At 60.3% G+C, this 57,671-nt stretch carries 42 protein-coding genes, 1 pseudogene and 1 riboswitch; of the genes and pseudogenes, 21 read left to right on the top strand and 22 right to left on the bottom strand.

Annotated features, from left to right (window positions below):
• Positions 1-4: 4 nt before the first annotated feature.
• From P9L99_08400 to P9L99_08380, 5 genes are read right to left on the bottom strand one after another with little or no spacing between them, the layout of a single operon-like run.
• Positions 5-1,150 (bottom strand): hypothetical protein, encoded by a 1,146-nt coding sequence (locus tag P9L99_08400; GenBank protein MDP8223364.1) that lies wholly within the window; start codon positions 1,148-1,150, stop codon positions 5-7.
• An 11-nt stretch (positions 1,151-1,161) separates the two neighbouring features.
• Positions 1,162-4,485, bottom strand: coding sequence for a fibronectin type III domain-containing protein (locus P9L99_08395; GenBank protein ID MDP8223363.1), 3,324 nt, complete (start codon positions 4,483-4,485; stop codon positions 1,162-1,164).
• A gap of 54 nt (positions 4,486-4,539) precedes the next feature.
• Positions 4,540-4,647, bottom strand: coding sequence for a prepilin-type N-terminal cleavage/methylation domain-containing protein (locus P9L99_08390; protein ID MDP8223362.1), 108 nt, complete (start codon positions 4,645-4,647; stop codon positions 4,540-4,542).
• Entirely contained in the window at positions 4,644-5,021 is a 378-nt protein-coding gene (locus P9L99_08385) for a hypothetical protein (protein ID MDP8223361.1), read from the bottom strand. The genes P9L99_08390 and P9L99_08385 overlap by 4 nt, the downstream gene beginning before the upstream one ends.
• Positions 5,018-5,593: a GspH/FimT family pseudopilin gene (locus P9L99_08380; protein ID MDP8223360.1), complete on the bottom strand. Its 576-nt coding sequence runs from the start codon at positions 5,591-5,593 to the stop codon at positions 5,018-5,020. The genes P9L99_08385 and P9L99_08380 overlap by 4 nt, the downstream gene beginning before the upstream one ends.
• Positions 5,594-6,090: 497 nt before the next feature.
• Positions 6,091-6,205, top strand: a riboswitch (SAM riboswitch).
• Between the two features lie 103 nt (positions 6,206-6,308).
• Here P9L99_08380 and P9L99_08375 point away from each other — a divergent pair.
• The 3 genes from P9L99_08375 to P9L99_08365 all read left to right on the top strand — a co-directional run bounded on the left by P9L99_08375 (position 6,309) and on the right by P9L99_08365 (position 8,736).
• Positions 6,309-7,472: a homocysteine biosynthesis protein gene (locus P9L99_08375; protein ID MDP8223359.1), complete on the top strand. Its 1,164-nt coding sequence runs from the start codon at positions 6,309-6,311 to the stop codon at positions 7,470-7,472.
• 84 nt (positions 7,473-7,556) lie between these two features.
• A complete protein-coding gene (locus P9L99_08370; protein MDP8223358.1) occupies positions 7,557-8,294 on the top strand; it encodes a UPF0280 family protein in 738 nt (245 codons plus the stop codon).
• A gap of 16 nt (positions 8,295-8,310) precedes the next feature.
• Positions 8,311-8,736 carry a 4Fe-4S binding protein gene (locus tag P9L99_08365; protein MDP8223357.1) on the top strand — a complete coding sequence of 142 codons (426 nt, stop codon included), beginning with the start codon at positions 8,311-8,313 and terminating at the stop codon, positions 8,734-8,736.
• A 3-nt stretch (positions 8,737-8,739) separates the two neighbouring features.
• On the opposite strand, the gene asnB is transcribed toward P9L99_08365, so the two are convergent.
• The 6 genes from asnB to P9L99_08335 form a co-directional block, all read right to left on the bottom strand.
• Positions 8,740-10,662, bottom strand: coding sequence for an asparagine synthase (glutamine-hydrolyzing) (asnB, locus tag P9L99_08360; GenBank protein MDP8223356.1), 1,923 nt, complete (start codon positions 10,660-10,662; stop codon positions 8,740-8,742).
• Positions 10,662-11,891: a hypothetical protein gene (locus P9L99_08355; protein MDP8223355.1), complete on the bottom strand. Its 1,230-nt coding sequence runs from the start codon at positions 11,889-11,891 to the stop codon at positions 10,662-10,664. The genes asnB and P9L99_08355 overlap by 1 nt, the downstream gene beginning before the upstream one ends.
• Entirely contained in the window at positions 11,888-13,045 is a 1,158-nt protein-coding gene (locus tag P9L99_08350) for a radical SAM protein (GenBank protein ID MDP8223354.1), read from the bottom strand. The genes P9L99_08355 and P9L99_08350 overlap by 4 nt, the downstream gene beginning before the upstream one ends.
• A 67-nt stretch (positions 13,046-13,112) precedes the next feature.
• Positions 13,113-14,501 (bottom strand): DUF2807 domain-containing protein, encoded by a 1,389-nt coding sequence (locus P9L99_08345; protein MDP8223353.1) that lies wholly within the window; start codon positions 14,499-14,501, stop codon positions 13,113-13,115.
• Positions 14,502-14,610: 109 nt separating this feature from the next.
• A complete protein-coding gene (locus tag P9L99_08340) occupies positions 14,611-17,364 on the bottom strand; it encodes a hypothetical protein (GenBank protein MDP8223352.1) in 2,754 nt (917 codons plus the stop codon).
• Between the two features lie 25 nt (positions 17,365-17,389).
• The gene (locus tag P9L99_08335) at positions 17,390-18,832 is read right to left on the bottom strand and encodes an amidase (GenBank protein ID MDP8223351.1); all 1,443 of its coding nucleotides are present in this window, start codon (positions 18,830-18,832) and stop codon (positions 17,390-17,392) included.
• 365 nt (positions 18,833-19,197) lie between these two features.
• Here P9L99_08335 and rpsB point away from each other — a divergent pair.
• The 4 genes and pseudogenes from rpsB to P9L99_08315 all read left to right on the top strand — a co-directional run bounded on the left by rpsB (position 19,198) and on the right by P9L99_08315 (position 24,279).
• Positions 19,198-19,869, top strand: a pseudogene (gene rpsB, locus P9L99_08330) (30S ribosomal protein S2).
• A gap of 429 nt (positions 19,870-20,298) precedes the next feature.
• Positions 20,299-21,150 (top strand): translation elongation factor Ts, encoded by an 852-nt coding sequence (gene tsf / locus P9L99_08325; protein ID MDP8223350.1) that lies wholly within the window; start codon positions 20,299-20,301, stop codon positions 21,148-21,150.
• Between the two features lie 230 nt (positions 21,151-21,380).
• Positions 21,381-23,912, top strand: a complete 2,532-nt coding sequence (locus tag P9L99_08320) for a PAS domain S-box protein (GenBank protein ID MDP8223349.1) — start codon at positions 21,381-21,383, stop codon at positions 23,910-23,912.
• Positions 23,890-24,279, top strand: coding sequence for a response regulator (locus P9L99_08315; GenBank protein MDP8223348.1), 390 nt, complete (start codon positions 23,890-23,892; stop codon positions 24,277-24,279). The genes P9L99_08320 and P9L99_08315 overlap by 23 nt, the downstream gene beginning before the upstream one ends.
• 51 nt (positions 24,280-24,330) lie before the next feature.
• Here P9L99_08315 and P9L99_08310 read toward each other — a convergent pair whose 3' ends face one another.
• Positions 24,331-26,136 (bottom strand): hypothetical protein, encoded by a 1,806-nt coding sequence (locus tag P9L99_08310; GenBank protein MDP8223347.1) that lies wholly within the window; start codon positions 26,134-26,136, stop codon positions 24,331-24,333.
• 115 nt (positions 26,137-26,251) lie between these two features.
• Between P9L99_08310 and P9L99_08305 the strand changes: the two genes are divergently transcribed.
• The gene (locus P9L99_08305; protein MDP8223346.1) at positions 26,252-28,393 is read left to right on the top strand and encodes a cellulase family glycosylhydrolase; all 2,142 of its coding nucleotides are present in this window, start codon (positions 26,252-26,254) and stop codon (positions 28,391-28,393) included.
• Positions 28,390-29,748, top strand: coding sequence for a hypothetical protein (locus tag P9L99_08300; GenBank protein ID MDP8223345.1), 1,359 nt, complete (start codon positions 28,390-28,392; stop codon positions 29,746-29,748). The genes P9L99_08305 and P9L99_08300 overlap by 4 nt, the downstream gene beginning before the upstream one ends.
• 141 nt (positions 29,749-29,889) lie before the next feature.
• On the opposite strand, the gene P9L99_08295 is transcribed toward P9L99_08300, so the two are convergent.
• Positions 29,890-30,192, bottom strand: coding sequence for a hypothetical protein (locus P9L99_08295; protein MDP8223344.1), 303 nt, complete (start codon positions 30,190-30,192; stop codon positions 29,890-29,892).
• 83 nt (positions 30,193-30,275) lie between these two features.
• Positions 30,276-30,608 carry a hypothetical protein gene (locus P9L99_08290; protein ID MDP8223343.1) on the bottom strand — a complete coding sequence of 111 codons (333 nt, stop codon included), beginning with the start codon at positions 30,606-30,608 and terminating at the stop codon, positions 30,276-30,278.
• 83 nt (positions 30,609-30,691) lie between these two features.
• Between P9L99_08290 and P9L99_08285 the strand changes: the two genes are divergently transcribed.
• On the top strand, positions 30,692-32,320 hold the full coding sequence (locus P9L99_08285) for a hypothetical protein (protein ID MDP8223342.1): 1,629 nt from the start codon (positions 30,692-30,694) through the stop codon (positions 32,318-32,320).
• Complete coding sequence (locus P9L99_08280) at positions 32,320-33,894, top strand: FAD-dependent oxidoreductase (protein ID MDP8223341.1); 1,575 nt, start codon at positions 32,320-32,322, stop codon at positions 33,892-33,894. The genes P9L99_08285 and P9L99_08280 overlap by 1 nt, the downstream gene beginning before the upstream one ends.
• Positions 33,895-34,060: 166 nt before the next feature.
• Here P9L99_08280 and P9L99_08275 read toward each other — a convergent pair whose 3' ends face one another.
• The 6 genes from P9L99_08275 to P9L99_08250 form a co-directional block, all read right to left on the bottom strand.
• Positions 34,061-35,854, bottom strand: coding sequence for a hypothetical protein (locus tag P9L99_08275; GenBank protein MDP8223340.1), 1,794 nt, complete (start codon positions 35,852-35,854; stop codon positions 34,061-34,063).
• A gap of 83 nt (positions 35,855-35,937) precedes the next feature.
• Positions 35,938-37,311, bottom strand: a complete 1,374-nt coding sequence (locus P9L99_08270; protein ID MDP8223339.1) for a hypothetical protein — start codon at positions 37,309-37,311, stop codon at positions 35,938-35,940.
• Positions 37,312-37,393: 82 nt separating this feature from the next.
• Entirely contained in the window at positions 37,394-38,326 is a 933-nt protein-coding gene (gene epsC / locus P9L99_08265) for a serine O-acetyltransferase EpsC (GenBank protein MDP8223338.1), read from the bottom strand.
• Positions 38,310-39,254, bottom strand: a complete 945-nt coding sequence (gene cysK / locus P9L99_08260) for a cysteine synthase A (GenBank protein ID MDP8223337.1) — start codon at positions 39,252-39,254, stop codon at positions 38,310-38,312. The genes epsC and cysK overlap by 17 nt, the downstream gene beginning before the upstream one ends.
• A gap of 305 nt (positions 39,255-39,559) precedes the next feature.
• Entirely contained in the window at positions 39,560-40,195 is a 636-nt protein-coding gene (locus P9L99_08255; protein MDP8223336.1) for a GNAT family N-acetyltransferase, read from the bottom strand.
• The gene (locus P9L99_08250; GenBank protein ID MDP8223335.1) at positions 40,195-40,845 is read right to left on the bottom strand and encodes a hemolysin III family protein; all 651 of its coding nucleotides are present in this window, start codon (positions 40,843-40,845) and stop codon (positions 40,195-40,197) included. Before P9L99_08250 ends, P9L99_08255 begins: the two co-directional genes overlap by 1 nt.
• Before the next feature lie 251 nt (positions 40,846-41,096).
• Between P9L99_08250 and P9L99_08245 the strand changes: the two genes are divergently transcribed.
• Positions 41,097-42,722, top strand: a complete 1,626-nt coding sequence (locus P9L99_08245) for a sodium:solute symporter (GenBank protein MDP8223334.1) — start codon at positions 41,097-41,099, stop codon at positions 42,720-42,722.
• Between the two features lie 87 nt (positions 42,723-42,809).
• Here P9L99_08245 and P9L99_08240 read toward each other — a convergent pair whose 3' ends face one another.
• The gene (locus P9L99_08240) at positions 42,810-45,017 is read right to left on the bottom strand and encodes an alpha-galactosidase (protein ID MDP8223333.1); all 2,208 of its coding nucleotides are present in this window, start codon (positions 45,015-45,017) and stop codon (positions 42,810-42,812) included.
• A 145-nt stretch (positions 45,018-45,162) separates the two neighbouring features.
• Between P9L99_08240 and P9L99_08235 the strand changes: the two genes are divergently transcribed.
• From P9L99_08235 to P9L99_08220, 4 genes are all read left to right on the top strand, one after another.
• On the top strand, positions 45,163-45,963 hold the full coding sequence (locus P9L99_08235; protein ID MDP8223332.1) for an MBL fold metallo-hydrolase: 801 nt from the start codon (positions 45,163-45,165) through the stop codon (positions 45,961-45,963).
• Positions 45,960-47,255, top strand: a complete 1,296-nt coding sequence (gene purB, locus P9L99_08230) for an adenylosuccinate lyase (protein ID MDP8223331.1) — start codon at positions 45,960-45,962, stop codon at positions 47,253-47,255. Before P9L99_08235 ends, purB begins: the two co-directional genes overlap by 4 nt.
• Positions 47,256-47,297: 42 nt before the next feature.
• A complete protein-coding gene (locus P9L99_08225; protein MDP8223330.1) occupies positions 47,298-48,479 on the top strand; it encodes a GGDEF domain-containing protein in 1,182 nt (393 codons plus the stop codon).
• A gap of 108 nt (positions 48,480-48,587) precedes the next feature.
• Positions 48,588-50,057: a peptide MFS transporter gene (locus tag P9L99_08220; GenBank protein MDP8223329.1), complete on the top strand. Its 1,470-nt coding sequence runs from the start codon at positions 48,588-48,590 to the stop codon at positions 50,055-50,057.
• A 91-nt stretch (positions 50,058-50,148) separates the two neighbouring features.
• On the opposite strand, the gene P9L99_08215 is transcribed toward P9L99_08220, so the two are convergent.
• Positions 50,149-51,552, bottom strand: a complete 1,404-nt coding sequence (locus P9L99_08215; protein MDP8223328.1) for a radical SAM protein — start codon at positions 51,550-51,552, stop codon at positions 50,149-50,151.
• A 106-nt stretch (positions 51,553-51,658) separates the two neighbouring features.
• On the opposite strand from P9L99_08215, the gene P9L99_08210 reads away from it, so the two are divergent.
• The 5 genes from P9L99_08210 to P9L99_08190 all read left to right on the top strand — a co-directional run.
• Positions 51,659-53,050: a radical SAM protein gene (locus tag P9L99_08210; protein MDP8223327.1), complete on the top strand. Its 1,392-nt coding sequence runs from the start codon at positions 51,659-51,661 to the stop codon at positions 53,048-53,050.
• Positions 53,051-53,060: 10 nt separating this feature from the next.
• A complete protein-coding gene (locus tag P9L99_08205) occupies positions 53,061-54,461 on the top strand; it encodes a radical SAM protein (GenBank protein ID MDP8223326.1) in 1,401 nt (466 codons plus the stop codon).
• Positions 54,462-54,468: 7 nt separating this feature from the next.
• On the top strand, positions 54,469-55,629 hold the full coding sequence (locus P9L99_08200) for an SGNH/GDSL hydrolase family protein (GenBank protein MDP8223325.1): 1,161 nt from the start codon (positions 54,469-54,471) through the stop codon (positions 55,627-55,629).
• 73 nt (positions 55,630-55,702) lie between these two features.
• Positions 55,703-57,115, top strand: coding sequence for a neutral/alkaline non-lysosomal ceramidase N-terminal domain-containing protein (locus P9L99_08195; protein ID MDP8223324.1), 1,413 nt, complete (start codon positions 55,703-55,705; stop codon positions 57,113-57,115).
• A partial coding sequence (locus tag P9L99_08190) for a hypothetical protein (GenBank protein MDP8223323.1) occupies positions 57,105-57,671 on the top strand: 567 nt, incomplete at its 3' end. The genes P9L99_08195 and P9L99_08190, both read left to right, overlap by 11 nt.

The raw sequence follows: 57,671 nt of genomic DNA, 5'->3' as shown, positions 1-57,671 counted from the left end.
TGGGTTAGGACGACCCGCCTTCGATCTCCGTCCAACTCAGCACGTCGATGGGGTCGGTGAGAATGTTGTACGCTGGGGAATAGGTGTACCAATAGTTCGGATCGGAGTTGTTCGTGAACTGGCTCGGGTTCTGCACCCCCACCGAGCCAAATGCCGTCACCACACCGGTAAAATTGATCTTGCCGTGCAATTCGTAGTCGCCCTCGGTGTACACCAGACCGTTGATCTCGCTTTGCGCGTTCGTGTCGAAGTTGATCAACACATCATCCTGGGCCACCATGGTGACGGTCGGTGTGCCGCTGGTTACGAAGCCGCCGGTGCAAATGATCTTCCCCGTCGTCACCAAGGTGCCGGTACCGGCGATCGAGCCGTTGAGTGTCAGGTCGCCGTCGACGAATATCACGCGGTCGCCGTTGGGTCCCGGAGTCACGTCATCGAAATTCAAGTTGTTGATCGTCACGTTCGTGTCCGTGTTGCCGTACGTGCCGTCGTTGTCGATGAAGAAATCGCCGGTTGCCATATTCGCCATCGTCCGCCATTCCTCGTCTTTCAGCTTGACGGCCGCCAAATCCATCGGTTCCTTTTCAATGCGATTCAGACTCTCCGTGTCGCCCACCGCGTTCAACGTAGCGCCGGACGGCATGTACACGTTCAGTTCCGGCGTGCCGGCGTCGAGGTCGAAATACGCGTCACCGTTGAGCCGCACGCCCTCAGTGGAAATCCGCGGCTTGCCTTCCAAGGTGATGTCGCCGCCCACATTCAGCGCCGCTCCAAATACCGTATCCACGTTGACGATCACTTCGATCTTGCGCCGCGCGCCTAAGGCCCTACCTTGAGCCACGATGCGAACCAAATTCTCCGAAAGCCGCTCGACGCTCGCCGAGGACATCGTGTAATTGCCAATGGCCTCCGCCGCCACGTCGCCGGTGAAGCTCCGGTTCTCGCGCATTTCCCACAACGCCCGCTGCACGGCGGCTTCGGCCGCCCAAAACGACTGCGTACTGTTGCGGTATTGCCCAGCGATGCGAATGTCCGTACCCACGACCATCAAGCTGCCCAAGCCCAATAGTGATACGCCCATCATAACGAGCATCACAATCAGCATGATCATGCCCCGCTCGCCGTCTTGTCTGCGAATTGGCTTGTTCATGGTCATGCTCCTTACGGACAAGGGCAATCGCCCACGTAATTCGATGCGTAGGCGTCGCAACCTTCCGGCTTGTTTCCCTGCAAATCGACCGGCTGCACATAGAACCGGTAGCAGGTGATATCGGCCTTTAGCTTGGTCGTCGTGAACTGCACACCCGGCGTGGCGGGATCTTGGTCGACCACCAGCGTCTCAACCTTGAAATACGAGCCGCAATCGTCCGACCGATACACATTGTAGCCCTGCACATCCGGCTCCACGCTGGCATTCCACGACAACAACACGTTTTGTTTGGAAAGCGCCGTCGCCACCAAGGCCAAAGGACAGGCGGGCGCGGTGTTATCCGGCGCGTAGTCGTAAGTGAACGCACCTGTTTCCGGTTCGCGATCGGTCACGCCGTTGTTGTCCTCACTCTCGAAGTAGAACCAGATACGTACGTCGCTTTGATAAGGCACATCTCCTTCCCAGCGTTCTTCGGTGTCGTCATAAGCGAGCGACTGCACGGCATAACCGCTTTCGGGCGCCACGCCTTGGAAAGACGAGTCGCTGAAGTAGTAAACCTTCACCCAATTGATGCCCGAACCACCCAGGTCGTTGACCGCCAAGTGCACCGGCACCGTCCGGTAGTTCTCGACCTGAAGCTGTCCGGCCACGTTCGTACAGGCCGTGTCGAGCGCCGGCTCGTCCTGTTGCGCGCTAAACATATCGGGCGCGGGGCGCAGCGGAATGTCCATCTCGTCGCTGATGCATTCGCGGCCGTACCACGATGTTTTCTGATACGTGAAGTCGGCCCGCAGGTCGGCTCCGTGCATGTCCACGTCCTGCAAATCGCCGCTGTGGCTGACTTTGGTTCCGTAACCGAAAGATTCGACCAGAGGCGAAACAAGCTGAATCGTTTGGCCGACGATCCCGCCGACCAGCGCCTCTTCCACCTTATCGCCTTCGTGCAAATAGATCGTATCGCCGCTCGCAAACGACTGCGTGTCGGCCAGCGTCAACGTGTTCGCGCCCGCATTGGCCGACTCGTACAGCGTCGTGTAGTACGCGACGAAAGTGAGTTTGACTGTGCGCGTCGAGCTGGCTGATATCGAAGGATTGCTCGGAGAGAAACTGACTTCCGCGCCCGACTGCGCCGGGTTGCTCACTCCATTCCAAACCGTACTGCCCGAGGGCACTTCCACTTCCGCGACCATCGCCAACGCACGGTCCCAGGTGAAGGTGGCACCCACGAGATTGACTTCCGTCCCGGAGCTGTTCTGGATTTGGAACAGCACCTCGTTGTCGTTCGCGCCCGTCACTTCCGGCGTGTATCCCTCATCGAGATACAAACCGCCGTTGCGCACGTGAATCTGTACGTACGGACTCACGCCCCACGCGCCCTCATCGTCGAAGGCAACCGCGTAAAATTGGTAAGTACCGTCACACCAATCGGTCACGTCGCCGGCCCCGCACGGATTCTCGTTGCCGCCGAAACCGCAGAATTCCGGCTGATACTCGACATGTGGCAACGAGAGAACCCCCGGGTCCGGTTCCACCCAGAAATTCACCGCGGTGATCCCCGCGCCGTTGTCTTCGGCCATGGAAGGTGGTTCGTGAATGCCCGGTTGGTCCGGATCATACGCCTGGACCTGAAACACGACTTGTCCGTCTTCGACGACCAACCCGTCGGTGGGCGTGAGGATTGAAACAAGCGGGCCCGACGCGTTGGGCACCGCATCGGCCGTCGCCGAATCGGAGTAATTGCCGCAATAGTCGAAGGCAAAAGCCGCGTAGTAGTACCACGTGCCGTTGATCAGCCCCTCGTGTGTCGCGGTCATCGTCTGCCCGGATTCGCCACCGAAGGTGTCGAGCAGGTTGCCGTCGTTTGGATTCTGCGGATGGCTGACCGTGCTGTAGCGAATCGCCACGCCGGCGAAGTCGCTCGCGGTCGGATTGATCCAGGACAGATCCACCGAGCTGTCCCGCCCTACCGCTTGGAAAGGTGTGGGCGGCGCGGGCGCTTCGGCGGGTATTTCGGTCGGCGTCGTGTTCGTGACGTTGCTCGTGGGCTCATCGTCGGCTTGCCCGTCGCCGTCCCCGTGCGCTTCCTCGGACGGGTCTCCGACATTGGCGCAATCGATTGCGACGATCGCATAGTAATAGGTGGTGCATGCCTCGACATTGGCATCGGTAAACGATTCGGCTTGGTCGTCCAAGGTGTTTTCGTCCGCAATCAGGTTGTCGGGACTGATTGCCACACCCGGGCCGTTGCCGCGGTAAATCCGGTAGCCCTTTACATCCTCCGACTCCGACTTCGTCCACGTCAGCGACACCGAACCGACGCCCGCGCTGGCGTCGACATTCGTCGGCGGTTCCGGCGGCGTTTCGTCCCGCAACGTGATCAAGATTTCCGTAGTGGCGATTGATTCGTTGAAACTCGAGTCGTAGGCGATCATCGTTACGTGGTAGGAGGTGTTGTTCTCCAACCGCGGATCCGACACGGTGAATTCCGTGAGTGTCTCGTCGGGAACGTTGGCCGGCGGCGTGTAGTATTCGCCCGCGTTCAAGCCGTAATTGATTTTGTAACCGCCTAGATCCGTAAGCGCGGTTCCGTCACAGGCGTTGGCCGCCGGCGCCGTCCACGTCAAGGTGAACTGCTCGCATTGATCCGTGCGCGCGGCCAACATATTGGTCGGCGGCGCGGGTGCGCAGGTGTCGGCTCTGAAGGGGCGGTTGCCCATGTTGCGCAATTCAATGGCCTGGGTATAACGCCGCGCGGCTTGCTGGGTCGGGCCTTCGGTTTCCAGCCGTATTTCCACTTTACGCACCGCGGCGCGCTGGATCTGGTTCAGTCCGGATATCGGGTCGGGTACGAGCTCTTGGTCCGATTCTTTGTAGTAATGAAACTCCAGGTCGTGCAGCCCCTCGGCCACCAGTACGCCGTTACGCAGCAAATTCCCACCGGGGAACGCCACTTCGTAGGTTACCCGCTCGATCGTGCGCACCAGCGTTGCATTCGCCGGAAACGGATTCGCCAGCGGGGTATCCAGATAGATCGTGTCGGGCTCGTTGTCGAAACTCACGACCGAACCGGCGGTGGCGACCTGTACCATCTCGACTTTGCCGCCGCCGTTCAAGAAAATGTAATCGCCGTCTTCAACCACATCTCGTTGATCGTTCAAGTCGATCTTGATCTGCATCGCGCCCGTCACGACCGCCTCGGCCAACATGCCGGTGATATCGGCGTCGACGTCGCCCAAAAACGTGAACTTGTACTTCTTGGACTCGGTAAACGACTCACCGGTCACGACACCGAAACCCGCCATGCGCAATTCGCGGCTGATTCGGTCCAAGGTCAAACGCGCCGACTGCGCCAAATGAGAATAAACCTCGATGCTCTCAAAACCACGTTGCTAACTGATAAACACGCCGTACGCCCCGGCAATCAACACCATGCCAACCGCCATCGAGATCAGAAGCTCGAGGATCGTAAATCCGTTATGGCGGCTATCGTGTTTCATCGCGCAATCACCGTTTGAATGGATATCTGTTGGCCTTTGGCGGCGTAAATCTTCACTTCCACAACCTTCAGCGTATCTTCCTCGTTAGGCGTCACCACAACTTCCCGTTTGTACGCCGGGAAGTCCGCGATACTGCCGAATCCCTCCTCCGACGACTCGATGTCGTCGTAAAGCACATCCTTAATACTCTCGAGCTTCGTACTCGCCAGATTCGTCATCGATGTCATCTGCACCGAAAATTCCTGCCGATTGGCCACCGTACTCATGACGGCGGCCAGACTGAGCAAGCCCACCGTTACCAAAAAGGTTCCCACAACCAACTCTGCCAGCGTGAAACCCCCTTCGTATTTGCGTTGGTGTATCGCTTTACTCATAGGAACCTCTCCCAGGGGCCCGGGGAACTGTTGATGTTGTACCGCCACGATTGTACGCGCCCTGTGGCCAAGACTTCCACCGCCCGCCCCAAATCCGGCATCGAGGTTTTGCGGTGGGTTAAGTATAGGATTCCCGGATCGCGCGTGGCGCCATTGGGCCTAAACGTCAACGAAATCGGATCGTGCGTTCCGCCGAAATCCACCATCGATGCGATCGCGTGGCCGTCGGTGCCCGTGGTCGTGGGAGAGGCGAAAACCAACCCGCCGGCGAATTCGCTAAGTTCGTAGCTGCGAACCATGTCGGCAACCTGAATGCCGTCGAAGTCCCCATCCGAGTAAAGGTTGATAACGCCGCTATTCACGTCGAAGGTAACTATCACGTCGTTGCCGTTTTTCACCGCCAGCGACCGCGCCTCCCGCAGCGCCTGGGCCATCGCCCGTGTACCACGGTTGACTTCCAACACCGGCGCGAATCCCCGTACGACGGGAACGGAAGCGATCATGATCGACACCACGGCAATCGTTATTAGAAGCTCGATCATTGTGAAGCCTTGGTGTCCCTTGAGGTGCATTCGCTTTCGTTCCTTTCCAGCCGCGGGCCGCAGCCCCCAGCTAATTCACCAGTCCGAAAGACTGCAAGCGCAATGCCAAAAAACATCTCGAAAGCCACTGGAATTACCCGTGTTTTTTCTACCGGTATTTTGTCGTTACTACAAAAAGTAATGATTCATTACGAATTGAAACCCGGAAATCTCGCCTTTCGGCGCTCTGGATGGGATATGTCCCGTACCATTCATTTTTCATGCCGATCTCTGATGGGAGCCCGCCAACCCCAAAATCCCGCAATAACGAGACCTATTCTCGATAAATCGCCGTTTCCAAGCCCACATTTTGCGCGTTTTCCATGGTCCGGCTGTCGCCGGCATGGCTCGGCCCGGTCGTCTTTGCCGGTCAAACGGCAGTCTTTTCCCACACATAACGCCGCCGGCTTTCTCATTTCCGGGCACCCTTACACGCCGCGCCGCTTTTTCCCTTGACCGAATCCGGCGAATTTCCGATGATCATAAAGCTCTTATCAAGAGTGGCGGAGGGAACGGGCCCTGAGATGCCACAGCAACCGTTGGCGATAAAAAGCCGAGGCCGGTGCTAACTCCCGCAGGGAAATGACCCCTGGAAGATAAGGTGGGTGAAGGAAAAACTCCCCCCTCCTGGCTTCCGGGAGGGGTTCTTTTTTGAGCCCCTCCATTAAAGGTCATCCACACAATCAAGGGCGGAAAGGAATCGCGCATGGCGAGTGTTAAGCGAACTTTCGCCGAAATTAACGAGAAGATTCGCGCCAAGAAGGCCGTCGTAGTCACGGCGGAAGAATTGGTCGGTATCGTCAAGGATAAGGGGGTCGAGGAAGCGACGGCCGCGGTGGATGTCGTGACCACCGGAACGTTCAGCCCCATGTGTTCCAGCGGCGTGATGCTCAACTTCGGTCACACCACGCCGAAGATCAAAGCGCAACGCGTCTGGGTCAACGACGTGGAGGCGTACGCCGGATTGGCCGCGGTCGACTGCTATCTCGGCGCCACGCAATTGCGGGAAGGTGACCCCGGCAACGAAGTATATCCGGGCAAGTTCAATTACGGCGGCGGCCACGTGATCACCGATCTGCTCAAGGGCCGCACGGTGACGCTGCGCGCCGAGGCCCACGGCACTGACTGCTACCCGCGCAAGCACTTTGTGGGCGAGTTTAAGCTCGCGGATTTCCGTGAGGCGTGGCTGCTCAATCCGCGCAACTGCTACCAGAACTACAATGTAGCGACCAACAGCACGGACCGACTCATCTACACCTACATGGGGGTTCTCAAGCCGCGTTTCGGCAACATCACCTATTGCAGCGCCGGGCAGCTTTCGCCGCTGCTTTGCGACCCTTACTACCGGACCATCGGTTTGGGCACCCGGATTTTTCTCGGCGGCGCTCAGGGGTGGGTGATCGGGCCCGGCACCCAGCACAGCCCCGACGCCAAGCGCACCGCCGACGGCGTGCCGAGCGAGGGCGCCGGCACCTTGGCCGTACGCGGCAACCTGAAGGAAATGTCGTCGCAGTGGGTGCGCGGGGTCAGTTTCCTGGGTTACGGCGTATCGCTGGCGGTGGGTATCGGCGTTCCGATCCCCGTGCTGGACAGCGACGTGGTGCGTCTCGCCTCGTTGGGTGACGCGAAGCTGCCGGCGCCGCTTATCGACTACGGCGCGGATTACCCCGACGCCGTCGACCGGGTGCTGGCGGAAATCAGCTACGCGGATTTGAAATCGGGACACGTGGAGTTCAACGGCAGGCAAGTGCCCACATCCCCCTTATCGAGCTACCCGGCGGCGCGGGAAATCGCCGCCGTTTTGAAAAACTGGATCGCGGCGGGCGAATTTGTCCTCGGCGAGCCGCAAGACAAACTGATGACGAGATAACGAAACCCTAATCGACAAAGGAATCCCGGAATTGCCACACTTCGCGCCTCAATTTGAAAAACACACCATGGAGACGCAACAGGCATGACCCGTTATGAGAACCGTCTCTATCGGAATTTTGCGCCAACACGGACCACCGCGTTTCGCGTGACGATCGGTCAAAGCGACCTGTTCGTGCGAGCCGATCGTGATCTGCAAACCGAAGTTCGTGACACCCTGTTGACGGTGCGATACCAGATCGAACGCTACATTCAAACCAACGCTGCATTCGCCATTTCCCTCGAGTCCCTGGCCGACGACCCCCTGGCTCCGCCCGTGTGCCGCAAAATGCTGAGCGCCGGGCGCGCCGCCGGTGTCGGTCCGCTGGCTGCGGTCGCCGGGGCTGTCGCCGAAGAAGTCGCCGAAAAGGTCGGTCACCTGACCAGGGAAATCATCATCGAAAACGGCGGCGACCTCTATTTGAAACTCACCGAGGACCTCGTGGTCGGCGTACATACCGGCAAGGACTCTCCCTTCTCTGACAAGATTGGGTTGAAGATCTCTGCCGCCAGTACGCCCTGCTCGCTGTGTACGAGCTCGGGACAATTCGGGCATTCGTTCAGCTTCGGTGAAGCCGACGCCGTGACCGTACTTGCATCAAGCGCCTGCTTGGCCGACGCCGCGGCAACCGCCGTGGCCAACCTCGTGCAATCGCCGGCGGATATCGACGCGGCATTGGCGCGGGCGCGGGAAATCGAGGGAGTGATGGGCGCGGCTGTATTTGCCGGCGACAAAATGGGTTTGTGGGGCGATTTGGAGTTAGTGAATCTGACCGATTCTTAATCTGGAGAAGAAACCGATGATCACGAAAGTCAAAGTCCTTAAGTTCGACGAAACCGCGTGGAAGAAGCCCGTCGTCTGCGATTTGGCGCGCAACTTCGACATCACCTTTTCGATCCTGAAAGCACGCGTGCTGCCGCGACAGGAAGGCCTGCTGATTCTCGAAACCCAAGGCGCAAACGGCGAATTCGTGCGGGCCGTCGATTTCCTGCGAAACATTCAGGGCGTGAGTGTTTTCGACCTCGAAAAGGAAATTCTCTACGACAACGAGGTCTGCATTCAATGCGGTGCCTGCACCGGCTTTTGTCCGTCCGGCGCGTTGCACATCGCCAACCGACTCACGATGGAAGTGGCGTTTCGTTCCGAAGACTGCATCGGCTGCGAGCTGTGCCTGACCGCCTGCCCGTCGCGGGCCCTGACGCTGGCGGAAGACATCGCCGTGTAGCGGCTAGCGCGGTAGGTGATCGCGAAAATCGCCGTCGTAGCAAAACAGGTCGAACCAGATCAGCCAATTGAGCAGGCACCACAACGGACGACCGTTGTCCATTTTTCGATCAAGGTGCGCTTGCCACATCGCCGCCACAACCGCGGGATCGAACACGCCGGACCGATCCAAGTGACGCTTGCTGAAATATTTTTCGGCCAGCGGTCGAAACGGCCCAAAAAACCACGTCGAGTGCGGCATCTCCAAACCCATGTTCGGGCGCTTGTAGATCTCCGGCGGTAACAGCGGCCGCATCGCCTCCTTTTCCAGGTACCGGCGACGCCATCCCTTGATGCGCTGCTTGGCCGGCACCTTGGCCACAAACTCGTGTAGAAAGCGGTCCATGAACGGAAAGCGCGCCTCGATCGAATGCGCCATAATTGTGCGGTCGTTCTTGACCATCAGGTCGCCGATGAAAAAGAAGCGAATATCAATCAGGCTGATTCGGTCCAGATCGTCCGCGAAATCGACGCGATCGAACAGACGGCGAAAGAGCCGCGAGGTTGAAGCATAGTCGGCGGGCCCACGCAGCAACTTCGCCTTTTGATCCTCGGTCAACACGTGCCGCCAAAACATGTGCGCTTCGGGCACGCCCATCTCCGCGCCGCGGCAAAAGCGCTTGGCGACGAAATCCAGGCTTAACTTGCGGTGCGACACAGGCATCCGCTGCACGATGGCATTAATCCCCCTGCGTAACGCCGCCGGGGATAACGAGCGATACGCCTTGCGTATCTTGTACGCCAAATGGGTTTCGTAGGCGTTGAAAACCTCGTCTCCGCCCTCGCCCGAGAGCAACACCGACACGTACTTCGTCGCTTCCTGCGCAAGCAGATAGGACGGCGTCGCCGCCCCGTCGCCGGAGGGTTCGTCCAACACCGCGTTACGCGCCAGCAGGTTCGCGGCGACCGCCTGCCCGTCCACGACGATTTCGTGATGTATTGGATGGTAACGGTCTACCGCGATTTGCTGGTATCGCCGCTCGTTGAAACTCGGCTCGTCCATCACGATCGAGAATGTGTGAATCTCCCGATCGGGTTCCAAATCGCGCGTGAGGGCGAGAATCGAAGTCGTGTCCACACCGCCCGACAATGTCAGTCCCAGCGGCGCGTCGGAAATCAAGTTGCGACGCACCGCCTCGCGCATTTCATCGCGCAGGGCAGCCGGCAGATCTCCGTTTGCCACTTCCGAATCCGGCTCGTAACGAATCTCGTGATAGGAGCGCTCTTCGTGCGTCCCGGCGGCCAAATCCACTTCGATCAGTCGGCCGCCCTGCGGTTCATACACCTGCTTGAACGGTGTGAGTGTTTCGGGAATGTACGCGAGCGAAAAATAATGATGGATGGCCTCGTGATCGAGTTCCGGCGAGAAACCCGGCAACTCGAAAAACGATTTTATCTCCGAGGCGAAATAAAGACGATCGCCCTGCCGCATGGTAAACAGCGGACGGATACCGTAGAAATCCCGCGCTAGATACGCCTTGCCGCGCGCCTGGTCGTACAGGCAAAACGCGAACATCCCGGTGAGATGGTCCAGAAAGGAAATGCCCAATTCTTCATACAGGTGAACCAACACCTCGGTGTCGGAATTCGATTTGAAGCGGTGGCGTTCATCCAGCGCGAAGTTCGTGCGCAGTTCGCGGAAGTTGGTCACCTCACCGTTGTACGCCAGCCATACCGTGCCGTCCTCGTTGGACATCGGCAGGTTCGCCTTGTCGGACAGATCGATGATTTTCAGCCGACTATTACCGAGCATCACGCGCCGGTCTTGAAAGTAGCCGGTATCGTCCGGGCCGCGGTGCCGCAGCATGTCGGCCATCGCCCTTACGCTCTGGCGATCATCTTCGTTGATTGGTGCACCCAGCGACAATGCGCCGGCGATCCCGCACATTACGCCTCCTTTCGAAATCGCCGGCTAAACCAACTACCCACGCCGGCCAATATGAGACCCAGAAGCGACCAATAGGACAAAATGTAACGGTCGACATTGTCTTCCATCGCATAGGTCGTGACAAACATAACCGCCGCCAAACCAACAACGAACCGCATCGCCTTTTTGTTCGGCCACTTCGTGTTCTCGGAGCACACCAAGCCCACCAGCACACAAAACCACAAATAGAAAGAGATGCAGTTGCAGACCACGACCATGAACATCGTCAACGCCACATTCTTCAGGTATCCCAACGGCTTTTGTTTGATCGTCGCGAGCGTCAAGTCCGTGACAATGCCGTCGGCTTCGTCGTTGGACCCGACCCGCTTCGCCACAGCCTTGAATATCGCGTGCATCGCCTCGTTCTTTTCCATTTCGAACATCCAAATCCAACCGTCTTCGGCCCACCCGCCTTCCTCGATCGTCTGCAGTGCAAGGTCGCGCCAGCGTGGTTCCGCCGGCGTGTCCTCATCAATCAGGTCGACAATCTTGATAGTCAGATTCCGCCCGGCGAAGCGACCCATCGTCACTTCACCCAGGCGTGATTGTTGGTAAAGCATCCACGGTAAAAGGAAAATCACCGACGTTGCCGCACACGCCGCCGCCAGGCCCACCCGGTATTGGCGCCGACCTCGCCAAACCCAGAAGATCAACGGGGGCATTGCCAAAACGGCTGCCAGGAAAACCGGCCGTGCCAAAGCGCAAAGCGCCACCGCCACGCCGACGGTCACGGCGTTTATCGGACGCGGCGCATTGCCCAGCTTCCGGACGACGAGCCAAATCACGAACGCCCAAATCGGCGTCGAAAGAGCCTCCGATAAAATGCTGTGCTCGGCCCCCAGTACCATCCACTCCGCGCTATAAGCAAACGCCAGAACGAACGCGGGCCGCGGTGCGAACACCGCCTCCGCAGCAAGGAAAACGAACACGACGCCGATCAAACCGAGCAGATGCTGCAATATGACCGCCGTCATCCAGTCGCCGCCACGCGCGAACACGGCGGCCAAAAATAGCGGATACAAGGGCGTGCGATATGCGTCGATTTGACGCCCGTCTTGGATTTTTTCGGCACGCTCGGAAAACGTGAGCGAGTCCGAGTGCTCGATTGGCGGTGCGACCAAAACCAACCCGACGCGCATTACCCCCGCAAACACGACCAACAGAACGAGCCAGCGCCACCGCGATGTCATCGCCGCTCCGCAAAATCCGGCGACACGTAGCAGCAACCCCAACAGGCGGGCAGTGTGCCGCGCTCCCGAATGCGCCGGCGAAAGGCGTGAAAGGCCGAGCCCCGCCATAGTTCGCGTAGTGATGTATCGCTCACGTTGCCCAGCCGCAGGCTGAGGCAGGGATACGCCTCGCCCAGCGGCGAAATCACGAGGTTGCCCCACGGGTTGAAACAAGGACGCAGACGGCGATCCAAGCGCTCGGGCGTTTCGAAGAAAAGCCGTACGTCGCGCTCGCCGCGAAAAGGCGGATAAAAACGAAAGCGCGTCCGCCCCTTGCGGCCCTCTTGCACCAACTTCGAAAACGTTTCCGCGAAGCGTTCTCGCGCGTTAGCTTCCTCGGGGCCGAACGGATAATGTCGCTCGAACGCCGCGTCGTCGATGGAATCGCGCAATTGCGGATTGAGCATCGCATCGTTTCGATAGACGAGCGAGAAGGTCATGATCTCCGCGTCCAACTTGTGGGCCATGTCGACCAACTCCGGTACGTGCTCGACATTGCCTTCGTCTACCGCAACCTTGAAATCCAACAACGGCCCGCGACCCGCCGCTCGCTTCTCTCTTTGCAGCGCCTCCAGGTTCGCCAGCGTCTTGGCGAACGCGCCGGGATGTCCGGTAAACGCGTCGTGATACGCCTCCGGCCCGTACAGCGCCGTGCCCAGCAGCAGCACGCGCCGCTCGATCAGCAACCGGCGAATCTCGGCATTCAACAACGTGGCGTTGCTTAATAGAATGATCGGCCGCACACGTCCCAGGCGATCAAGCAGCGTGGAGAAACCCTCCATCAACATCGGCTCGCCGCCGGTCAGCGTAATCAGCGTCCACGGTGGCGTCTCCAGCGCGATGCGCAACCAATCATCGACGGTCATCGTCTCCCGCGGGTACGATGCGACGCTTTCGCTGTCGCGCGACTGATAGCAGTGCTCGCAGCGGCAATTGCAGCGATAGGTGAGTTCGCATTCCAGCCGATAAGGCGGCAACAGGCCGCGGTCGCCCATCGCCCGCGAGGCGGCGTTATACCCGCGGGTCATCCAATCGAAGATACGATCGAGTCCGGGTACCGTGAGACGCCGCCTGCTACCCGGCATGCGAATGTGTTCGGTATTTCTTCGTTGCACAGTCTGCGTGTTTTTTCCTTAGGTGGGAGGGGGTGTCAAACGAAAGAAAAAAATCAGCGCGACTATTCTAGTCGAGTTTTTCGACGCTGCCCATACCGCTGATTTTCTGAATCACGTTCGACGGATTGCCTCGATAGCCAACCCGCCCCATTCCGCTAATCGCAACGTTGAGAGTTCCGGTCACAAAAACGGTGGTGTTGCTGATACCGCTTACGTCCACGCGCGCGTCGGCCGCTTCAAGGTTCCCGCCGTCAAATCCGCCGGTGCCGCTCGCGCTTACCGAAAGCTCTGACGCACTTCCCGACGCCACGACATTTCCCGTACCCTTGAGGACAAACGTAATCGCGCCGCCCGTTTTCCGCACATGTGTATAACCGGTGCCCGAATTGGTTACCGATCGCAACCGTGACGTCGTTACCGAAACACGCGCCGCGGTACCCGACCCCGATTTCTCGTCAATGACCAGCGTATCCCCGCTTCGCGTAAACTCGATGAGGCTGGCGTCGCCGCTTTCAACACTGCAACCTGGCGCTTTGCCCTCCACGATCGTCACGTTCATCGTGCCGCGAATCAACACCTTCGTGAAACTACCGCCGCACACCGCCACGTCCGCCGCGCCGCTGTGACCGGCGTCGCCATCCGCCGGCTCCGGCCGTGACATGCTTTGCTGCTGCCGCTGGACGATCACGACTTGCCCCTGCATGTCGCCTTGCGGCGGGGTCGGAACGGTTACCGGTGGCGGCGTCGGTTGGTATACGGGCGTGGCCACCGGCTGCGCGACCGGTCGGCGCACCGGTGTTGGAGACGGCCCGCCGGGCGCGTTGTTGTACGCCGCGCGCATGTTTTGCTCGCGGTCGGAACTGCTCGGATGCGTCGGGCTCGGCGGTGCCGGCGTGGCGCGAACGCAGTTGACGATTTCGTCGAGGCGCGCACCCATTCGCTTGAGTGTTCGCGCGGCGAAGGCATCGGCTTGGTACTCGCAACGCCACGCGTCCTGGCGTTGCATTTCGACCGTGTGGCCCTCCAGGTGGTGACCCAGTTCGTGCGCGAAAACGTAATACACACACCAGTTCGTGCCCGCCGCTTGATTCAATTGGGCCAGGAAATCCGGATTGTAGAGAATGATGCGCCGCCCATTGTGAAACGCCGCCAGGGCGCTGGGCACATTCGCCGGGTGAATCTCCGGCATGTTCGTCAACCCGGCCGTCCGCCCAATTTCCGCCAGAATCGCTTCGGCGGTGTTGCCCGCCGCCGGTAACGATGTCACGTGAAAGGAGTAACCAAAGGAAGACTGCAGCGTGATTCCCGGCCCGGCCGATTGGCACATGCCGTCCAGGCAGATGCCGCCGGGGCAATCCGCGTCGCTTTCACAAGACGCCGCCGCCACGCCCGCGAAGCAGGATGTTGCTAAAAGGACACAGGCGATCACCCAACCGTACCAAGCCGCTCGTCTCACGTTGCACGCCTCCTATTGGCGATTTTTCTACCTTTTATACTTGCGAAATTGGATTCCGGATATCTTGCGCGAAACGCCGCCGCCGCGCAAGCGAAGACCGGCCCGAGACCTACCGCTGCGCCTTGCGCCCCTTCACCGGGGCCAACGGCGCAGCCAATTTTTCGTAAAGCTTCAACAAAAAAGGCATGCGGCGTTGGTCGTCCGGGAAACGCGCTTGCCGATAGCAGCGATCCACGACGCGATCGAGCGCCTCGTGCGCCCGGTGAAGCGCGCGGGGCATCGCCAAGGGGTCGTACAAATCCGCCGGTGATTGATCGGGATATTGATCCCGCGCGGCCAACACCGCTGCCGCAGCTTTCTCCACTGCGGCGCTTTGCTTCTCGCTCGGCACCTGGGGCCATGGAAAGTTGTTGTACACCTGCCGCGTCGAATAGCGGAAATCCGACTTAATGCGCCCGCCGACATGCCGCAGCCATGCCATGTGCATCTCCGAACTCAGCACGCCGAAGTGGTACAACGACGCCTCGGGAATTGCCGAACAACTGTTGTGCAGGATGTTCTCCGGCTCAAAATACCCGAAGGGCACGTAATCCCGCCGCTCCGACGTATGTTGCGGCACGAGCACGAAACGAGTCGTGGGCTGGCGGATCTCCGCGAACAGCGCCGGTTGACCGGCCAGTTCCCGCGTGGCCGCTTTCTTGCTGGCCAGGCGAAACTCTCGGACCTTTCCGACCCGCTCCCGCAAACCACGAATCGAGCGGATGTCGGAGGGCTTGGCGTGCGGCAACCACAAACACCAGCGCTTGCGACCGTGCAGGTATTCCGCCGCGCTCAGCAGTGGTCGGAGGTATGGCGCGGCGTCCGGATATTGCGCCACGAAGTCCTGCCGCTGCTCTTCGGTGAGCAGCAAGTGACCGCCGTCGGCCGGTTTGCTGCCGTAGCCGCATTCCGGCACCGGACACAACGGCCGGGCGCGGGGAGGAACCGCGAGATCGTTTCCCTCCACCAAATAGGGGCTGATGTTCTTCGCTTCTGTAACCGTCAGCTTGTCGTTCTTCCCGTCGAATTCGTAGATGCGCTTGCCGCCCGTATCGAACGCGCCGAAACCGACGATCACCACGTGCACGTGCGCCTTGCCGCGGGCTTCGCTTTCCCACGGGAAGGTGCGGTAGGCAAAATGGATCTTCAAGCCGAAATCGCGAAACAACGGCGTCCACAGCGCGTCCGCTTGCTCGCCTTGGGTGATGGAATTGGTGGAAACAAAGGCGGCGCGAATGCGTGTTCCACCCGCGTATTCAGCCGCTTTTCGGTACCACGCCGTGACGTAGTCCAGCACGCCGCTGCGTTTGGCGTCGCCCCACACGTGGGCTGTTTCGCGGTTTTGTTCTTTGGTCATCAGCGACTTGCCGACAAAGGGCGGATTGCCCAGCACGTAACTGCATTGCCCGGCCGGCAACACCTCGTTCCAGTCCAGGAGGAGCGCGTTGCCGACCCTGATGCGGGCCGACTTCGCCAGCGGTAGCCGCATGAAATACGCCCCGAACTCATTGCTGAGCCGCCGGTTCATTTGATGGTCGACCAACCACATCGCCACTTCGGCGATCCGCGCCGGAAACTCGCTGATCTCGATGCCGCACATCGACTCCATGTCGATCAGCGTCAGGTTTTTGATGTCCAGTTCCTGCTGCCGCCCGCCGTGCAGTATTTTGATGACCTCCAGCTCAAGCAACCGCAATTCGCGATAGGTTACGACCAGGAAATTGCCGCAGCCGCACGCGGGGTCCAGGAATCGCAATCCCGCTAACGTTCGCTGGAACTCCTGTAATTTGCGTCGGTCGTGGCGGATTTTCTCGAACTGTGCGCGAAGTTCGTCCAAAAACAAGGCGCGGATCAGTTTGAGAATGTCGCGCTCGGACGTGTAGTGCCCGCCGATCCGCCGTCGTTCGCGGGGCTCCATCACCGACTGAAAAAGCGAGCCGAATATCGCTGGCGAAATCTGCGCCCAATGGAAATGCGCACAACGCAGCAGGGCCTCGCGCATCGCGCGATCCATCTCCGCGAATCCCAGGTCTTCACGAAACAACTCGCCGTTGACGTAGGGCAGGTTCATCAACGCGTCGTCGAGGCTCGTCTGGCGCTGCTCGCGCGGCGTGTTGAGCACGGCGAAAAAGCGGGCCAGTTGCGCGCCCAGGTCAAAGCCGTCTTGGCGCGTATAATTTTCGATGAACCGCGAGAAGGAATCCGTGTCGAAAATTCCCGTGTCTTCGGCAAACAGGCAAAACAAAATGCGCACCAGGAAGCGCTCGAGGCGGTGCCCGGAATACCCGCCGTCTTCCAGCGCGTCGTGCAGCTTCGCCATGATCTCCGCGGCGCGGATGTTGAGGGGGTCCTGCGGCTCCAAGCTGGCCTGCTTGAAACCGGCAATGAAACCGAACAAGTGCGCGTGCTCCGGCAACTCCGCCAGCGGAAATTCCACGACCCGCCCCGTCTCCAATTCGTGCAGCGCAATCCGCTCGAAATCGGAAACGATCACGTAGTCTGGCGCTTCCTCCTCGCGCCCTTCCCCCTGCAAATACTGGATGTAGTCAAAGGCCTGGCTCGCGGCGCGACCGAGATCCTTGCCCCGGCTCTTGTGCTCGACCAGCAGCGTGCCCTTCCAAAACAAGTCGATGAAGGACCATCGATCGCGCAGGTTGCGCACCGGCGCCTCGAACGACGCCACGGCCTTTCGATCCCTTCCGAACACGCGAAAGAAATCATCCCAGAAGCTCTTGGCTTCGGCGGCTTCGCGGCTTTCGTCTTTCCACCTGTGAACGAATTTCACGGCGCGCCGCTGCATTTCCCGCCAGTTGGTCGTCACCATCGCCGCGGCATCTCGAAGTCGGTTTCTACCATTGCCGGGGCGGCACCCAACCACCCAAATCTTCCTGCAGCGCCAAGGCCGCCGCGACCGTCAGGTGGTCGTTGCCGTGGGCCGCGCCCACCTGGACGCCGAGCGGTAATCCGGCTGCATTCAAACCCAGCGGCGTCTGCGTGACCGGGATTTCCAGCACATTGAGGATCGCCGTGTACACCCAATTGAAGGGCGGAAAGATCGGCTTGTGGTGGCGCGGCGCCGCCGTCGGATACGAGGGATACAGCAGCAACCCGTCTTCGCCCAGCCGCTGATTCATTTCCTGTTTCAGTTCGCGGCCCATCTCGGCAAATCGCCGGTAGCGTGCGGGCATCATCGCCGGGAGATTTTCCAACGCCGCCAGCACAATCGCCGGCAAGGTGTGATTCGACGCCCGCACCACCCACTTGAAAAACTCGCGGCCGGCGGAAATGGGGCCGTCGCGCCCGATCGTCTCCTTGAACGGCTCACTGCCCGATTCGTTCAGCAGCGCCGTCCAGATATCTCGCGACTTCTTGAACGCCGTAAACGTGCCCTCCGAAACCGTGGCGCCGCGTTTGGCCAGTGCCTCGGCCGCGCGGGCCTGCGCCTCCAACATATCCGCGGCGACCCGTACGACACCGTTCCCCTTGACCACAAGCACCTTCAGGCGGCTGAAATCGACCTGCGCCGGATCGCCCAGCGCGATTTCTTGGCAGCCTTCGTCCAGGCCGTCGGGTCCCTTCAACAACTGCAGCAGCGGCCAGATATCCTCGGCGCGCCGAGCCAACGGCCCGGTCGTCAAATAGCGCAACGCGGGCCCGGCGGCGATGGGATACTGGCCCGTATTCGGCACCAGGCCGCCGGACGCTTTGTGGCCGAACACGCCGTTGAAAAACGCCGGCATGCGAATCGATCCGCCGATGTCCGAACCCAAACCGAAGGGCGAACCGCCCGCCGCGATGATCGCCCCCTCCCCGCCGGAACTGCCTCCCACGATGTGCGCCGGGTTGTACGGGTTGTTCGTGCGGCCGTACACGTAGTTGCTCGACTCCATCCACATGCAGCCTTCCGACGTGTTGGTCACGCCCAGCGGTATCGCTCCCGCCGCGCGGATGCGGGCCACGGCCGTCGCGTCCTGGTCGGGCACGATGCCGCGCCGCGCCACGATGCCCGCCGTGTTGGGCATACCCGCGAACGCAAAGCACTCCTTGATGCTGCACGGTACGCCGAGAAAGGGCGGCAGGTCGTCCTTCTTTTTGGCTTCGCTCAGCTTGGCGTCGGCCGCTTGCGCCTCCTGCCGCGCCTGCTCAAAGCGATCCGCCACGACCGCGTTAAGCGTTGGGTTGACCTTCTGGATTTGCCGAATGTGGGCCTCGACGATCTCCACGGATGTCGCTTCGCCCTCGCGGATCAGCCGCGCCAGTTCCGTACCGGAAAGCTTGCACAGGTTTTCCATCGTGACCCTCGCTGGTTATCTAGTAGGTGCAAGCAATTTATGCCGCCCGCCGCGAGCGATCAAGCGTTGCCTGCAAATGAAGTCATGGGGTTGGGAGATTCGGGCGCGCCGTTTCCTGAACCTCATCCACGCTTCGCCCGCGTCTCACTTCATATCGCAATGGAAAGCCTGAATAAACAACGACAAATATACATCCACCCCCTCTTGCGTCGCCGCGGCGGTCGTGGTACATACCGCGGCCCACATAAGTGGGTTTTGGTTTTCTTAACGAAGGCCGGTGATTTGACCCGCTCGGTCGGTGTTTCGCCTCAGGCGGAATTCCCGGCGGGGATGACGATCCCGGCGACACGTAACCGGAGGAACATATGGTTACCATGAAGCAAATGCTGGAGGCCGGTGCGCATTTCGGCCACCAAACCCGCCGCTGGAACCCGAAAATGAAACCCTACATATTCGGGGCCCGCAACGGCATCTACATCATCGACCTGCAAAAAACCGTCGGCTACTTCAAGAATGCTTATGAAGCCGTCGTGCAGGCCGTCGCTAGCGGCGGGCGCGTGCTCTTCGTGGGCACGAAAAAGCAAGCCGCTGAAATCATCGAGGAAGAAGCAAGGCGTTGCGGCCAGTGGTACGTCAACAACCGCTGGCTCGGCGGTATGATGACCAACTTCGCGACGGTCAAAACCAGCGTCAAGCGTCTCAACGACTTGGTGGAGATGCGCGAGAAAGACAGTTGGGGACCGGTCACGAAAAAAGAGCAGATGAAGCTCATGAAGCAGTTGGTCAAACTCGAAAAAGGTCTCGGCGGCCTCGTAGAGATGGACCGCCTACCGTCCATCGTGTTCATCGTGGATCCGCGGCGGGAAGATATCGCCGTGCACGAAGCCAACAAACTGGGCATTCCCGTCGTGGCGGTCACCGACACCAACTGCGACCCCGAACCTATCGACTACATTATTCCCAGCAACGATGACGCCATCCGCGCCATCAAACTGTTCACCGGCGCGATCGCCGATGCCGTCCTCGAAGGCAAAACCCTGTTCGAAGAAAACCTTCGCATGCAGCGCCGGCAAAAAGAAGAATCGGACGCGCGGTCCCGCGCCGAGCAGCAAACCGCTCGCGTCGCCGAAACCGAGAAAATCAAACCGGCCGGCGACGACGCGCCGCCCGAGGGCGTGGCGATTGCGGTCAAACGCGCACGTCGCGAACCCGAGGCGAAAGCCGCCGAGACGAAAGCGGTCAAGGTGAAGACGGAAGAAACGGCGGCCAAACCAGTCGCCGAAAAAGCTCCGGCGGTATCCGATGTGGCCGAACCAGTCGCCGAAAAAGTTCCGGTGGAAACCGTCGCGGCCGAAACGGTCGCCGAAGAGGCTCCGGCCGAAAAGAAATCAGACGAATAATCACCACGCCCCCGCCGCGACCACCGGCCACGGCCGGGCGATTATGATTCTATGAAGGAGAAGACCATGGCTATTTCAGCGGCAATGGTAAAAGAACTCCGGGGAAAAACCGGTGTTGGCATGATGGATTGCAAAAAAGCGCTGCAGGAAAACGACGGCGACATGGAGAAGGCGATCGAGTGGCTGCGTAAAAAAGGTCTGTCCAAGGCGGCCAAACGCGCCGACCGCGCCACGAGTCACGGAGTGTTCGGCATCTTCGTGTCGGAATCCGGCGGTAAAATCGCTGTCGTCGAACTGAACTGCGAAACCGATTTCGTGGCCAAAAACGAAGACTTCGGCAAACTCGCCGACCAGTTCGCCGCCCACGTGGCCGCCACGGGCACCACCGACGCCGAGGCGTTGAAAAACGAGAAGTTCACCGCCGACCCTAATGTCACCGTCGGCGACGTGTTGGCTGAAAACCTGGCGAAAATCGGCGAAAGTATCAAAATCGGCCAGATCATCGTCTGGGAAACTCAAAGCGACGATGCCAAGCTCGGCATCTACGTTCACACCGGCGCCAGCGCTGTGGGCCTGACCGAGCTGACCGGCACGAGCGACAAAGACGTCGCCGAATTGGGCAAGCACCTGGGTATGCAGATCGTCGCGGCCCGGCCGACCTATCTGACGCCCGATGACGTACCCGAAGAAATCGTCGCCAAGGAAATTGAAATTTACCGGGAAGAAGCGCGCCAATCGGGCAAGCCCGAGAATATTCTGGACAAGATCGCGCAAGGCAAGCTCAACAAGTTCTATCAGGACATTTGCTTGATCAAGCAAACGTACGTGAAAGACCCGCAGGGCAAACAATCGGTTGAAAAGCTTCTGGCGGCCGAGGGCGTGGGCATCGCCCGTTTCACGCGGCTGGCAATCGGCTAACCGGTACATATCGAACGCGAAAGGCCGTCGTTCCTCGGGGCGACGGCCTTTTTTGTATACAAACGCGGAAACATTATTTCTACGGGCACTTTTCCGCCTTTCGGCTTTTGTTGCTGCATCATTGTAAAGATGTTATTATTATCAGGTTGGTATCCTTTCTGTTTCAGCCTTATGGAAAAGCCCTTCTGCACTCATTGGATCGCGATTTAATTGGTGAAATCGAAAAATAAATGACAACTGATAACAACCCAGCAACCGAGATTGCCCGCTTACGACAGCGCGTCGCCGAATTGGAATCGCAAATTGCAGCGCAGGCAACCGCCCCATGGTCCGAGCTAATCGGCCGGCAATTACTTGTTTCCGTTTTCGAACATTTCCCGTGGCCCGTCCAACTGTATTCGGCCGACGGGCATCACATCATGTCCAACAAGGCAACAGAGGCTTTTTTCGGCCGACTCCCACCGCAGGATTACAACTTCTTCGAAGATGAAGCGATCAACGCGTTGGGTATCACCAACGTGATACGCGATTTGATTGCTCGTCGGGAATCTTTTGTCGACCTCGGGGAGTATCCGTACAATATCGCCGAGGCCAATCCGCATCTTGAAGGGGCACCCGACCATGATCTGTGGTTGCGAACCATGCTGTTCGTCGACTATGACGCCGCCGGCCAAACGCGACATTTCGTGGTCATCCATCTTGATGTGTCCGAGAGCGTCAGGCAGGAAACGGGACGACGGCGCGTCGAAAACAAACTCCTTAGACAAGAGGAACTGACGCGTAATTTCATCGAACGAAACCCCTACTCCATTGTGGTCCACGACAGAAAAGGGCGGTTTCTGTTCGCCAACGCGAAGTTCTATGACTTGTTTTTCAACGGTCGTCGGCCGGAGCCGCCGGCGAATTGGACGATGTTCGACGACCCAACGCTTCAGGACCCGGCGTTGGCGTCGCAATTGAAAAAAATCTTCGGCGGTGAAATCGCGCACATGGAAACCGAGATAAGTTTCAACCCGGCCAAACTCACCGATCTGCAGGAATTGGCCGTGGATGTGCCGGACGAAACCCGCTTCTTGCACGTTACGATATTCGGAGTGAGCAGCCGAGAAGGTTCGGTGACGACGGTCGTCGCGATGCATGAAGACATTACCGACCGCAAGAAAATTGAAAAGCGGATTGCTAGCAAGCACAAGTTTCTCGACGCTATCATTGAACTCAATCCTTACGGCATCGCCGTGATGGATCGCGACGGTCATATTCAAAGCGTCAATGAGGCGTTCGTAAAGTTGTTCGGATTCTCCCCGGGCCCCGATTTCGACTGGAGGCTTTTCGAAGATCCGATCGCGGAGAAAGTCGGCTTAGCGCCGAAATTGCTCGCGTTGCGCGAAGGGAAGACCGTACGCATCAGCGACGGCTTTTTTTATAACCCGCGTCTAGTTTATCCCGGCGAATCGCAAGAAATTCCCGACGTGCCGCTGTGGTTGCGCGTCGTGGCGTTTCCGATCATGGACGAAGCCGGCGAGTTGGCCAACATCGTGGTGATGTATGAGGACATCACGGAGCAGCAGAATTTGGCCGCACAACAAGAGTCAATGCGCGCCCAAATTCAGGAAATGCAGAAGCTCGAGGCGCTGAGCACGATGGCCAGCGGGATCGCGCATGATTTCAACACCGTGCTCTCGGTGATCAAGGGCTTTGCCGAAGTTTCAGAGGAACTCGCGGAAAGCCCGCGGTTGCTTCGTTGCCAACAGCAGATCCTTGCCGCCACCAAACGCGCCGGCGACTTGGTCGATAAAATGATGATCTTCAGCCGCCGTGTCGTATCCGAGCGACGCCCCCTGCCGCTGCAAAAAACCGTCGCAGAAGCCATGGAATTGCTTACCGGTTATTTCCCGGCAACGATTCGCGTCAAACGGGACATGCAACTGGAAGACGGCTTCGTGATCGCCGATACCACCGAAATCCACCAGGTGCTGTTCAACTTGTGCATCAACGCCTACGAAGCCATGGCCGACACCGGCGGCCGTTTGACCGTCTCGCTGCGGCCGTGCGACCTGTCCGATCCGCTCCCGGCCGAGTTGCCGGACGGCAGATACTGCCGCCTGTCGGTACGCGACACGGGCGCCGGAATGGACGAAGAAACGAAACAGCGGGTCTTCGAACCCTTTTTCTCAACCAAAGCCATCGGTCAAGGATGCGGCATGGGATTGGCGGTCGTGCACGGCATCGTGCAGGCATGTGGCGGGCACGTTGTCGTGGGAAGTGAACTCGGAAAGGGAACCTCGTTTCACGTCTACCTCCCGCTGATCGAAGCGTGTGAAATCGTCGAAGCGGACCACGGAGAAGAGGCGCCGCGCGGAACCGGACACATTCTGCTGGTCGACGACGAGCCTTCGGTTGTCGAGTCCATGTCCATGAACCTGGAACGGCTCGGGTATTCGGTGACGTCCTGTCTCAAAGGAAATGAAGCGGCGCGACGTCTGGAAGCCGAACCGGAAGCTTTTGACTTGCTTATCACCGACCAGGTGATGTCGGATCTTTCCGGCATCGAGCTAAGCCGCATCGTGCACCGGCACAGTCCGCAGTTGCCGATTCTCATTGTCAGCGCCTTCGAAAAACCGGAGGTTCTGGCAGCCATTGAAGCATCGCCGAATGTGGGTTTTCTACACAAACCGTTTGCCACTGTGACGATCGCGAAAACGATCCGAGATATTTTAACTGCCGCAAAGGAGAATTTGAATGCCGGCCATCCTCATCATTGACGACGACCCGCAAATGGCCGAAGTCCTGCTCCAATACCTCGACCTCGCGGGCTACGATGATGTCGTGACCGCCACCGACGCCAAGGAAGCTGTGCATTGGTGTGAGACCAGGAAGTTCGACTTGATCGTGACCGACATTCTCATGCCCGATATGGACGGGATGGAAGTGATCCTCAAGCTGCGCGTCGATCAAAAAGTCGATACACCGATCATAGCCATTTCCGGCGGCGGCAAATTCAACCGCGCGGCGGAGGTGTTGAACTGGGCGAAGCACCTCGGCATAAGCTGCACGCTTAGCAAGCCGATCGACCGACGTGAATTCATCACAAAAGTGACGGAATTGCTTGGCGATAAAAGAACGTCATAAAAAAGGCCGAGCCCCAAGACCCGGCCTTCGTCGCTGCGTCGCTGGTTGGTTCTAGAATTCCGGCGGTGTGTAGGTCATTCCGAAGTACGCCGTCCAGTAGTCGCTGTTCGCACCGTCCGTGTTCCAATACAGCGCTTCCAATCCGACACCGGCAATCTCCGGCAGGCCAATGGGCAACTCGCCAAGCACCAAATTGATCAGGCCGCCGAGCAGATCCGGCACCCAAGTCGTAAGCAGGTCCAACACCGGCGAGGCGTCGGATACTGGATTGTAGAGGTACCGCACGTCGAACATCAGCGCGGGCAGTGAAACGACCAGCTTGCCGGCCTCGTCAGGGTCGGCGTCCAGCGCAAATACCAGGTCGAAACTGAGCCCCATCGCGCGCCATGCGGCCTCGCCTTCCGGATGCAGGTACACGTCCATGCGCCAATCGGGGATCCGCAGCGCGAGACTGCCGTCGGCACCCGGCACCGCCACCGGTACGGCCATCGGCGTCAGCACCAGGCTGGCCGTCGTTTCCGGATCGACACTGCCCAGAGCGGGGAAGATGATCGCCAGCGTGCCCGCGTTGAGTTCCAGCTCGATCACATCCGGCTGAGTGCCCGCCGCGCCCAGGGCCAACTCCAGCAGGCCGCTGTCGGCCACGCCCAACATCACCTTGTTGAGGATGTCGTCACCCAGAGAAAATCCGAAACCGAAATCCGTCGCCGCCTGTGGCCGTCCGGCCAGGAAGTTGGGCGGATCACCGTCCGTGAAACGCGATGAGCCCGGCCACGGCAAGTCGAGCGGCGGATCGGTCAAGTAAGCATTGAGGTCGAAACCGGCGATCAACGCCCCGGCGCCGACGTCGATGGTGGTCAGCGCGAGTTCCAAGTCGAAGCCGATCAAGGTCGTCTGGATTTCCAGCGCCGCCAGAATGTCTTCCAACGCGCCGGGCAACGTGTCGCTGATCAGGCCTTCCACCGCGCCTTCCACGACGCCCAGAATAAGTTCGACGATCCCCGCCGGCAGGATGCCTTCGACGGTCAGGTCTTCGTGGCTCAGATCGAAATCGGTGATGCTCACCGTCGCCGCGCCGTCCTCGACCAGCAAGTCGGCCAGCCCTTGGAAGTTGAAGGAGCCGACGGTCATTTCGAATTCGAGCGGCAACGCACCGATGGTCGCCCGCAGGCCGAATACCACGTCGGTCAACGCGCCCTGGAAGCCCAGCCCCGTTTCCAGAAACGCCGCGTTGAAGGTCGCTCCGTCGATCGCCGCGCTGGTGATTTCCACCGTGAGTGTTTCGGAATCGACGATGGGGTTGAGCGGCTCAATCACCGGCATGAGGTCCAGGTCGCTCAGCAACTCGCTGATCAACGCGCCCACCACGGCCAGCGCGTCGTCGCCCAAGGTCAGGAAGAATGCGTCCGCGGCCGTCTCCGCCCGGTCCAGGCCCACGCCCTGCACGACGACGATCTTGTCGGCGCCGAAGACATCGGCCTCGGGAGATGTGGCCACGTAAATCGGCAACACAGGTTCGCCGGTCTCAAATGCGACCGTCGCTTGAAACGCGCCCGCGTTGACGTCGACCGCCTCGCCGTTGATCAACACTTGATCCGCATCGGAGCCGGTCACGCTGCCTTGCACGACGACTTGCGATGCGTCGATGAACGCGCCCGGCGCCGGCGATACAATATTTACCGTCGCGGTCGGTAGGTCCTCGTTCCATGGCTCGGTATAGTCGGGCGGTTCGGAAGTATCGTCATCGTCGGTGACGATGTCATCGCCGCCGTCGTCAGAATCGTCCTCGTCCTTGGCGCATCCAACAACGAACAAAAGAGAGCAGATAATCAAAAAGACAATACATATCCGCCGCATAGGTAAGCCTCCTTCCCAAAAACGCCGCTCTATGCTACACCATTGTTCGTTCTTGCCAAGCCGTAATCCGAGCAAAGGACGCGGGCCGTCAGCGCCGGCGTCGAGGAGGCCTTCCATGCGGCAAAAAAGTTTAATCGTTTTTGGTTTTTTGGTTTTGGTAATGCTCATCTCCGGCTGCGCGGACGACGGTTTCGACCTCGACGACCAAGCGGCGGCGAGCATAACCCGTATCCACACCGACAAAACGTATCTCCGCGATGCCGAAGGTCGCTACCTGCTCGTGCACGGCACCAATGTCAGTTGCGCCAGCAAGTACCCCGCTAAGCTCGACCCCATCTCGTATGTCGGCAAGCCCTTCCCGCTTGAAGAAGCGGACAAGAACTTCCAACAGTTGCGCGACATGGGCTTCAACACCATTCGTTTGTTGACGATCTGGGAAGCCATCGAGCCCTTCGCCAGCGGCGAATACGACGAAGAGTATCTCGACTATTTCGAGCAAATCGTCGCCAAGGCCAACGAGTACGGAATCTACTGCCTCATCGACATGCACCAGGATCTCTTCTCGCGCTGGATGCGCAAGTTCTATGTCGACGCCAACCCGCCCGGCGTCAACGCCCTGGAAGCGATTCCCGGTTTGGATGACTTCGCCTCGCCGCAATACAACAACGTCATCCAGGGAGACGGCGCGCCGCGTTGGGCCGTCGCTTTGACGCTGCCGGAGAAAGACGTCGGCGGTTCGCAATGGGGCCTGCCCATGTGGGACGCCGACGACCGCACCCGCACCACCGATGTTCCCGCGCTGCATTGGGGCGTGGCGAATTTTCTCTCGGTGGATATCGCCCGCGCCTTTGCCACCTTTTTCGCCGGGCGTGAGATTTATCCGGACTACATGGTCGAAGGCAAGAACGTGCAGGACTACCTGCAGGATTCCTACGCGAACGCGTGGGTCGCGCTGGTGGAGCGCATCGGCAAGTACCCCAACGTGCTGGGCTACGACATCATGAACGAGCCACTGGGCTTGTACATCGCCTTCATGATCAACGCGCTGCTCTACCAAGAAGCGAAGATGACCGCCAACGGCGAACTCACCGAGGCGCAGGTTGAATTCCAAGTGGACGTTGTGCTCGAGAAGCTGCACAACCTCAACATGCCTCCCAAGGACCTGCGCTACCTGCGGCGACTCCTGCTCACCAAACAAAACCTGCCGCGGACGCCCGAGGAATTCGCCGCCGCCGGCTTCCCCCTCGACCCCGCCGCAAGCAACGCCTACGCGCCCAACGTCGACGGCGTGCTGGCGCTGAGCCTCAATTTCAACCGCAACTTCCTGCAACCCTTCCACAGCAAGGTCGGTCAGGCGATTCAGGAAATCGATCCCGACGCCGTGCTGTACGTTGAAGGCTCGCTCGGCGCGGACGACACCGCCGGCATTTTCGGTTTCTACGCCACGCCGATGCGCCACCCGGAAGGATTGGAGCAAATCGTTTTCGCGCCGCACGTCTACGCCGACGTCTACCCCTTCGTGCTCTCCTACAACCCCGAACCGCGGGAATTCACGACCGACGAAATCATGTTCCGCGATTACACCGATCTCATCCTCGGCGCGATCGGCCTCGCCGCGTTCGGCATGGGCAATCCGCCGGTCCTGCTGGGTGAATTCGGCACGTACTTCAATCTCAACGGCATCGAAGACGCGGTCGCGACCGATTTCATCGTGCCCGCTGCCGTCCTGGACAACTACTACGAGGTACACGAGGAAAACCTGATCAACCGCACCGTGTGGTGCTACTCGCCCGACAACTGGTTGGCTTGGGGCGAAGGCTGGAACCAAGAAGACTTTTCGATTCTCGGCGCCGATGAAACGCCGCGCGCGGACGATGCGTACACCCGCGTCACGCCGCGCTTCACCTCCGGCCGCCTGATTTCCTACAAGTACAACTCGCCGCTCGCCTACTACGAGCCGCGCGAGGGCGTGCCCACGCCGATCAAGGAATTCAACATGGAGATGGCCGGCCTGGAAAGCGCCGCGCCGACTGAAATCACCGTGCCGCGCCGCAAGTATCCCGACGGATTTTACGTCTACGTCTCCGACGGCAAATGCTACTACGACGCCACGCGGAACATCTTGTACTGGTTCCCCTCCAACGACGACCCCGAAGCGACACACACCATTCGCATCCGACCACCATGGGAGGATTACGGCGACCGAGATTGGAACTACTTCTTTAAAGACGATCAAGTTGTGGAGGGACGGTCATGAGACGCTTCATCACGCTTATCGCACTCGCGTTCTTGTTGTTCGCCTTCTTCACGCCGACCGCCGCCGCGCAGGAAGATAACCTCGCCGACGAGAAGATGTTCGCGATGGTGCCGATGATTCACCTCGACTTTAAGAATTTCTTTCTGTATCAGAACGACCGCGACTTCGACCGCGGCAAGGCTCTGTACGACGAGAACAAGCAAACGGTCGGCTACTTCGCCACCACGCTGACGCCCGCGCTGACGTGGAATCCCATCGAGGAAGTGACGCTGCAATACACCGTGCAGATCGGCGAAAACCTGTGGAGTCGCAACGACGCCGAGCAGCGCAACCCTGCCGCGGCCGACGTGCCCACCTTCCTGCACAAGGAAATCTGGAGCAGCGTCCGACTGCCCGGCGACCTGTTCGTGCAAGCCGGGTACAAGCACGTCAACGACCCCACGCGGCTCTTCCTCGATCGCGACATCGGTGCGGTCACGCTGGGCTGGATGTGGGACGCCGACGCCCAATGGGTGCGCCTGAGTTTCGGGCAAATTCCCGATGGCGTGTTTGAAAACACCACCGCCGAATTGCCCGCTTCGGAATTCGAGCAGAACAACTTCGAAAACGATGTGTTCGTGTACGCGGCGGAGAGCCGCCTGCTGGCCGGATCGTGGTCGCTGAACCCGGCTGTTTTCGGCCTGACGGACAAAAGCGAAATCGGCCGCGAAATGAATCTGTTGACCTCCGCGTTCAACGCCGCCGGCCCCGCCGGACCGGTCGCGCTCAGCTTCGACATCGCCGGGCAATGGGGGCTCCACCGAAACGGCGGCATCGATAACCGCGACGTCGACATGGCCGGGTACGCCGCCCAGGTGAGCGCCCGCATGATGATGCAGCATTTCGGGTGGCGTCTAAATCTGCTGGGCTTCTCGGCCGATGACGGCGACAAGAACGACCTGCTCGACACCGGCTTCACGTATTCCGGTTTCTCCCGCAGCAGCACCGTCGTGCTTTCGGAAAACGAACTGCAGGACCAGTATGACAACCTCGACGAACGCGTCGCTGCGCAACGAGCCGGGCTCTTCCTGGCCGACCTGCGCTTGTCGGCCATGCCGGTTCCGTCGCTGGAGTTTTTCGTCTCCGGCGGTTACGGCCGCGTCCTGGAAACCAAGAACCTGGACGATGACGCCACGGTCGGCACCGAAATCAACGGCGGGGTCGTGTGGAGCATGTATCACGATATCGTGGACATGACGGTGCTGGGTGGCGGCGTGCTGCCCGGCAAATCCGGCGCGATGGTCAAAAACGAAATCGACCCCGAGGCCACCGATTCCATCTACTACGGCCAGGCGTTGATGGGAGTTCACTTCTAGACCGGAGCCGCAACGCCGAGCCGATGCCGCCGGTTCTTGGCGGCTTTCGCCTGTCGCGATTCGTGAAACCGTTTAGCGCTGCGTATAAAAAAGCAGCCGCCGAAACCGGCGGCCGCTTTGGGAAAACTTCGCGAGAAGAATCTATTTCGACTTGATCAGCAGCGTGGCGACGCCCTTGTCGTATCCCAACGCTTTAACCGACACGAGCTTACCCAGGTCGGTTTGGAAGTCGCCGAGGCGAACGGGGCGCAGTTTGGCCGCCGAGTCAATCAGCCGGTGCAGGTCGGCCTTGTCGAAATAAATGTTGCCCCATTCGGTCGACAACGCATAGTTTCGTACCAATTTCGAAATCAAGACGTCGACGGTTTGTGTTTCCTCGGCGGCGGCCAGGGAAACGATCGACATCAGCAGCGCCAGGGCGCACAACAAAGCGACTTTTTTCATTCCGAATTCCTCCGGCTGGTGTAAGCTCGTCTTTCCATACCAGATATCGGCGCTTACCGTCAAGTTTTGCCGACACCTTTCGGTCATTTAACCAAATGCCCCGTAACACGGATTTTCGGGATGCTGAAAAGCAACACGTTGAATTCGCTGAATTCCACTTCCAAATTGGTCACGCCCCTTGCCTGGCGCTCGTCGATCAGCGCCGCGATCATTCGATTGGGCTCCGGAACGTTGATGGGAATCGTCAGCAAGCGAAAGCCGTAGCGGGTCTGCGTGAAAAACTCGTCCCGTTGCAGGCCCTCGGCTTTCATGTCCGCGGCTGTGTAAAGCTTTTCCGGCATCGCCTGCTTTTGGTAGTACGCGCAACCGGTGACCAGGAAAATCGCCAGCAACAAGATCATCGCGATACGTTTCATCATCCACTCCCGTGATTGCGAAAACAGTTTGTTTCACCTAGCATCCCAACCAAATAAGCATAACGTCAACTTGGTAAGAGGCAATGCGACACTGGGTTTTGGCCATTGCGCTGTTCGCGGCTTGCGCAGCGCTGTTTTCGCTGCCCGCGTCCCTGGATTGGACCGAGGTGGCCGTCGGCGCGCCCGAAAGCGACGCCTACAACAGCCTTTGGATCCTCTGGGCCGTTCCCGAAGCGTTGCGCAGCGCGGAGGTCTCGCTCGGCGATTTCTCGTACTTGGTCGACCCCGCCGGGGCCAACCTGTGGCCCCACCTGGGCAATGTGCTCTATCCCGTCATCCTCGCGCCGATCACCTGGTGGAAAGGCCCCATCGCCGCGGCCAACGTCGGCTTGATCTTGGTTCTATTCCTCAATTGCTTTTGCGCTTACCTGTTTTTGCAGCACGTCGTGGGTGATCTACCTTCGGCGCTGCCGCCCGCCGTCGGCTTCGGTGTTGGTTCGTTCGTGCTGGCCGAGGCGGCATACGGCAACGTCGAACTGGCCGGCGTATTCGTCGTCCCTCTGGCGGCATGGGCGATCGTGCGCTCCTGCGACGAACCCGGTTGGCGCCGCGCCCTATGGATGACCGCGGCCCTGCTTCTGGCCGCCCTGTGGAACGCCTACTACGGCATGGCGGTTTTCGTTTTCGCCGTCCTGGCCGCCGGTTGGGCCGTGTTCTCCGATCGCACGAAGCGACCCCTTTGGTTTACCGGCGGCGCGTTGCTCGCCGCATCAGCAATGCTGCTACCGGTGGCGTTGTGGTTGTCGCGACAGGTCGACGCCGCCGCACCCGCGGGCGGTTGGCAGGCGGTGGGCGCTCATCTGGACTTGCTGGAGCCGATCTTTTTCGCGCGAAATTATCCCAACACCGTCCCGTATTTCCTGTTGCTGCTCGCGGTCGGTGTGACCGTCACTAAGCGGCGCCGCGATACGCTTTTCTGGTGGGTGGCGGCGGGCGTCTTTTTCCTCTTCGCCCTCGGCGAGTCCATTCACGTGTACGGCCACGACACCGGGTTGCCGGGGCCCTATCGACTGCTTTCGTGGTTGCCGGGCATGGAGCGGGCGCGCTGGCCGTATCGCTTCGTGATCCTTTCGCAACTTGCGGTCGCGGTGATCGCCGCCCATGCGGTGCGCGGTGTGCTGGAATATCTCGACACCGGCGGGGGGCGTGGCGAGCGGCGTTTTACCGGGCTGCTGGTGCTGCTGGCGCTGGCGGTGTCATTTTTCTTGGTGCCGCATCCGGGCCTTAAAACCGACGCCCCCGAGCCCTACGGCGCGGTGCACGAACACGGTCCGGGCGCGGTGTTGGAACTGCCCGCAAGCCTTGATTTTCACGTTAACAGCCGCAACCTCTTCTACCAAACCGTCCACCGCCACCCGGTGCTCGCAGCCAAGCCGTTTCCGGATTACCCGCCGGGATTTGCCGCTGCGGCCGTCGACGCGGTCCCGGCATTGGCGGCCATCGACAAGATCGATCTCGACCTGCCCGCGCTGGTCGGCGTTGACGCGCCCGCGTTTCGCAACGACTTGAAAAAGCTGGGAGTTCGCTACGTTGCACTGCATTTCCTGGAACTCAACGACGCGCGCCGCGAGCCGTTCAAAACCTGGCTCGCCGAAACCTTCGGCCCACCAGTCCGCTCCGGCGACACCGTCTTGATGTACCTGGTGCGCTGATGCCGATTCGCGTCGACGGCTTGACCCTAACGCTCAACGGCTCGGAAAAATCGCTGCGCCGACGCCTCGCCAAGCGCCTGGACGTGCCCACCGGCCGCGTGGTCGCCTACCGCATCCTTCGTAAGTCCTTGGATGCGCGAAACAAAAGCCGCATCCGCTGGGTGTACTCGGTGCAAGTGATCGGCGAGGACGAGCGCGAAATCCTCAGCCGTTTCCGCGACGATCCCCACGTCACCCCGGCGTTGGAATCGCGCGAGCCGCTCGTCATCCCCCGTGTGGAACGAGCTTACCGGCCGCTGGTGGTCGGCAGTGGCCCGGCCGGCCTGTTCGCGGCGGAATTTTTGGCCCGCGCCGGCGCCCCGCCGTTGATCCTCGAACGCGGCAAACCCGTGGACGAACGAAATGAAGACGTGGCGGCGCTCGTGCAGGCCGGAGAACTGGATCCGGAGAGCAACATCTGCTTCGGCGAAGGGGGTGCCGGAACCTACAGTGACGGCAAGCTCTACACCCGCGGAAACGACCCGCTGATACGTCATGTGTACGAGAAATTCGCTAATTTTGGGGCTCCCGGACACATTTTGTATGACACCGCGCCACATTTAGGGTCCGATCGATTACCGAATTACGTTGTAAGCTTCCGAAAGACACTAATCGAACTAGGTGTGGAATACCGTTTTCGGTCGAAAGTAGTCGACATTATGGTCGAAGACGGTCGCGCCCACGGGGTCGTTTTGGCCGACGGAAGTGAGATTGAATCCGACCTGATCGTGCTGGCCGTGGGCCACAGCGCCGATGATCTCGTCCGAAAACTTGCCGCCCGCGGCGTGGCGGTTCAGAGCAAGGGCTTCGCCGTGGGGGCGCGCATCGAACACCCGCAACAGCTTATCGACAAAGTCCAATACGGTCGCGCCGCCGGGCACCCAAAACTGCCCCCGGCGAGCTATCGCCTCACCCATCGCACAAAAAACGGGCGCGGCGTGTACTCGTTTTGCATGTGTCCGGGCGGCGAAATACTGCCCAGCGGCACCGATACCGCGCACTTGGTGATCAACGGCGGCAGCCCGGCGGGTCGGGACGGCATCCGGGCCAACTCGGCGATTGTGGTGTCGGTTGACGAAAACGATTTCGGCGACGAACCGCTGGCCGGCTTGGAGTTTCGTGAGCGCATCGAAATGGCCGCGGCCCAAGCGGTCACCGCCGGATCGTGCACGGCCCCGGCGCAGAAGGTACTCGACTTCCTCATGGGAGAAGTCAGCGAGCATTTGCCGCCGACCTCTTATGGACCGGGCGTGGAAGCTGCTGATCTAAAAGCAATATTTCCGCCTTTCATAGCCGAAGCGATAGCCGACGCGCTCGTGTCCTGGGACCGCCAACTGCGCGGTTTCGCCGGGGGGCGGGCGGTGCTGGTCGGTGTGGAGACGCGCACCAGCAGCCCGTGGCGTCTCACCCGTGACGAGCATTACCACGCCTTGGGTGCTCGCGGATTGGTCGTGTGCGGCGAGGGTTCCGGTTACGCCGGGGGCATCGCTTCGAGCGCCGTGGACGGCATCAAGGCGGTGTTGGCGCAAAAATAGCGAACGAAAGTTCCGTACGGTCGACGTGCAGCAGGATGAACAGACGCTTCCCAAGGAACTCAAGCGGCAGCTAAAAGGCGTCGGCCACCCCAATTAGGCCGCAAAAAAGGCCCGCCCGAAGGCAGGCCCGACCTCAATAAGCCTGTTTGACCCGACAGGAAGTCGGTTACTGAATATCGATAAAGATACCCAGGTTGTCATCGAGTTCGCCGATCGTCGCCATGTCGGCCAGGGAGATTTTCAGCCCGGCCAATTCGGGGAGCTTGATCTGCAGCCCGCCCAGTAGATCGCCGAGCAATTCGGGCAGAACGTCGCCGAACAGTTCGGCGAATAAGCGCTCAGTGTTGTCGATGTTTTTCTGGCCCATGGCGTTATGGACCACGTCGACCGCCAGGCCCAACTCGCCCAGCTTGAGAGAAAGGCTCTGGTCGTCGTTGAACGTAAAGGATAGCGGCGCGACCACATCCACCATCACGGTCATCGCTTCCCAATAGCCGTCGCTTTCACCGGCCGCCCGGCATGCTTCGTCCTCGCCGCATTCGATCATTGCGCGAATGGCGAACGAGGGCAGAACGAGATACATCGTGTTGTCTTCAGCCGAACCAGCCACGATCGGCGCCACGGTCGGCTCAAAGCGGAAAACCACCGGTAGCGGCGGATCGATTTTTCGGTACGAGAAGAAAATCAGCGACATGATTTCGCTGGTGACGAATTCCTCGCTCAAGGAAAACTCCAGCGAGCCGGTCGCCGCCAAGGCATAGAAAACCTGGTTGAGGAAATCGTCGTTGATCGTCAGTCCCAAACCGTACGGGGCGCCGGTCACCGGCGTTACTTCCGGAAAGACGGGGGGGCCGGCGACGGTGGTCAGGTAGCCGTCTGGCTGGAAATCGAGATCGAAAACGTCGGCGTCGGTCACGTCCAACACGGAGTCGAACCCGAGCGTGAAATTGCGGTCGCCGGTCACGGCCAGCGCCGGTAGTAGGCTCAAGGCGTAACCATTGCCGGTAATCGTCAGATCGAGGCCGGCCAAGGCGTCTTCCAGAAGGCCGGGCACGAGTTGGTCGAGCAACAGTTCGGCCACGGCGCCCACAAGGTAGGACGCCAAGTCGTCCATGATGCCGTCCATGCCCAGGGACGCGACGGAAAATGACGAGTCGACCAGCGTCAGCACGATTTCGTTGTTCTCGTCGACCGCGACATCCATCATCGCTTCGAGCAGCATGCCCTGAATGTCCACGTAGACGTCCAGGCCGAAGAGGTTGGCGTCGAGCACGATTTGGCCAATCATCACGCGCAGCGCGAGGCCGTCGGTTGTCGACTTGACGACGAGGTCAACGCCCTCAATGGACGCTTCGCTGAGTTCCAAACCCGCTTTGCCGTCGGCGGCGATTTTCGGGTTGAGCAGGTCGGCCAAGTCGAAGCCGTCGATCAAATCGGCAATGAAATCGGCAAGCGTGTTGAGCCCGCGATTTTCCAGGTCGAGACCCAAGCTCGTCGCGGCATCGCCGGGCAGACCGGCGGCGCCTTGCAGCACGGTGACTCGGTCGCCGGAAACCCGTTGCTTTTCCGAAGTGATCGCGTCGACGACGATCGGCACGAAGAGGTCGTCATCACCGACGGTAACCGTACCGGTGAAGGTGCTGCCGGACACGGCGATGTCGCGCCCGTTAAGCGTCAACTCCGCCAATTCGGGGCCTTGATAGACGCCGGTGACGGTCACGACACCCGGTTCGACGATCGAGCCGTCAGCCGGGGCGGTGATGGTGACGTAAGGGTAGTTTTCGGGATCCACCCACGGCGCAGGGTCGTCGTCCTGATCGGGATACGTATAGTCCCAATTACGCAGCGGGTACGGCGGCGACGGATCGACGTCCACCAGTTCGCAACCCACAAACGCACCGGTTGCCATGAGAAAAATCAACAAGAAAGAAATTCTGCGGAAGATCAAAACAGCCGACATAGACAAGCTCCTCGCCGTCGAAAAATCGCCGTTTGGCTAAGTTAGAGGAAAGGAGCTTTGGGCGCAAGACGAAAAATGAACACCTATTCAAATGTCAGTTCATTATAGGTTTTCAACAAATTGGCGCCGAACTCCGGACCAACACACAGCAGCTTCTCATATGCGTAGCGCTCATCGTCGTAGTACTTGGGCAGCATCACGTAACCCAGCCAGTCCTGGCCCAGGCCGACCATGATCTGCGCGTGACCGCCGAGCTTCGCACGCGCCAGGTTGGAGATATCCGGCATCACTTCGCCGGGCAGCGTGCCCCAGCGCAACGACCCCATTTTCACCGCCGTAACCTGAGAGTAAAAGACCTCGCCTTCGGCAGGCATGTGCATCGCCAGAATCTTCAGATCGCGACCCAGATCGAAGGCCCAGTTGTGGTTGTAAGCGCGCACAGGCGCATGCCTGACTTCGATGCGCTCGAAGGGCACCGGCTCGGCCTTCTCGACCAGTCCGGCGACTTTTCGGCCCAGGCAGGTGCCCATCTGTTCGGTCCACGTGAAGGGCTCGACATCGGGCCCGGTTTCTTCGTCGCGCCATTTATCGCGGGGCTGGATGGCGCCGCCGATCGCCCCGTTGACGTACATGTGCACCGCGTCGGCGTAGTGCTTATCCAGTTCGGTTCGCAGATAGTGCACCCAATCCGAGGAGATCAAGCGGTTGTCGCCGCCTTCGGTGGTCGGGTGACACGGCCAGTTGGTCATGGTGCCGAAGATCTTGCCGTTTTGATCTTTGAGCGCCAGGACGGTCAAAATGTGATCGATCGGCGCGTTGGGATCGGTTTCCGACCGGATGTTGGAGTGCAGTTCCGTTTCCTCTCCCACGGCCACGAGCAACTGGGCAGGCCGGCGCGCTTGAATCGCCAGGCGCAGGGCTTTTACGCCCTGGCTTTTGACGAAATCCATGTAGGCTTCGTCGCGGCCGGTTTTCGGAGGGAAGAGCGTACCCCACAGCCCGACGGTGTCTGGACCGTGATGGGTATGGCTACTCGAGACAATCACGCGCTCGGGATCGATGCCCAGTTCGCGGCCCACCATTTCGCGGACGGCGTCAACGTCTCCCTTCACCAAGCCCACCAAGTCGTAGGTGATCACGGCCAGTTTGTCGGGTCCCTTTTCGAAATAGAGCGCCGTGGCGTACAGCGGATCGTGCACGCCTTGGGACATGCGCACGGTGCGCATCGAGCCGAAGTACACGCCGTAACCGCTCAGGGGCAGCGGGTGGTTCGGGACGATATTGACGCGGGCGATGCCGGCGTGAAAAGGCGCAGCGGTCGCGGAGGCGGCGGTCGATGGCGACTGCCAGGCTTCGGGCGGCCGAGTGTCGGGCGGGATCGTTTTTCCGCAGCCGACCAGTGCCCCTGCCGCAAAGAGAACCAGAAGAATCAGAATCTGAATACGCCGGGGATGCATCATCGTTTCCTCGCTGTGACTTCCGCGTGGACGGATAATATAGCGCCGCGATAGTGGGAACGCCAACCGGCGTGCGGACGGGCTAGATGCCGCTGCCGTTTTCGAAAGACTCGCTGACCGCCTGGGCCTGCGTGATGCGGCTGCCGGGCGGGACGCTTGCGGTCAACCACACATTGCCGCCGATGACACTGCCCTGCCCGATCGTCACGTTGCCCAGGATCGTCGAGCCCGAGTAGATGATGACGTCGTCTTCCACCTTCGGATGGCGGTCGATGCCTTTGATGGGCTTGCCGTTTTCGTCGAGGGGGAAGCTTTTCGCCCCGAGGGTGACGCCCTGGTAGATGCGCACGCGCCAGCCGATGCGCGCCGTCTCGCCGATCACCACGCCGGTGCCGTGGTCGATGAAGAAGCTCTCGCCGATCACCGCGCCGGGATGGATGTCGATACCCGTCAGATTGTGGGCGTATTCGGTGATGATGCGCGGAATCAACGGCACGCCCAGGTTGTACAATTCGTGGGCGAGGCGGCAGTAAGTGATTGCCGTGATGCCCGGGTAGCAGAAAATCGCCTCGTCCGGGCTCGTGGCGGCCGGATCGCCGTCGTACGCCGCGGCAACATCGGTCTCCAGCAAGTGGCGCACTTTCGGCAAGCGGGCAACGAACTTATCGATGATGCCCGACGCATCATGCTCGCAGGTATCGCAATGTTCGCCGGGCGTCTCGCATTGGAAGCAAAGCCCGCGCAGGATCTGCTCGCGGAGGCGTCCCCGTACGTCGTCGAGAATATGCCCCACATAGTACTGCAGGCCCTCGGGACGCAATTCGTTGCCGCCGAAATACCCGGGAAATAGGATGCCGCGCAGTTCCTTGACGATCAGGATGATATCGTCGCGGGAAGGCAGAGGCCTTTGGGCGGGGCGGCAGCGATACGCGCCGTTGACGTTGGAGAGCTCTTCGACGACCTGCGCCAGCGTCGAGGGGACGGGCGGCGTGCCTTTTTTAACGATCGGCGTCATAGAGGTTCTCGAAAAGCCATGTGGAAAGGTAACGCTCGCCGGAACTGGGAGCAATCACCACGATGGTTCGGCCGGCGTTTTCCGGGCGCTTGGCCACTTCGATGGCCGCCCAAATCGCCGCCCCGGACGAGATGCCCAGCAGCAGGCCTTCGGTGCGGGCGAGTCGCCGCGCAGTTTCACCGGCATTTTTTTCGTTAACTTTGACGACCTCGTCGATCAAGTCGGTGTTCAGAATATCGGGCACGAAACCCGCGCCGATACCCTGCAACTTATGCGATCCCGGTTGGCCGCCACTGAGCACGGCGCTGCCGGTCGGCTCGATGGCGATGGCCTGAAAACTCGGCTTCCGCTTTTTGATGACCTCGGCGATGCCGGTCAGCGTGCCGCCGGTACCCACGCCGGCGATCAGGATATCGACTTCGCCGTCGGTGTCATTCCAGATTTCCTCGGCCGTGGTCTCGCGATGGACCTGGGGATTAGCCGGGTTTTTAAACTGCTGCAACATGAGGTAATTCTGATTGTTATCGACCAACTCCTGCGCCTTGTCGATGGCCCCCTTCATACCGCCGGTGCCGGGGGTGAGCACCAGTTCGGCGCCGAAAATGCGCAGCAGCTTGCGCCGTTCCATGCTCATGGTTTCGGGCATCGTCAAAATCAGCCGGTAGCCGCGCTGCGCGGCGACAAAAGCCAGACCAATGCCGGTGTTGCCGGAAGTCGGCTCAACCAACACGGTGTCGGGACCAATGCGGCCGGCTTTTTCGGCGTCCTGGATCATCGAAAGCGCAATGCGGTCTTTGATTGACGAGAGCGGATTGAACGCTTCCATTTTCACCAGTACGCGCCCGTTAGCCTCGTTAGGCAGTGTTTGTAGCTGCACCAGGGGCGTGTTGCCGACCAGTTCCGTAATGTTGCTGGCAATGCGAGCCATTTACTTCTCCTTGGCTTATTTTCGTTTTGTGATGGGCGTTTTAAAGCGAAACAGGGGCGATCAACAACATCGACATCGCCCGGCGATGACCGCCGAGCACCACACGCGGGTTGCCTCGTTTTGGGCCGGTAAGTCGCGGGCTATTTGAACCATGATGACGGTGTTGCCTTTCGTTCGTTTCTCAGTGGAACCTAAGCCGCACGTGGCGGGGTGTCAAGAAAAGGTTGCCATCGCTCCGTGACATTACCTTTCGCGTGCGTCGTGATTGTTGTAACACGTTGATTTATTAATGTATTTCATTTTTATTATACTACGCCAGATTGGTAGGGATTGGCGTTGCTACGCTTCGGCTGTGGTGGGGAAACGAAAGGTTTCGTTTTCGACGGGAAAGGAGCCGCGGACAAAAAGCAGCGAATCATACGCATGAACTTCGAGCGCATCGGCGACGTCCAGCCGGTCGGGCGTGAAGTGGAATTCGATGTGACGAACGCCGGGCGCGGCGACATACCGGCCGGATTCGGCGTCCGAAAACGCGTCTCGGGCACCAATCGGTAACCGAATTGCTGGTAGAAGTCGGCGGTACTCTCGTTGGCGAAGAGGAAAAAGAGGTCGCAGCGGCGATCCCAATGCGCGTGTGCTTCGTCGATCAACGAGTGTGCCAGCCCGCGGCGACGGAGATCAGGCCGCGTGGCTACAGTGCCGATTTGCACGGCGCGGCGCTCGTTGCCGTTCACAACCAACTGCATCGGCGAGGCGGAGACGTTGGCTGCCACGTGCCGGTCTGCGAAAAAGGAAAACGGCGTGTACTCGGCGAAATCGTAGCCCAACTCGTTCCAGGGCGCAAAATCCAGGCCGAACACCTCGCGGACGAATTCGTTGAGGCGCAAACGGCCGGCCGGGTTTTGGTAGTAGCCCCACCGGAATCGCAGCGCGGGCGTCATCAGGCGTTGCCGACCGGCAGCACGAAGGCGTAAATGCTGACCCAATGACACGCGGCGCCGCCGACCACGAAGGCGTGCCAGATGGCGTGGTTGTACGGCAGCTTTTTCCATTTGTAGAAAACAACGCCCGTCGTGTAGACAAGCCCTCCGGCCAGGATCCACCACAGGGCCGGGGCCGAGAGAGCCTGCATCATCGTTTTGGCGCCGAACACGCCGATCCAGCCGAGGGAAACGTAAATCGTCACCGTCAACCACTTGAAGCGGTCGAGAAAAAAAAGCTCGAACAAAATGCCCGCCACCGCCAGGGACCACACAAGAATGAAAATCGTCCACCCCACCGCCCCGCGGGCGCTGATCAAAATAAAAGGTGTGTAGGTGCCGGCGATCAGCAGAAAAATCGCCGAGTGATCGAGCAGGCGAAACACGTGTTTGACCCGCGGCCGTCGGAAGGCGTGGTAGAGGCTGGACATCAAGAAAAGAAGGATCATCGTCCCGCCGTAAATCGCGGTGCTGGTGATGCGCCACACGTCGCCGGTCGTCGTGGAACGCGTCAGCAAGAACACCAGCCCGGCGACACCGGCCACGGCGGCCAGCGCGTGCGTCAGGCTGTTGGCGAAATCTTCACCGGGTGTGTATGCGCTTTCGGCGATGGTCCTACCCCTTTATGTATGGCCGCAAAAGCGGGTCGGCGTTCGCTGCGGCCGGTCGCCTAGATAAAAACCACTTTGCCCGCCTCGTCAAGGCAGACCTGCCTTTGCCGCGGTGCCCGCAGGGTGCTTGATTCCGGTCAGGCAGCGTCATAAAGTGGCCCGGTTCAACACTGTTTTATCGAGAAAAAAAGGGTGCCGGCGCGGTCGCGTGGCCGCCGGCTATCGTACCATTCAAGCGAACGGATGTAGTCATGCCGAACGAAAGCCTGCTGAGTTCCTTCGATTGGGTCGTGATCGCCATGTACTTCTTGCTGGTGTTCGCTATCGCGTATTGGGCGATGCGTCAGGACACCACGCGCAAGACGTCGACCGGTTACTTTTTGGCCGGGCGTAACGTCGGTTGGTTCGTGATCGGCGCGTCGCTGTTTGCCTCGAACATCGGCTCCGAGCACCTGGTCGGTTTGGCCGGGACCGGCGCCGAAAGCGGCGTGGCGGTGGGGCAATTCGAGGTGCTGGCGTCGCTGATTCTGCTCATTCTGGCGTGGGTGTTCGTGCCCTTCTACTTCAAGAGCGGCGTATTCACGATGCCGGAATTTCTGGAGCGGCGCTATTCGAAAGCGGCGCGGGGTTACCTGGCGGGCATTTCGATTTTCGGCTACGTGGTCACGAAGATTTCGGTGACGATCGCCGCGGGCGGCATCGTATTCGAGTCGCTGATGGGGCTCAACTTTTGGACCGGCGCGATTATTGTCGTGGTCGCCACCGGCGCCTACACGATTCTGGGCGGCCTGCGCGCCGTCATGTACACCGACATGCTGCAAGCCGTGGTGCTGATCGGCGGGTCGGTGGCGGTGACGGTCATCGGGCTGGCGCACGTGGGCGGTTGGAGCGCGTTGCACGCGACGGCCGGCAGCGGCTTCTTCTCGGTGTGGAAACCCATGACGCACCCTGACTTCCCGTGGACCGGCATTCTGCTCGGCGCGCCGATTCTGGGCGTGTGGTACTGGTGCACCGACCAATTCATCGTGCAGCGCGTGTTGTCGGGCCGCGACATCAAACAAGCACAGCGCGGTACGATCTTCGGCGGCTACCTCAAGCTTCTGCCGATCTTCATTTTCGTGCTGCCCGGCGTGATCGCCTACGCCATGGTGCAATCCGGCGAGATCACACTTGATTCTCCCGATAAAGCGCTGCCGACCCTGGTGGGCATATTGCTGCCCGCGGGCGTTCGCGGCATCGTCGTGGCGGGTTTGCTCGCGGCGTTGATGAGTTCCCTTTCCTCTGTGTTCAATTCCTGCTCGACGCTGGTCACCTTCGACATCTACAAGAAAATCCGGCCGCAGGCCACTGAACGCATGCTTGTGTTCGTCGGGCAGATCTCGACCGGTTTGCTGGTCGTGCTCGGCCTACTGTGGATTCCGTTGATGAGCCTCGTGGCGGGCACGCTCTACAAGTACATCCAGAGCGTGCAGGCCTACATCGCGCCGCCGATCGCCGCCGTATTCCTGTTCGGCGTGTTCTGGAAGCGCGTCAATGCTCAGGGCGCGATCGCCTCGCTGGCGACCGGTTTTGTGCTGGGCATCGGCCGGCTGGTGGCGGAGATTCTGAAGGGTTCGCTCAGCGAGGGAAGTGTTCTGTTTGCTTTCGCAGACATGAACTTCCTGCACTTCGCGTTCTGGCTGTTCCTGGTTTGCTCGGCGGTTCTGCTGGTGGTCAGCGTCCTGACGCCGGAGCCCGATGCGGCAAAGCTGAAGGACATCACGTTCCAGACCACCGAAAAAAGCCTCGAGGTGCAGGAAGGCCGCACGGCGACCATCGTGCTGTCGGTCGTGCTTATCCTGTGCGTCTTCGGCGTGTGGCTACTGTTTACCGGGTAAGCTGTTCGGGAAACATCATCACATTCATCGCGGCTGAAGACGCTCCTACCCGTATTGTTGGTAAGTATCTCGCGACGCCGGTTCGTGTCAGTCGCCGGTCGCATCTGAAGGTGTAAGACTCCACACGCCGACACTCTGCCCCGGTACGGTCGTCGTCCAACCACCCGCGCCGTCATATTTCAACGTAGCTTCCTCGGCGCCGTAAATCTGCCGAATCGAAACCCCGCCGCTGAAATCGGCCGCCAGTTCGTGGTCGCTGAACCGCAGATATTCGCCGGTAACACCCCACGCGAACGCGGCCAAGAGCCATTCGTCGCCGGATTGCCGCACCCATAGCCGCGGCGGCGCGTTGGCAAGCATAGCCAGGTCGAACGCCGGCGTGGCGATAGGCCAGCACACGGTTTCGGCGAGCAAGTCAACGGCCCAGAAACGGCCGCCCCAGGCGCGCAGCGCGGGATCGGTAGCCTGCGCGAGGCGGTCCAGATCGGATGCCGTGGCTTCGGTGAGGCTATCGCCGATAATCGTCTTGCCGCTCATCCAGGTCATGACCGCGCTGACTTCCGCCTGGGAATCCGTGAGGGGCGAGCGGACGAGCAGGTTGTCCGGGTCGTAGGAGAACCAGATTTCGTCGACGAACGCCCGCACGCCGTGGTACCGGCCCAGGTTGGCCGTGACGGTGTAAAGCGGGAAGCCGGGGACGGAGCCGGTCACATCCGAGGAACCGCGCGCGGCGTTGAAGTACCCGACCGAAGGCAGCCAAGGTTGGCCGCTGGCCAAGAGGTAAACGTCTTCGCCGACGGCTTCGGTGATCGTCCGCATCGCCTCGTGATAGGCCTCCATCGACGTGAGGCCGCCCTGCCGCGCCCCTTCGTACGCGCCGGTGAACAGGAAGTCGAGTTTGAGGTAGCTGTACCCCTCGTCGACTTTTGTGGCGACGGCGTCACGCAGAAATTCGGCGGCACCGGGTTGGGTGATGTCCAGCACGGCGAAGTCGGTGGTGTTCAGCAGGTCGTCAAACCACACGAATTCGCCGTTTCCATCACGCAGGAACCACTCGGGGTGTTGCTTGAAAAGATCGCTCGCCGGATCGGCCATCAGCGGGGCCATCCAAATACCGGGGCGCAGCCCCAAGGCGTCGATATTGTCGGCGAGCGCGGCCATGCCGTCGGGGAAGGTATCGTTGTAGCTGGTCCAATCGCCGACGTGGGTTTGGTAATTGTCGTCTATCTGGCAAAGCAGATTCGATTCGTCGGGAATCAAGCGCGCCAATTCGCGGCAGTTGGCCAGCACGGTCGGGGCATCGATATCCTTGAAGTAGTAGTACCAGGTGCCCCAGCCGAAGGGCGAATCCTGCGCCGGTTGCCGGGGCGGCGTACGTTCGGCGACGGCGGCGGCGTATTCGCGCAGGTCGTAGGGCGGTCGCGCGGCGAGCATCAGCCACAGCGGATCGAGTTCCAGCGTTTGACCCGGCGCCAGAACTCGGGCGTCGCCGGGGGTTCCCTGGACGATGGCGAACTTGACGCGATCGCGGCGGTCGCGCGGGTACCAGCCGGCGGCGAAAGTCTTCCAATGTTTTGCCGTCAACGCGCCCCACAACAAGCCGGGCGTGCGGTTGTCGTTACCGACGCCGCCGAACCACCAGGAGAAGCCCGAGCAGGTGCTGAAGTAATCGTAGTTGTTGGCGCAGGGAGCGACTGTACCGTTTTGTCGCGCCGGTTCGCCCAACACATTCGACAGGCTTTCCACGCCGGTGAACGACCATGAGTCGTAACCGTTTTGAATCCAGCTCGCGCGGCCGGTCAGTTCCGGCAACGTGAGACCGTGATCGCGGGCGTCGACGAGTTCCACCCATTCCACTTGCCAGGCGTAGCCGGTAGCGGCCGGATGCGACAGGGACACTTCGAACACGGCGATGTCGGCCGCGTCGCTTTGCGCGATGTCGACGACCACGTTGGGCGCATCGGCGCGTCCCGCGAGGGTCCAGCGCGTCCCGGAGGCGGTTTCGACGAGATTCCGCTCTGGGTAGTCGACGGCGCTGAGGGTCGTGGTGACCCCGCCCCGCTTGATTCGCAGCCGCAACGTCGCGCCTTCGAGGTACACGCCGCATGCGTCGCTGGTGAAATCGAAATGGGCGGTCGCCTCGTCCCAGGAAAGCGCGCCGGGACATTGCTCAGGCGGCGGTGGTCCGTGGGGCGTAGGCAAAACCACTTTGCCGGCCTCTTCTTCGCAACCGAAACAGGGGAGAAGGATAAGGCAAAAAACCAGGAAGAACGCCGCATATCGATGGTGTTTCATGGCCGGACTTTAACAGCCACGCGCCGCGCGGACAAGAATGAAAAGTGCGTTTCCGCGACGCCGGACACTCGTTCAAAATCCATATCTGGTCTGGACGGTCCGGAGTGGATACGATATCTTGATTTGTTTTCCAAGGAGAGATCATTTGCGCCTTGTTTCACTGGCCAGCGGCAGCAAAGGAAACGCCTATTTAGTCGGCGCCAACGGGACGTCTGTGCTTTTCGACGCCGGATTGTCGGGACGGGAATTGGAGCGGCGTCTGCAACAAGTGGACGTATTGCCCTCGCAGGTCGCGGCGATTTTCCTGACCCACGAGCACGCCGATCACATGAAGGGCGCGGCGATTTTTTCGCGGCGGCACGAGACGCCGGTGTACGGCAGCGAAGGAACGCTGTCCACGCCGTGCGGGCGGTATCGAGCGGTATCGGCGGGCACGGAGCGCATCGAAGTGCTCACCGCCGGGGCGCCGGTGGTCGTGGGTGGGCTGACTGTGCGGGCCTTTGCGACGAGTCACGACGCATCGGACCCGATGGGTTATATCGTCGAGTCCGCGGGTCTGCGTTTGGTGATTGCTTCGGATACGGGCACGGTCACGCCATCGGCCATGGAATCGTTGAGGGAGGCCGACGCGATGATTCTGGAAAGCAACCACTGCCCGGAGATGTTGCGCGTGGGCCCCTATCCGATCTGGCTGAAACGCCGCATCGCGGGCGACCAAGGACACTTATCGAACCAGCAAGCGGGGCACACGGTGGTCAATGTTTGGAGCGATCGGCTGCGTTATCTGCTGTTGGGGCATTTATCGGAACAGAACAATACGCCGCGGGTGGCTTTTGAGCACATGCGCGACGTGCTCGGCGAGTTGAACGCCGCGGTCGATTTGCGCGTCTGCCGTCAAAACGAAGTCGGGCGTTGGATCGATTTGCACGAGGAGCCACAAAAATGATTCCGCGATACAGCCGCGAAGACATGGTTGCGATTTGGAACGACGAAAACCGTTATAGCTGTTGGTTGAAGGTGGAGCTCGCCGCACTCGAGGCCATGGTGAACCACGGCCTGGTGCCGCGCGAAGCGTTCGAGGAAGTGCGGGACAAGGCGGCGTTCGACGTACAACGCGTGGAGGAAATCGAAGCCGTCACGCGGCACGACGTGATCGCCTTTTTGACCAATGTGGCCGAACACGTGGGCCCGTCCAGCCGCTACGTGCACATGGGCATGACCTCGTCGGACGTGCTGGACACGGCCTACAACATGCAATTGGTGCAGGCGGCGGATTTGTTGCTGGCCGGCGTGGACAAGATGCTCGACGTACTCAAACGCCGGGCGCAGGAGCACAAGCACACGGTCCAAATCGGTCGCAGCCACGGCATTCACGCCGAACCGATCACCTTCGGGTTGAAGCTGGCGATTTGGTTCGACGAGATGAAGCGCAATCGCGCCCGTCTCGAAAGAGCGCGGGAGGACGTGCGGGTCGGCAAGATCAGCGGCGCGGTGGGCACCTTTGCGCACCTGCCGCCGACGGTCGAGGAGCAGGCTGTGGCGGCGCTTGGCTTGCAGGCGGCGCCGGCGTCGAGTCAAATCGTGCAGCGAGATCGGCACGCGGCGTTTTTCACGACGCTCGCGGTGCTCGGCGGCACGATGGAGAAGATCGCGGTGGAGATCCGGCACTTACAGCGCACCGAAGTGTACGAAGCCGAAGAATTTTTCCACAAAGGTCAAAAGGGCTCGAGCGCGATGCCCCACAAGCGCAATCCGGTGCTGACGGAAAACGTCTCGGGCCTTTGCCGGTTGCTGCGCGGTTACGCGCTGGCAAGTCTGGAAAACCAGCCCTTGTGGCACGAACGCGACATCAGCCACAGTTCGGTGGAGCGGGTGATCGGACCCGACGCGACGATCGCCGCCGATTTCGCCTTGGCCCGCCTGACCGGGGTGGTCGACAAACTGCTTGTGTACCCCGAACGGATGATGAAAAACCTGGAATTGACCGGCGGTTTGTACGCCAGCCAAACCTTGCTGCTGCATCTGGTGCAAGCCGGGTTATCCCGCGAGGATGCCTACCGCATCGTTCAGCGCAACGCCATGAAAGTGTGGGAACAGGACGCTGACTTCCTCACCACGCTGCTCGCCGACGACGAATTGATGTCCCATGTGAACGAAAACACGGTTCGCGAAGCATTGGATATCAAGCATCAGCTTCGGCATGTCGATAACATATTTAAGCGGGTCTTCGACGAGTAGTCGTCTACCCCGGTCGGCACATGCAGGTAATCGGATGACTGAATGACCGAAGGACTGTCCTTAGACAGGCCGCTGACGCTGGATGAGGCGAAGCGGGAAAACGGATTGCGTTCCGCGCGGATATTTCTCTACGCGTACGTGATTGTGATCTTTATGCACGTCCTCTCGGCAACGATGTGGGGCAATCTCGGCAACATGAACGTGTCGGGAGCCGTGTGGTCGATCATCCTCAACCTCTTCTATTTAGTCGCTATCGCGTTGTTTTTACTGCTTAATCGCCTGGCCGGCCAACGGCACTGGCACCCGGCCCTGTTTTATACGATATCCATGCGCGCCGTGTTGGGACTGTCTCTGCCGGTGTGGTTGTACCATATCCATATGGCCGGCAGTTCGTTCACGATTTTGGCCATGCTGATTCCAATCACGGCGCTGCTGGCTTCATGGTTTTTGGGCCCCCGCGACGCCTGGCTGTATCTGTTGATCGGCTCCGCGGGCTTAGTGGCGATTGTGTTCGCCGAGCGAGTCGGCACGCTGCCGTTCTTCCCCATGCTCACGGACGCACAGGATTTGCAACTGAGTTTCTTCCAAGAATCGCGCTACGTACTCGTGCAACTCTTGATTTACGTGGCGTTTGCCATCGTCACCGTGTATTTGTCGAGCCGCCTGCAACGAGACATCGGCGAACGCGACCGGGCGCTGGCCGAACTGACCGAGCAACTGGAAATTCTCGCGATGACCGATCCACTGACCGCACTGTTCAATCGCCGCACAATCATGGATCTGATCAAAAAAGAAATGGCGCGCACCGAGCGCGGCCTCTCGGGCTTCAGTCTCGTGATGGCCGACATCGACGATTTCAAGCGCATCAACGACACCTACGGCCACGCGGCCGGCGATTTGGTGATCAGGCGGGTCGCCGTTTTGCTGCAGGAGAACTCCCGCCCCTACGACATGGTAGCGCGGATCGGCGGGGAAGAGTTCCTGGTAGTCATCAAAGATACAGAGGCAAGCCAATGCTTGTCGCTGGCCGAGCGGGCCCGGGCGGCGATCGCGGCGGAGGACTTCCAGTTGATGGACGGCACGCGCGTGCGGATCACGGTTAGTTTCGGTTGCACGACCGCCGAAGCGACACAATTGAAATCACTGGACCTATTGCTGCACGATGCGGACGACGCGCTCTATGAATCCAAGAAGCAAGGCAAAAACCGAGTCACCACCCGTTAGACGAAAACCGACTATTTTCCAACATCTTCCTTGACGCCTCCGGTCCAACCCAGTAGAAAAGATCAACTTCTTTTGTATCCAGAGATCCTTCGCTCGCAGGGGGCACCCATGGACGAAGCCATTCCGGTCACCGCAAAAGGACACCCCAAAGGGTTGTATCTCCTATTTCTCGTAGAGATGTGGGAGCGCTTTTCCTACTACGGCATGCGCGCGTTGCTCGTGCTGTATATGACCAAATCGCTGCTTTTCTCGACGGAAAAAGCCGGCACGATTTATGGCTGGTACACGGGCTTCGTGTATCTGACACCCTTGCTGGGCGGCTATATCGCCGACCGCTATTGGGGCGCGCGTAAGTGCATCACGATCGGCGCGATTCTCATGGCCTTGGGGCACTTTGCGATGGCCTTCGAAACCCTGCCCTTCTTTTATTCGGCGCTGCTGCTGCTGATTTTCGGCAACGGTTTTTTCAAGCCGAACATTTCCACGACGGTCGGCAGGCTCTACAAGGAAAACGACCCGCGGCGCGACGGCGGCTTCACGATTTTCTACATGGGCATCAACCTGGGCGCGCTGTTCTCGCCGTTGGTCTGCGGCACGCTGGGCGAGAAACTCGGCTGGCATTTCGGCTTCTCGGCCGCGGGCGTCGGCATGGTGTTCGGCCTGCTGCTTTACCTGTGGGGACAAAAGAAACTGCTCGGCAACGCGGGCATGGTGCCGGAGGCCAAACCGTCGGCCGATTTGAGCAAAAAAGCCGTCCCGCTTACCACCGAAGAAAAGCACCGCATCGCCGTGATTTTCATCCTCGCTTTCTTCGTTATTTTCTTCTGGGCCAGTTTCGAGCAAGCCGGCAGCAGCCTGACGCTGTTCGCCGACCGCAGCACGGACCGGAATATCGACTTCTTGGGTTGGGAATTCCCGACCAGTTGGTTCCAGGCCGTCAATCCTTTCTTCATCCTGTTGCTGGCCCCGATCTTCTCGGCGCTATGGACCCGACTCGGCCGGCGGAGCAAAGACCCGTCGATCCCGCTGAAGATGGCCCTGGGCCTGGCGATTCTCACCTTCGGCATGGTGCTGATGGTCATGGCGGGGACGAAAATCGATTCCGGTGCCGACGGTGGTTTCCCAACCAAGGAGGCGTTGGCGGCTTCGGAGATCAAAATCGAGCAGGAAGCGGCCATCGACGCCGCGGAAGAAAGCGGGCAGGAAATTACTTTCGCGCCAGGCGAGCGCGTTACGGACGAACAGATCGAAAAAGAATACAAGACCGACGTGCAGGTCAGCATTCTATGGCTGATCCTCGCGTACTTCCTGTTTACGGCAGGCGAACTGTGTCTATCGCCGATCGGATTATCGGCCGTCACCAAACTATCGCCCGTGCGCTTCGGCTCACTGATGATGGGCACGTGGTTCGGGGCGAACTTCCTGTCGAACCTGGTAGGCGGCTTATTCGCGGGTAACTATGACGGCATGACCAAGTCGAACTTCTTCATCATTCCGGTGGGGACGGCCGCCGCCGCGTCTGTGATTCTGTTCCTGGTCGCGCCGAAACTGAAAAAGTGGATGCACGGCGTGCACTAGCCGCTTGGCATCCAACACTCGAAAACAAAAGGCGCACTCCGGTGCGCCTTCTTTTCTTGGGAGTCGTTATTTCCGGCGCCGTTGAGGACATCTAGCGAAATAGATCACCGATAATAATTTTCATGCCCAGCCAGAGGGTGAACGCCTCGCGGCGCGGGTGGCGCAGCAGCCTTCGAAAACGTTGCCATAAAAAGCGCGGGCGCAGGTGGAAGCGAAGGATGGCGCGTTTGAGGATCCGCTTCATTTCCCGCTCGGTGAAATGCGATTTGAACAACAAGTACTCGCTGGTGGCGAAGTAGTCCTCCCATTTTGTATGGCGAAGCTCACCGCTTTCTTCCAACTCGTCGTACAAACGGCTGCCGGGCAAGGGCTTGAACACGTTGATGGTCACCAGGTCCGGCGAGATGTCGAAGGCGAAGCGCAGCGTGCGAGTAACGTCGTCGCGTGTTTCCCACGGAAAACCGATGATGAAATTCGCCTTGCACTCCATCCCGAGGCTTTTGGTCATGGCGATGGCTTCGCGGGCTCGGTCCAAGGTGAGGCGCTTGTCGATGCGCTCGAGGGTGCGCGCGCTGCCCGATTCCACGCCGTAGGTGACGTGGTAGCAGCCGGCGCGGCGCATGAGTTCCAGGTCGTCGCGCGTGACGGTGTCGACCCGCGAATACGTGTGCCACGTGATGCGCAGCCCCGCCGCGAGGATAGCTTGGCAGAGTTCACGCATTCGCGCCGGGCGCATCGTGGGGCCTTCGTCGACGAAACGGAAATCGCTGAGGCGGTAATCCCGCATGCAGGCGCGCATTTCCTCGATCAGGTTTTCGGGACGGCGATAGCGAATGACGTCGTGAAAGACCGACTTCGAGCAAAAGGTGCAATGAAGCGGGCAGCCCCGCGAATAGAGAATGCTCGTCGTGGGAAGTGAATAGAAGCTGCCCGGATCGGGCACGTATTTTTCCAGCGGCAGCAGGTCGCGCGCGGGCCACGGCAGCGCGTCCAGGTCCTCCACCAAAGGACGGGGCGGACCCTGGACGATTTCGTCATCGCTGCGCAACGCGATACCCGGCAGACCGGCCGGGCTGTCACCGCTTTCAAGCGCGGCGGCCAACTCGACCAGCGTGTGTTCGCCCTCGCCGGCAATCACGAAATCGAAGTCTGGAAATTCCGCGAGCGTGCGTGCGGGCAACGCCGAGGCGTGAAAGCCGCCGAGCACCGTGCGGGCTTCAGGATTCCATTGTTTGACCATCGCGGCGATATCGCCCGCGCGCGCCACGTTCGTGGTGTAGGCCGAGACGCCCACCAGATCGGGGCGCAGACGCTGGAGGGCGTTTTCCAGAAAGGGCGACCGGCCGCCCCAGAAATCAAGATCGAGTACTGCGACTTCGTGCCCGGCGCGCCGGGCGTTCGCCGCCAAGTAGAGCAAAGACAGCGGCAACTCCTTGCCCGGCAGGTTGAGCAGGGTTCCTTCGACGTTCGGTGTTTGGACTAGGAGCATGCGCATCGTGCGGTGATTCTATCCGACGCGTGAAGACGACGCCAACGCGGCGCTCGTTGCCAGTGCGGAGGCCGTGGGCTACATTGACCGGACGACAAGGGAGACAATCAGCTTGCGTTTTCTATTGATTCAAGCGGCGACCTACTTTCCCGAAACGGAAAAATGCTTTCCGGTGGGGACGCTGCAACTGGCCGCCTATGTGCGGGAAACGCTCGGCGCAACGGTCGGCTTTTTCGACATGCAGCACAACGTGCGCGACGTCGCGCCGGTGATCGAAGCGGTGCGTCGTTTTTGCCCGGATGTGGTGGGCATCAGCGCGATGACCGTCGACCAGGCCGCGATGCACGCGGTGGCCAAAGCAGTTAAAGCCCATCAGCCCGACCTGCCGGTGATCGCCGGAGGAAGTCACCCGACGACGTATCCGGGAGACACGCTGGCCCGCGGTGATATCGACTTCGCCATCCGCGGTGAAGGGGAGATCGGCGCAGCGGCGCTGCTTCGGCATTTGCAGGGCGAATTGCCGCGGGACGAGGTGCCGAATTTGGTGTGGCTCGAGAACGGCGAATTGCAATCGAACGAGGCCGCGCCGTGGATCGAGAAGTTGGACTCCCTGCCCTTCGCGGCATACGACCTAGCCGACCTGGAGGCCTACTACAAAATGCCGCGCACCGGCGTCATCTGGGCGCGGCGGCGTTACGCGGCGGTGTCGACCAGCCGGGGATGTCCGTACCGCTGCGCGTACTGCCACCGGGTGTTGGGCAAGCGTTGGCGGCCGCGCAGCCCGCGTGATGTCGTCGACGAACTGGAGCAACTGGTCGCGCGTTACCGGATCGGCGAAATCGTCTTCGTGGACGACATGTTCAACCTGGACAAGGCGCGCGTGCAGGAAATCTGTCGCTTGATTCGCCTGCGGCGCTTGGATTTGAAATTGGCGTTTCCGATCGGCCTGCGCGGCGACATCATGGACGAGGAGACGATCCGCGCCCTGGTCGACGCCGGGATGTTCCGCTGCATGTACGCCGTGGAAACCGCCTCGCCGCGACTGCAAACGCTGATCAGCAAAAACCTGAATCTGGACCGTGTGCTGGAAGTCATCGACACGACCAACCGTTACGGCGTGTTGACCCACGGCACGTTCATGCTGGGTTTCCCGACCGAAACCGAGGCCGAGATGCGCGACACGATCGCCTTGGCCGAACGCAGCATGCTGGCGACGGCGGCGTTCTTCCGCGTGATTCCTTTTGGCGACACGGAGTTGGTCGCGCTGGCCCGCAAATACGGCGCGAGCGTGCCCGACGATTTTACTCGCTTCGAGTTTCACAAATCGAAAGTGAATGTGTCGCCAGTGAGTGACGAGGTGGTCGATCACTTGAAGAAGTTGGCGTACTTTCGTTTCTACGTGAGTCCGCGGCGATTCTGGCGCGTGCTGCGTCGCTTGCCGAACATCGCCGCCAACCTGCCCCACCTGATGGCGATCTGGTGGCGCAAAACCTTTTTGTGGTAGGGGGAACGGCGTGGCCAAAGTATTGCTGGTGCAAGCGGCGGTTCACGACGAACACGTGGAGTGTTCGCAGCCGCTGGGCCTGCTGTACCTGGCGTCCTACCTGCGGGCGCACTCGTCGCACGAGCCAGTGATTCACGACATGCGGCCGACCTACAAGCGTTTCGATTTCGTCGCCGACGCGCTCGCGCGGCACAAGCCCGCACTGGTGGCCATCAGCGCGCAAAGCCCCGAGGCGCCGGTCATGCACCGCGTGGCGGAGATGGTCAAAAAGTTCGACGCCCGCGTGCCGGTCGTCATCGGCGGCGTGCACGCCACGGCCTACGCCGAAGACACGATGCGTGCCGACCCGCACATCGATTACGTCATTCCCGGCGAAGGCGAAATCACTTTTCACGCCCTGGTCACGGCCCTGCTGGAGGGCGGCGAACCCACGGCCGTAGACAGCATCGTGTTTCGTGACGGCGACCAATTACGCCGCACGCCGGAGCGGCCGGTGGCGGCGGATCCGGACGTCATCCCCTACCCGGCGTGGGATTTGATCGACTTGGATGTCTACGGGCGGCTGCCGCGCATCGGGATGATTTACGCGCACCCGCGCTACATGATGATGGAGACGGCGCGGGCGTGTCCCTTCGATTGTGCGTGGTGCCATAAAACGGCGGGGCGCGTGCATCGTATGCACAGCCCCGAGTACGTGATCGGCGAATTCGAGGAGCTGGTGCGGCGGCACCACGTGGGCGAAGTGACGATCATCGACGACATGTTCAACGCGCGCATCGAACGGGTGAACGCTATCTTCGAGGGCTTGCTGAGCCGTAATATTCGCGTACCAATCGCGGTCGTCAACGGTTTGCGCAGCGACATGCTGCCTGACGAAACCTTGGCGTTAATGCGCCGCGCGGGCGTGTATCGGGTGATGTTCGCCATCGAGACGGCGTCCGAACGCATGCAGACGCTGATGCGTAAAAACCTCAACCTGGAAAAGGCGCGGCGGGCCATCGAAACGGCGCACCGGCTCGGCATGCTGATCCACGGCAATTTCATCATCGGCCTGCCCGACGAGACCGAGGCGGAAGTGCGCGCGACGGTGGACTTCGCCGTGCGTTCGCACATGGATACCATCGGGTTGTACCGCGCCACGCCGTATAAGAACTGCGACCTGTACGAAATCGCGCTGCAACAAGGCGTGAAACTGCCGGAGGGCGAAGCGACGTTCTCGTTTTGGGAGTCGGACGTCAACCTTTCGCGCGTGCCGCTGCCGCGTCTCAAGCGCCTCAAGAAAAGCGCTTATTGGCGCACGTATCTGCGACCGCAACGTTTGCTGCGCCTTTTATGGCGGCTGCCCAACCGGCGCAAGCTCGTGCCGTTTTTGTTTTTGTTCTTTTTGCGCAAAGCGTTTCGTGATAACTAAAAACCGGATGCCTGATCCACACGCCATATCCCACCATAAACGAGTCTTCGCCGCGGTTGCGGCGTTGCTCGTAGTGTTTGTCGTGGTGGGCGCGGGTGAGATGCTGGCGCGCACGCAGCCGCCGGTGGACGTGGCGGCGCTGACCACGCCCGGCGAGCAGCCGCACCCGATGCGCGGCTGGGCCTTCGTGCATCCCTACGCGGCGTACGTGAATCGGCCGCTGGCCGATCCGCAGGCGAAGAAATCGGTCAATCGTTTCGGCTTTATCTCCACGCCCCAAATGGAGGAAGTGGCCAAGCCCGCGGGACGAATTCGTGTGGCGTTTCTGGGCGGCAGTTCCACGGCCGGAACCGGCACGCTGCTGGCCGACAAGGATACGTGGCCCTATCTGACCTACCAGCGCATGAAAGAGGCGCGTCCGGATCTCGACCTGGAGATGATCAACGCGGCGGTCGGCGGTTACACGTCGTTCGACTCCTACGGTCGCTTGTGGTCGCAGGTGCGCTTTTTCGCGCCGGACATCATCGTGGTCTATCACGGCTGGAACGAGATGTACTATTTCGACGACGCCTCGCCGGAAAAGATCATCCACCGCCGCTTTGAGGGCGACCGCGATTGGTCGTTTACCCCCGTGAAACTTCCGCCGCGGTTGAAACCGTGGCCGACGGATTCGCTGCTGAGCCGGTCGCGGTTGTACGGCTTGCTGCGGCTGCGAACGGTGGCGGCGCCGGCGGCGACCACGGGCGAAGCGGGTGACGAGCGGCGTCCAGACGCGGAGCTTGCCGACCATTTCGATGCCCGGGGCGTCGAGGTGTTTCGCCAAAACTTACTGTTGATGCAGCGCGTGGCGGAATTAACCGGCGCGGATTTCTACGTGGCGAAACAGGCCACACTGGTGCATCCGAGCCTGCCGGAAGAGATCCGGCGCGAGCGCGTGTTCACGTGGCGGCACGCCTTCAACTACGCGACGCATCTGCAGGCGTGGCAAGCGATTAACGAGATGATTGACGCCGCCTTCCCCGCCGAGCGCGTCATCGATTGCACGCCGCTTTCGGGCAATCCCGCGTTGCTGTTCGACCACATTCATCCGACGCCGCAAGGCACGCGGGAAATCGCGAAGATCGTCGCGGGCAAGCTGCTGGCGGAGAGTCAAACCCTGCGGCGATAAGACACTTGTCGGAATCGATACTAAATCTTTATAGTGTTTGACGGATTGGCCTAGTTGGTGAAAGGACACGTCAATGAACTCAAAACGATTCTGGATCGCTTTACTGGCATTGCTACTTATTTTCACGTTGGCGGCGGCTTGCGGTGACGACGATGATGACGACGACAATAACGACGACGCCGACGATGACGACGACGACGACAACAACGACGATGATGACAACGACGATGACGACGATAACGACGACGACGCGGGCCTGAAGGTCGGCGCGGCGCGAGTGGATATCTCGCCGATAGAGTCGGTCAAGATGGGCGGCTACGGCACGTATTTCCTCAGCGAGGCGCTGTGCCGGTGGTCGGAGGGTACGCACGATCCCATCTACGCCACGGCCTTCGCTTTTCAAAACGGTAGCGACGAGCCGGTGATTCAAATGACGGTCGACACTGTGGGCATCATCACCACCGACGTCGTGGTTATTCAGGATCGCGTCGCCGCGCAACTGGGCATCGCGCCCGAGCGCGTCGTGATTTCGGCCACGCACAACCATCAATCTCCGGACACGGTCGGCATTTGGGGTGTGATGCTGCCGCCGATTACCGGTCGCGACGACGTCTTTATCGAGCAGATGATCGCCGGGGCGGTCGAGGCCGCCGGGGCGGCGTACGAGGCGATGAAGCCGGCGCGGGTCTACGCCGGGGTCGGCGAGGAAACGGCGTTCCACTACAACGGGCAATGGACGATCGATCCGCAGGCGCCGCTGGATTCCACGTTGAGCGTTCTGGCGTTTTTGGACGACGAAGACGACATCATTGGCACGATCGTCAACTGGGCATGTCACCCGATGGTCATGGGCCCGCAGAACAACATGACATCCGCCGATTTCCTGGGGCCCTTCTACCGCATCATGGACGAAGAGCTTGGCGGCGTGAACATGTTCATCAACGGCAACCTGGGCGCGGGCGTGCATCCGCAGAACGACGAATACCCGATCAACTACACCGGGCGCTCATGGGGATCTTGGGAGATAACCGAGTTCTACGGCGCGGGTATCGCCGCCTCCGCTCAGGAGATTCTGGGCGATGTCCAGCGGGTGTACGACACGACGATCGATCTGCGCACGCTGGTCGTCGAAGGAGAACTGAACAATCCGTTTTTCGCGCTGGTCGGCGCCCTGGGCCTGATTCCGCGCGATATCCCGCCCTTGGGCGGCGTCGGCGTAACGACGATGACCGCGTGGCGCCTGGGGCCGGTGTATTTCGCCACCGCGCCGGGCGAGGTTTCGCCGCGCGTCGGGTTGGAGTTGCGTGAGGTGATGAACGGCGAGGTGAAGATCATCGCCAACATCGGGCAGGATTGGCTCGGCTATATCATGACGAAACAGGAATACCGCAACCTGCTCTACATCTACTTCTCCATCCTGTCGGTCGGCCCCGACATGGGCGACTCGGTGATCGGCGCATACGAGGAAATATTCAGTGATTTCTAGGAAGCGATTCGCGTCGCTCCTGGTTCTGCTGATGATTGTCGCGGCGCTGTGCGCCGGATGCGGCGACGATGATGACGACGACAACGACGCGGCTCCGGTCGGTGATGATGACGATGATGATGATGACGACGACAATGACGATAACGACGACGACGAACCGACACCCCAGTTGCAGGCAGGTTTCGCCCGCGTAGATATCACGCCCGACTGGTCGATCAAGCTGGGCGGCTATGGCTCCTTTTTTCTGAGCGAGGCGTTCTGCCGCTGGTCCGAGGGTGTGCATGATCCCTTGTACGCCACGGCGCTGGCGATCGACGACGGGATCGATGAACCCGTGTTTCTCATCAATCTCGATGTCGTGGGCGTGGTGATCACCGACGCCTTCCGCATTCGTGACGGAATCGGCGAGGCCCTGGGCACGACCACCGACCGCGTGATCGTCACCGGCACGCATTCGCACCATGCGCCCGACACCATCGGTCTCTGGGGTCTCATGATACCGCCGCGTAGCGGCCGCGATGAGGCTTTCATCGACTGGATGGTTGACGGCGCCGTC

Origin of the sequence: Candidatus Lernaella stagnicola, from assembly GCA_030765525.1 — a bacterium.
In the GTDB taxonomy this organism is placed as follows: Bacteria; Lernaellota; Lernaellaia; order Lernaellales; family Lernaellaceae; genus Lernaella; species Lernaella stagnicola.
Note: the sequence above shows the minus strand (reverse complement) of the source record. Positions and strands in the feature narration are given on the sequence as shown.

Excerpts from the sequence above, each read along its gene's own strand:
- P9L99_08225 (MDP8223330.1), top strand. The coding sequence starts at position 47,298 with ATGACCGAAGGACTGTCCTTAGACAGGCCGCTGACGCTGGATGAGGCG.
- P9L99_08305 (MDP8223346.1), top strand. The coding sequence starts at position 26,252 with ATGCGGCAAAAAAGTTTAATCGTTTTTGGTTTTTTGGTTTTGGTAATG.
- tsf (MDP8223350.1), top strand. The coding sequence starts at position 20,299 with ATGGCTATTTCAGCGGCAATGGTAAAAGAACTCCGGGGAAAAACCGGT.
- P9L99_08295 (MDP8223344.1), bottom strand. The coding sequence starts at position 30,192 with ATGAAAAAAGTCGCTTTGTTGTGCGCCCTGGCGCTGCTGATGTCGATC.
- P9L99_08315 (MDP8223348.1), top strand. The coding sequence starts at position 23,890 with ATGCCGGCCATCCTCATCATTGACGACGACCCGCAAATGGCCGAAGTC.
- P9L99_08285 (MDP8223342.1), top strand. The coding sequence starts at position 30,692 with ATGCGACACTGGGTTTTGGCCATTGCGCTGTTCGCGGCTTGCGCAGCG.
- P9L99_08280 (MDP8223341.1), top strand. The coding sequence starts at position 32,320 with ATGCCGATTCGCGTCGACGGCTTGACCCTAACGCTCAACGGCTCGGAA.
- P9L99_08310 (MDP8223347.1), bottom strand. The coding sequence starts at position 26,136 with ATGCGGCGGATATGTATTGTCTTTTTGATTATCTGCTCTCTTTTGTTC.
- P9L99_08355 (MDP8223355.1), bottom strand. The coding sequence starts at position 11,891 with ATGACATCGCGGTGGCGCTGGCTCGTTCTGTTGGTCGTGTTTGCGGGG.
- P9L99_08365 (MDP8223357.1), top strand. The coding sequence starts at position 8,311 with ATGATCACGAAAGTCAAAGTCCTTAAGTTCGACGAAACCGCGTGGAAG.
- P9L99_08340 (MDP8223352.1), bottom strand. The coding sequence starts at position 17,364 with ATGGTGACGACCAACTGGCGGGAAATGCAGCGGCGCGCCGTGAAATTC.
- P9L99_08370 (MDP8223358.1), top strand. The coding sequence starts at position 7,557 with ATGACCCGTTATGAGAACCGTCTCTATCGGAATTTTGCGCCAACACGG.
- epsC (MDP8223338.1), bottom strand. The coding sequence starts at position 38,326 with ATGACGCCGATCGTTAAAAAAGGCACGCCGCCCGTCCCCTCGACGCTG.
- P9L99_08390 (MDP8223362.1), bottom strand. The coding sequence starts at position 4,647 with ATGAAACACGATAGCCGCCATAACGGATTTACGATCCTCGAGCTTCTG.
- P9L99_08200 (MDP8223325.1), top strand. The coding sequence starts at position 54,469 with ATGCCTGATCCACACGCCATATCCCACCATAAACGAGTCTTCGCCGCG.
- P9L99_08320 (MDP8223349.1), top strand. The coding sequence starts at position 21,381 with ATGACAACTGATAACAACCCAGCAACCGAGATTGCCCGCTTACGACAG.
- P9L99_08290 (MDP8223343.1), bottom strand. The coding sequence starts at position 30,608 with ATGAAACGTATCGCGATGATCTTGTTGCTGGCGATTTTCCTGGTCACC.
- P9L99_08220 (MDP8223329.1), top strand. The coding sequence starts at position 48,588 with ATGGACGAAGCCATTCCGGTCACCGCAAAAGGACACCCCAAAGGGTTG.
- P9L99_08195 (MDP8223324.1), top strand. The coding sequence starts at position 55,703 with ATGAACTCAAAACGATTCTGGATCGCTTTACTGGCATTGCTACTTATT.
- P9L99_08215 (MDP8223328.1), bottom strand. The coding sequence starts at position 51,552 with ATGCGCATGCTCCTAGTCCAAACACCGAACGTCGAAGGAACCCTGCTC.
- P9L99_08240 (MDP8223333.1), bottom strand. The coding sequence starts at position 45,017 with ATGAAACACCATCGATATGCGGCGTTCTTCCTGGTTTTTTGCCTTATC.
- purB (MDP8223331.1), top strand. The coding sequence starts at position 45,960 with ATGATTCCGCGATACAGCCGCGAAGACATGGTTGCGATTTGGAACGAC.
- asnB (MDP8223356.1), bottom strand. The coding sequence starts at position 10,662 with ATGTGCGGGATCGCCGGCGCATTGTCGCTGGGTGCACCAATCAACGAA.
- P9L99_08385 (MDP8223361.1), bottom strand. The coding sequence starts at position 5,021 with ATGAGTAAAGCGATACACCAACGCAAATACGAAGGGGGTTTCACGCTG.
- cysK (MDP8223337.1), bottom strand. The coding sequence starts at position 39,254 with ATGGCTCGCATTGCCAGCAACATTACGGAACTGGTCGGCAACACGCCC.
- P9L99_08335 (MDP8223351.1), bottom strand. The coding sequence starts at position 18,832 with ATGGAAAACCTGTGCAAGCTTTCCGGTACGGAACTGGCGCGGCTGATC.
- P9L99_08255 (MDP8223336.1), bottom strand. The coding sequence starts at position 40,195 with ATGACGCCCGCGCTGCGATTCCGGTGGGGCTACTACCAAAACCCGGCC.
- P9L99_08270 (MDP8223339.1), bottom strand. The coding sequence starts at position 37,311 with ATGCATCCCCGGCGTATTCAGATTCTGATTCTTCTGGTTCTCTTTGCG.
- P9L99_08245 (MDP8223334.1), top strand. The coding sequence starts at position 41,097 with ATGCCGAACGAAAGCCTGCTGAGTTCCTTCGATTGGGTCGTGATCGCC.
- P9L99_08300 (MDP8223345.1), top strand. The coding sequence starts at position 28,390 with ATGAGACGCTTCATCACGCTTATCGCACTCGCGTTCTTGTTGTTCGCC.
- P9L99_08380 (MDP8223360.1), bottom strand. The coding sequence starts at position 5,593 with ATGCACCTCAAGGGACACCAAGGCTTCACAATGATCGAGCTTCTAATA.
- P9L99_08275 (MDP8223340.1), bottom strand. The coding sequence starts at position 35,854 with ATGTCGGCTGTTTTGATCTTCCGCAGAATTTCTTTCTTGTTGATTTTT.
- P9L99_08400 (MDP8223364.1), bottom strand. The coding sequence starts at position 1,150 with ATGAACAAGCCAATTCGCAGACAAGACGGCGAGCGGGGCATGATCATG.
- P9L99_08375 (MDP8223359.1), top strand. The coding sequence starts at position 6,309 with ATGGCGAGTGTTAAGCGAACTTTCGCCGAAATTAACGAGAAGATTCGC.